This window comes from Burkholderia sp. BCC0398 (assembly GCF_902833245.1).
GTDB classification, from domain to species: Bacteria; Pseudomonadota; Gammaproteobacteria; order Burkholderiales; family Burkholderiaceae; genus Burkholderia; species Burkholderia sola.
Map to the genome: position 1 here is coordinate 57,380 of NZ_CADFEM010000019.1, position 56,594 is coordinate 113,973.

Below are 56,594 nucleotides of genomic sequence, written 5' to 3' on the forward strand. Positions count from 1 at the left end.
GACGACGCGGACGTCTTTCTTGAAGTGCTTCACCTGGCCCGGGATACTCAGCTGAACGAGAAGGTGGAATTCACAGGCTACAGCGTGTTGAAGTCGCTTGGCTGGGGCACGTCGGTAAAGTGTTACGACAGGCTCGTGACGACGCTGGAACGGTTGCAAGCGGGGCAAGTCAAGGTCCGCTTCACGGGCAACAAAAAGGGGTTTGTCGGGTCGTTGATCCGTAAATTCCTGTGGAAGGAAGGCACCGAAACGGGAACTGACGGCAAGACGCGGTGGGTGGCGTACGTCGAACCAGAAATCGTCGCGCTATTCTCTGACGACGACTACACGCGGCTGGCGCGCGAGCAGCGTCAGCGACTGCGATATGAGTTGTCGAAATGGTTGCATACGTACTACCACACGCATGCAGTGCCTTTCGCGCATTCCGTACGTTTCCTTCATCGTCAGTGCGGCTCGCAGACGAAAGAGTTGTTCCACTTTCGCGCGAACTTGAAGAAGGCGCTCGACGAACTCGTGAAAGAGGGCTTCTTGGTCAGCTGGATGATCGACAAGAACGACCTGGTACATGTCGTGCGTGCGTCGTCGCGTGGCGCGATTGCGGCCTGAAAAAGAGGCGGTATTCGCCGGGCAGTGACGCGGCTTCTAGTTTGGTGATGATCGCTTAACAGAATTCCCGCGCCGTCGTCGGTAGCGCGCCGAGCAACTCGGTCCTGTCGATGAGTTTGCTCGCGATCAGGTGCCGCACCTTGCCTTCGGCCTGCCACACGCCGTACACGGCGAGCAGCGCGGCGCCGAGCGCCTCCTTTCGAAACTTCTCCAGCAGGCCCGGCCAGAGGATCACGTTGACCTGGCCCGTCTCGTCCTCGAGCGTCATGAACAGCACGCCGTTCGCCGTGCCCGGCCGCTGTCGCACCGTGACCAGTCCGCACGCGCGTGCGAGCTGCCCGCTGCGCAGCGTTGCGAGCTGCTCGGCCGACTGCAAGCGATCAAGCGCGAGGCGATCGCGCAGCAGCGCCAGCGGATGCCGGCCGAGCGTGAAGCCCATCGCGCGATAGTCCGTTACGATCTCGTGGCCCTCCGATGCTTGCGGCAGCGCCGGCACCGCGTCGTCGCGTTCGGTGCCGCGCAGCAGGTCGCGATCAGGCACGGCAGCGGCCGCGAGCCAAAGCGCCGCGCGTCGGGTGCCGCCGGCGAGTGAGCGAAGAGCGTTCGCGCGCGCGAGCACCTGCAGGTCGTGCCGATCGAGCCGGGCACGGCGCGCGAGGTCCGCGACGTCGACGAACGGGCGCGCTGCGCGTGCGAGCTCGATGCGGCCGGCGACGTCCTCGCGCATGCCGCGCAATAGCGAGAAGCCGAGACGCACGGGCGCCGAGGTCGTCGGCCCTTCGATCGCCGAATCCCATGTGCTGACGTTGACGTCGACGGGCAGCACCTCAACGCCGCTGCGCCGCGCGTCCTGCAGCAGCTGCGACGGCGTGTAAAAGCCCATCGGCTGGCTGTTGAGCAGCGCAGCCAGGAACACGGCCGGTTCGTGTCGACGCAGCCATGCGCTCGAGTAGACGAGCAGCGCGAAGCTGGCCGCGTGGCTCTCCGGGAAGCCGTATTCGCCGAACCCCTTGATCTGCGCGAAGATCGACTCGGCAAACTCGCGATCGTAGCCGCGCTCGAGCATGCCGCTCACGAGCCGTTCGTGGTACGGCTCGAGCCCACCCTTGCGCTTCCATGCGGCCATCGCGCGGCGCAGCTGGTCGGCCTCGCCGGCAGAGAAGCCGGCCGCCAGCATCGCGACCTGCATCACCTGCTCCTGGAAGATCGGCACGCCGAGCGTACGCGCCAGCGCCTTCTCCATGCCTTCCGACGGAAACGTGACCGGCTCCAGCCCTTGGCGCCGACGGAGAAACGGATGCACCATGCCGCCTTGCACCGGGCCCGGCCGCACGATCGCGACTTCGATCACCAGGTCGTAGAAGCACTGCGGCCGCAGTCGCGGCAACATCGACATCTGCGCCCGCGATTCCACCTGGAACACGCCCATGCTGTCGCCGTCGCACAACATGTCGTAGGTCGCCTTATCCTCGGCCGGGATGTCCTGCAGTTCGAACGTCTCGCCGCGCTTCTCCGAGATCATGTCGAGCGCGCGGCGCACCATCGACAGCATGCCGAGCGCGAGCACGTCGATTTTCAGGATGCCAAGCGCCTCGATGTCGTCCTTGTCCCACTGGATGATCGAGCGATCCTCCATTGCTGCGTTCTCGATCGGCACAAGGCGCGTGAGCTTGCCGCGGCTGATCACGAAGCCGCCCGAGTGCTGCGACAGGTGCCGCGGGTACCCGAGCAGCTGCGCGGCAAATCCAGCCCACTGCTGGTTCAGCGGCGCTCCGGGATCGAGGCCTGCCTCCGCAAACCGCTGCAGCAGATCGGCGCGCGAGTCGAACCAATGGTGCTGCTTCGCCACGCGATCGACGATCGCTGGATCCACGCCGAGCGCTTTGCCGGCTTCCCGCAACGCGCTGCGCGGTCGGTACGTGGTGACGGCGGCCGTCAGCGCTGCGCGATCGCGGCCGTACTTGCGGTAGATGTACTGCATGACGATTTCCCGCTTTTGATGCTCGAAGTCGACATCAACATCGGGTGGCTCATTCCGTTCCTTGGAAATGAATCGCTCGAAGAGCATCGATTGCCGCGACGGATCTACTTCGGTCACGCCGAGGCAGTAGCAGACTGCCGAGTTCGCAGCCGAGCCGCGCCCCTGGCACAAGATGCCTTGCTCGCGCGCGAACTGCACGATGTCGTAGACGGTCAGGAAATACGCCTCGTACTTCAGGTCGGCGATCAGCTGCAGCTCGTGCTCGATCTGCGTCTGGACGTCGATCGGGATGCCGGCGGGAAAGCGCCGGCGCGCGCCGATGTAGGTCTGCTCGCGCAGGTACGTCGCCGGGTCGGTGCCGGCCGGTACCAGTTCATCCGGATACTCGTACTTCAGATCGTCGAGCGAGAACGTGCAGCGCCGCGCGACGCGTACGGTTTCCTCGAGCGCGCCGGCGGGATAGAGGTTGGCGAGCCGCAGACGCGATCGCAGGTGACGTTCCGCGTTCGGCGCGAGCTCGTATCCGCACTCCGATACCGGTCGGCCGACCCGGATCCCCGTCAACACGTCCTGCAGCGGCTTGCGCGATCGCACGTGCATGAGCGGCCAGCTGGTGGCCACCACCGGCACGCCGTGGCGCGCGGCGACGCGCTCGACCACGCCGCGGTGGATGTCGTCCATCGCGCGTGCGTGCAGCGTCAGCGCGACCCATGCGCGATCGCCGAACACGCGTGCGAACCATTCGACCTGCGCGTCGAGGCGCTGCTCGTTGGCCGGGAAGTCTGGCGACAGGATCGCGATGCAGTCGGGCAGGCTGCGGAGGTGGGTGTACGGCGCTTCTGGGTGCTCGAGATCGAGCGGCGCCAGCCGGTACGTGCCTTTCTTGCCGCGCATGCGACCGAGCGAAATGAATTCGCAAAGGTTGCCGTAACCGTCGCGGTTCATCGCGAGCGCGGTGAAGGCGAGCGCGGGGGCACCGTCGGCGCCTGTCAGCCGGAAGTGCGAGCCGATGATCAGCGGCATGTTCGCCGCCTTCGCTTCGACGTGCGCGCGCACGACGCCGGCGAGCGAGCATTCGTCGGTGATCGCGATCGCGCTGTAGCCGAGCTGCGCCGCGCGCGCGACGTATTCCTCGGCGCGCGACGCGCCGTGTAAAAACGAAAAATCGGAGGCGACCTGAAGTTCCGCATAGGCGGGCAGGGCGCCGAAGCTGCCGGCGTCCATGATGGATCAGCCGAACAGGCCGTGCAGGAAGAAGCGCGCTTCGCTCTCGTCGCTGGCCGTCGGCCGCTCCTTGTAGATCCAGTAGCAGACGCCGTTGTCGTCCTCGGCGACGAAGTAGTCGCGCGTCACGGTCTGCCCGTCTTGCCAGCCGCCTTCGATGCGCTCGCCGGGCGATACCATGCGCAGCGGCGTGCCGTAGAACGGCCGATGCTGGCGCGTGAGCAGCGGCACAGGCTTGGCAAGCAGCCAGGCCGGGCGCGGCAGATCCGCGGGCAGCGGCGCCGGCTTCGGCGCGTCGCGCATCGGCACCCATCGGGCGGCCGGCTCCGGACGGTAGTCGGCCATGGGAGCCGGGACGAGCACGTTCTCGGCGCCGAGCCGCGCAGTCAGCAGTTCGAGCAGCCGCGCGTGATCCTGCGGTGTGCCGCCGGGGTCCGGGAACAGCGAGTCGCTCGGCGCGGCCGCTTCCTGCACGCTACGGGCGACCAGGCGAACCGCGATCACGGGCCCGGCGAGCTCGACGTGGCCGAGTCGTTCCTTGACGAGCCGCGTGAGGTGTTCCTCGAAGCGGGTAGGGGCGCCCAACGCGATTTCGATTTCGGTCGGCGCGATCGCGTCCCGGCCGCGCTCGTGCTCGAGCAGCAGCGCAAACGCGGCGACGTCCAGCTGCTTCGCGGTGAGCCACCCAGTCAGCTGCAGGATCAGCCGGCGCGCGACGAATAGCAGCGCCTCGGCGTGCTCGACGCGATCCATCAGTTCGACGCGCGTATCGAATGACGGCGGCATTTCGAGCCAGTCGTAGGCGGCCGGCGCGGTGCCGGCGACCTGGTCAAGCCAGTCGAGCAACTGCGTGCCGCAGCGCTTTTTCAGCCCGGCGCGCGGCAGGCGCTGCAGATCGGCCAGCGTTTCGCAGCCGAGATCCTCGAACCAGTTCGCGTAGCGTCGGGCGTCCGGCGCTACGACGAGCGGCACGCGCGCGAGCGCGCGGCGCAGCGATCGCGCGGACAGCGCGAGGCCGCCGCGCAGGCCCCGGGCAACCATCCACGCGGCCGGGCCCGACGATGCGACCGATATCGCCGCGGTGACGCCGAACGACGCGACGACGTCGCGCACGCGCTGGCGCAGCGCGCGGACGCCGTGAAAGAGGCGCAGGCTCGCGGTCACGTCGAGCACCACGACGGCTTCCTCGGCGTCGACAACGCTCGGCGTGAATTGCAGGAGCGCATAAGCAACCCCGAGCACGAACTCGCGCTCGCGCGCGGCGTCGCGCTCGCGGATCTGCGCGTCCGGCGCGAGCGACAGGACGCCACCTCGGCGCATGCCGGCGACCACGCCGAGCGCACGTGCGGCGCGATCGAGCGCCACGACGCGGCCGCCCTCGAGCACGACGAGCCCGCGCGCATCGTCAGACGACGGCGCCGGCGATCGCGGCCGGAACACTTCGAGGTTGAGGTGCGGCAGATGCACGCCGATCCAGACTTGCATGACGGTTCAACAAAATCGGCGAGGGGGACACGGGAACGAACAGGGGCGTATCGCGTGCCGGTCCGCGGCGCTTCACGAACGTGACGTCGACGCCGTCACGCTTGGGCGCCAGCGCGAGCCGCAAGGGTGCCGGCGACGCGTCGCGCGCGGCGGCCGCCGGCCGGAAGAGGTAGAACAGCGCTTGGCCGCTCTGCGCGGCTAGGTTGAGCCGTCGCAATGCGTCCGCACGGACATGCGGTTGCCAGAGCAACACAGCCGCGCACGTGCCGGCGCGCAGCGCCTGTTCGGCGGCCCACAGCGCATCGGCCGTGCGCGGTGCCGGCAGCATCACGAAGCCGGACGGATCGATACCCCAATACGCGAGCGCCAGCGGTTGCAGCGCATGCGGCGGTTGGATCAGCATGACCGGCTTGCCGGCCGCGCGTGCGAGCACCGGCGCCAGCAGCCGAAGCTCGCCGATTCCAGGCTGCGGCGCGAGCAACTCGATCAGCGCGCCGGCTGGCCATCCGCCGCCGGGCAGTTCGGCCGTCAGTTCCGGATGGCCCGTGTCAACGCCACGCGTGCTGGAGCGAGCCAGTTGGCTGGCTCGCCAGAGGGCCGGGTGTATAGCCTCGGGATGGGCAAGGGCGGGGTGCATGGGGTCAGTTACGCAAAATACCTGTATGTTTATACAGTATATGCCAGAGATAACCGCCCCTCCAACCCCCGCGTTTACGCTGCGAGCTGGTGCTCGTAGTACGGCCGCTCGCGGTCGGCCAGGATCTCGCGCAGCTGCGCGCGCTGGCTTGGATCCGGTGCGAGCCAGGCGTCGACGTTCGAGGATTTAATGGGGACAATACATCTGTCGTGTCCAGCAGCCGCCACTTCCGGTGGTGGGTCGTCGGTGATCGCCGCGAAGGACCACAAATCGTCGGCGCCAGGGATCTCGGTGCGGGTCCACAGGCAGGCGACCTGCATGTGCTGCGCGGGCGTCGGGTCGAAGCGAAGCACGACATTCTGGCCGTCGCGCTTCACGTTTTCGAAAAAAGCGTCGACGAGCACGAGCCCATGCGTGAAGCCGAAAACCTTGCGCCAGGCCGTGGCGAGCGAATCCGAGCGCGCGTTATAGGTTGCCGGCTTCTGTTTTTCGTCCGCTTCAGTCCAGCCCGGTATCCGGCATCGATACCGCATCGGCACGACCAGGCGCTTGCCGTCGAGTTCGATCAGCACGGGCGCATACCAGCCGGGGAAGATCCGCGAATCACGCTCCTGCAGGTCCTGCCGGCGAAGCTCGTTGAGCCCGCGCGTCGCCGCCTCGATCTTGTTCGTGGCGATCCGGACGTCCTCGCTGGCCTTCTTCGTGATTTTCACGGCGAGCTCTTTCTCGGCCGCGGCGAGGCGCGCTCGTTGCTCGAACAGATCGGTCTCCAGGTCCCGTGTTCGTTGGCTACGAAACGCTGCGATCGCGGCCGAGATTTCGTCATCGACACCAGCGAATGCTGCGTCGACCGCTTTCGGGATCTTGATGTCGGCGCCGGATGCGCGCGCGAAAAAGATGCGCCGGAACGTCTCGATGTCCATGTCGGCGCCGTAACGTCGGACGTACTCTCGATAGTTCGCCTGGATCTTGGCCGAGTAGCACATCGTCGTCTCCCATAACCATTGCTCTTCCAACAGAGTATCGCGCTCAGGCACGGGCTGAACAGAATTGTGCGGATTCCACGAGGGTTGAGGGCGGCCCCGTTCTTGTAGACATTTGGGGCGTGGAGTGGCAGGGGAAAATTTCGGCGGGGGCGATCCGCTTGACCGTTAGTTGCGCAATCAGATTGTCCCCCTCTCTGAAAGCTAAGCTGCCGGGGATAGTCGACGGTGCTTGCGGGCAGCCGGGCGCGCACGCGCGCGCGCTGATTTCGGGGTGCGGCTCTGACGCGCCCCGAAATCTTTTGTCGCGCCGTTAGCGGTGCGGCGGCCAGCGGCCGCCGTAGCGCTTACGGCCTGCCGGTGGAAAGCGCATGCAGCCCGTGGGGGTTTCCTGCCAAGCGGGCGGAGCCCGCGTGACACCGCGGCATTGCCGCGGGTGGATATGGGGTATAGGTAGAGATGGGTTCTGACTAAGCCCCGACACTTAACGGCGAGCCGTCCCGACAGTTAAATGCACTTATCCACAGTTGCGAACGGCCAGGCGGCGACACGGCGTCAGAATCCAGACCGAAAACCAGCGAATGAGACACCAAATACCGGCAGAAGACGGCACGACGGCGGATCCGCGCAAGCGCCATCCTCGCGGTAGCGATAGATAGGAGGAAACCGTTTGGACGCTAGGCGGGTGGGGCGAGCTGGTTATGCGCGACCCGGAAACACCGGTCGCGGTCCCAGTCCGGGTAGATATCTTTGAGTTCGCCGGCGCGGATCATGATCGCGCGCTCGAGATCGGCACGACGATCGTCGTCGGAGCGCGTGCTCCGAGCGACGGCCTTGGCCTGAGCAGCGGCCAGTTTGTCGGTGAGCAGCGTGCGCAGCTGGCCGGCACTGGCATGGGCCTTCCGCTCGGACTTGCGCGCGGCATTACGCCGGCGCTGCGCACGCAGGTGGGCGCGAGTGCGCTCATGGCGCAGCCACTTGCCCAGGCCGAATTGTTCGAACAGTGCAGGCGTCACGTAGCGAATGGCGGCAAGCCCACGATAGCGCGGCCCTTCGTCGCCGACCGCCACCTCGCACTGCGGCCGGCTTTTCACCAGCCGTGCGGTGACCAGGTCGCGCAGCGCGCGCTCGGCACGGCGCACCGAGAGACCCGCCTGCTCGGCCAGGTAGGGCAGGGTGAAATCCACCCAGCCGCTCTGCGCCGGCACTGCAATACGCAACGTCGAGACATCACAAAATTTGACGAGCGCTCGCACCAGTTGCACGCACGCTATACGGCGCTCGCTGCGCTGCTGGCGGCGGCTTCCATTGGCAGCGTTCAGGGCCGGCAACCAGGCCTGCGGCGTTTCGAGATATCGGCCGAGGCGCAACTTCAACTCGCGCAGCAGCCGGGGGCTGTTCGCCGGCGCCGGACACGGAATATCCGCCGGCCAAACGCGCTCGGGCAGCGACGCGCGTCGACGGGGGGCGTGCGTAGGCGCGGCCATCCAGTCGTCGCTGGCGGCCGGACAGGTCGGATTCATCGGGGCGTGCGCCAGATTCGGCGACGTACCGGGAATCAGCCGAGTCATGAGCTGGTTCAGTCCGTACCCGATACCCTCGAATTTTGGATATCGGGGTCGCCGCCAGCCGCTACCACGGGGCGGAGCGGCAGCGCCGTTGCATCTGTTTTCAATGCCTCACCGACAATACGGCCAATGTTGTTCTGGATCATCATCTGATGTGCTGATTCGTTAAGTTGCTGTCACATAGATGACGCTTGACAGGGCACGCTTCTGTTCTAGAATCCGAACTTTCTGGTTTGACGCCTGCGACGCCGAAGGTCCCTGTCGTACGTCATATTGGTCGCGCCCCGAGTGCAATCGGGGCGTTTTTTTTGACTGGCCTATCCAGTCCTCCGTATTCGTTAGTGCTACACAACATTCCAAAAGAATCGCTTTCAGTCCAGCGGAACTAGGCGATTCCATGACCAGTTGCACTCACAACCAATTCGCCGGTCGATCCTCATCGGTATAGGGCGGTTGATCATCGAACCTCGGGGGCGGCTCATCGACGACCGGTGGTTCGGCGAACAGCGGAGTCGAATCCGGTTCCGTTTCGGGCGCCTTAACCACCGTGCGCGTTCTGTTTTCGAGCTCGCGCGCAATCGCGGAGCCCGGTACCGCTAGGGCATTCGTGGCCGCTGCCGATGCGAGCGGCCGCGGTTGCCGTTGGGCCTTCCGCGCCGCGTCGAAGGCGGTCAGGGGAAGCGGGGGCATCACTTCGGTCCCCGGCCGCCAGATCCATGGATCCAGTTCCGACTCCGCGATAAGCGTGTCTAGCTCGGACTGGTAGCCGGACGACACGTCGGCCGGCACAACATAGAGCGCCGTACCGCGCTCGGCGTCAGTCAATAACGCCGTGGCGATTGGATGCTTAGCGGTCTGGTTGTAGCGCAGGCACTTCTGGTAACGACGGGTGGCCAACGCCTTCAGAAGCGCGTTATCGGCGAGCGATTCGAACGGGATCCACGATTCGTTGGTCAGCATCATCGACACCTCCTGGACGGTGGCGATACCGGCCGCTGACAGGCTCGCGGTGGCGATGACCATGAGGTGGGTGCCTTCCGTTGCCGCCCAGATCTCGAGCTCGGACGCGAAGACCTTCTCGACCCGCTTCTTGGTCTTCTCGTCGACCATCAGGCCATAGTCGGGTAGATGCTTGATGACCAGCTTGAAGCCAAAGCGAGCGGTCGCGATTTCCTTGAGCTCACCGATCACCAGCACGAAGTGCGGCTTCCCGGATTCGGAAACAGAAATCCGGGCGAGATGCTCGGTGCGTCGCTGGGCAATGCGGTCCTTCTGGTCGCCGACGAACATCTCAGGGACGTACAGCATGTCCTCGAGGCTCATCTTCTTCGCATTCTTGCCCGCGACGGCCAACAGCAGATATTTGCGGACCACAGACCAGTTCCGCTTGCCGGCCATGGCCGGCGACCAGCGATTCAGGCCGGCCTGTTCCCAGAGGTAGTGCAGCAAACCCCGCAAGGTCAGCTTCTTGCCATCCGTCTTGATGCTGTCAGGCTCGTCGCCAGAGGGCTCCGGCATCTCCCGCGAGGCACCTTTCGCCAACGCGAAACCGAACTTGAGGGTGACCTCTCCGGATTCCGGATCCTCGACGATGGCCGACCCCTCTACATCGCCGTAACCGCTCAGGCCGGGCGGGGTTTCGTACGAGTCGCAGCCGAGCTTGTGCTTCGCGCCGGTACCGGGCATACGCTTGACCTGATACCGCCCCTCGAAACGTGCGATGTACATCGGAATCGGTGGGGTCGAGCACAGGCAGAGCGGACGTGTCTTTGCCTCGTGCGCAGCTGGCAGTTTCGCGAGGAAACTATTGCTTCCCGCCTCGTATTCCAACCCGTCTAATTCAAAGTTCTGCATGCCAGATCTCCTGGTTTAAACGGCGGCTGAGCGCTTGGCCGAGCCCCTCAAGGGCGCTTTGGCAGAGCGGGGATCGGCCTCTCGGACATCTAGGCCGCGCGCGCGGGCCTCAATCAGCAACTGGACGAGTTCCACGGCCTCGTCGGCCGTCATGTCGCCAGCGATCGCGGCCGACACGATGCTGTGTGCTGTCACGGGTTTGCCACTTCGAAACACCTGATCGGGCATGGGAAGCTCCGGTATGGGGATGGGGTGGCTCAATCGCTGTCAGGCGGGACGTCGCCGAATACGGTGCCGAGCGCAATCGCACCGAGCAGTTCACGGGCGTAGGTGACCGACGGTATGGCGTCTCCGAAATAGGCATCGACGCCATACGGATTCGTACACCACAGACCTTCGCCGCTGACGAAGTCGAAACAGTGCCCGTCGACGTCGACCGATTTGCCCGCGGCCAGCGCCTGCACGAAGGCGTCGGGCGTTGGGAGATCCAGCGCCGGCCAATCGCCGGCTTCGATTGCCGCCTTCGTGTTGGCACGTCGCTCGTCGGCCGCCTTCTCTCGCGCCAGCTCGTTCTCGGCTTCAGCCAAGGCCTCCGCCAGTTCAGCCTCGGCGTTGGCCTGGTCGACCTGCGCCCAGTCGACGGCACTTTCGAATGCGTCTCGCAACACGGGCACGTCGGCGAGCAACGGCGAACAACCGAGATCGTCGGCACCGACCAGGACAAGATCTCGGCCGAGATCGCTCGCCCCATAGCGTGCCCGTTTCAGGAGTGCGTTCCGCGCTTCGGATCCCTCATCGGTCGTGCAGATCGCCATCGCGTAGTCGACGCGAGCCTGCAGCGCGCGCTCGAAAGCAATCGGCACCTCAGGATTGCGCAGGCCGATGCCTCTCACCACGTCCGGTCCAGCAGGAAGTTTCGAATTCATGGTGATCTCCTTGGTTACCAGACGAATCCCGCACCTACACCGGCGGCCACGGTGCCGCGCGTATCGGTCGAGCCGTTCGCCTTCAGAATCCAGTGGCCGGCATACGTTGAAATGCCGAGCGCCATGGCGGACTGCCCGCCGTACGTCCCGCCCCCGATGGCCACCATGCTCTTTCCCGGCGCCGGCGCCTGGGGCAGACTGGCGATCGCGACAGCCGCGGCGATGCCGCCATTGGCGTCACGTCGGTCGTGTTCGATGCGGTTGCTCAGGTTCGTCACCGTGTCGTTCAGCTGCTGGACGTTGACGGCATCGGTCGGGGCCGTTCCGGCCGAGACATTGGCCAGTGTTCGCGTCGTACTTGTCGCCGAGTTGCCGATCGACACCGAATCGTCGCGGTCGGCCACTGAGCCGGCGCCCAGCGCCACGGCATTGGCGCCAGTTGTGCTCGCACCGCTGCCGACCGCGATCGAGCCGCTGCCTTGGGCAACGGCACCCACGCCGAGTGCAACACTGCGATCGCCGGTGGCCACCGCATTGCTGCCGATAGCCGTCGCATCCGTGCCGGTTGCAACTGAACCGGCGCCGGTGCTGTTGAACGCGGCATATTTAAGGCTGCCCTGGCCGGGCTCGGGGAGGCTCTGGCTGAACCTCGACGGAAGGATCGCGCCAAGTCGGACAGAAAGTGCATCAATCGCGCTGGTATTGGCGGCGACGTTCGCATTCGTGGCAAAGAGCTGAGCCCCGTTGACCGCATCCGCGCTGGTTCCTGATAACGCGCCGGGCGCCAGGTTATGGATGGTGACGGCCGTCCCGGCTCCGAGCCCTCCAAGCGTCACGCTGAGCTTCGTGGGATCGTCGTAAGACAGCGCGTTACCGGCGATCGTATTGACCGTACCGATAACCTGGTTCAACTGGCCGACATTGACGGCGTCGGTGACATTCACACCCGCTGCCACACCAGAGACGCGGCGCGCGCCAGCCAGGCCGCCGACGTCGATGTTGGTGCCGCCTGTGCCGGCACCGATCGTAATCGCGCCGGCACTCGAGCCGCCGCGTTGTTGCACGAGTCCGACGGTACCCGTAGCGAGCTGGCCAGCCAGGGCGGAGACGCTCTGGTTCGTCGCATAGAGTTGACGTCCCGAGACCGCGTCGGTGCTGTTCGCCGTCAAGGCCCCATCAGCGACGTTGGTTAGGGCGACGGGCGCACCTGCCGTGCCGAATGTGACCCGCGTATGCGAGGCGTCGTCGTAGGCGACCGCGCTCGCGCCGAGCGCCCTGGCCTGAGACGCCACGCCCTGCAGCTGCTGGAGGTTAACCGCATCGGTGGCGTCAGTGCCGGCGGCTACGCCCTTGACCTGGCGCGCGCCGGCGGTGCCGGCGATGTCAAACGCCGTACCGCCGGTGCTGGCGCCGATCGTGATCGTGCCCGTGCTGGAACCGCTGGCTTGCTGCACCAGGCCAATCGTACCGGCCGCCAGTCCCGATTGCAGCGCGGCCAGCGTCGCCCCGCCGTTGGCGACGCCGGTGGACAACGACGACACGGCGAGGCCAGTCGACGTCGACAGCATTGCGATCGAGACCGCGTTGGCGCTGATCGCCTGGTTGGCGGTGTAAAGCTGCCGACCAGACACGGCGTCCGTGCTGGTGGCCGTCAGTGCCGCGTCTGCGACGTTGGTGAGCACGACGGGCGATCCGACGCCGGGGTCGCCGAGCGTGACGCGCGAATGCGTCGAGTCATCATAGGAGACTGCGCCGTCGCCGACGGCGCCCACAGCCGCCGTTACGCCCTGCAGTTGCTGCAGGTTGACCGCGTCGGTGGCGTTTGTGCCGGCGGCTACGCCCTTGATCTGGCGCGCGCCCGCAGTTCCGCCGACGTCGAGCGCGATGCCTCCGGTGCCGGCGCCGACCGTAATCGTGCCGGTGCTTGCGCCGCCGGACTGCTGCACCAGCCCGACAGTCCCGACCGCAAGACTGGACGCGAGGGCTGATACGCCGGCGTTGGCCGAGGACAAGCCGGTCGACAGCGACGCCAGGCCATGGGAGACGCCGGTCGAGAGAGTAGAAAGCGCCGTGGTCGTGCTGGTCGACAGGCTCGCGATCGAGACGACGTTGCTGGCGATGCCCGTGGAAAGCGAGGACGCTGCCGCCAGCGTTGACGTGGACAGGGCAGCGATCGCGCCGACGTTTGCGTTCGTCGCCTGCTGGGCAGCATAGAGCTGCCGACCCGTGACAGCGTCGGTGCTGCTCGCGTTCAACGAGGCGTCCGCGAGGTTGGTCAGGGTCACAGGCGACCCTGATGCACCGAGCGTGACGCGGGTATGCGACGCGTCGTCATAGCTAACTGCGCTCGCGCCGATTGCGCCCGTCTGGCCTGCCACGCTCTGCAGCTGCTGCAGGTTGACCGCATCGGTGCCGTCGATGCCCGCGGCAACGCCCTTGACCTGACGCGGTCCAGATGTGCCGGCCACGTCGAGGGCCGTACCGCCGGTGTTGGCCCCGACCATGATCGGGCCACTGCCGGTCCCGCCGGTCTGTTGGACCAACCCGACGGTTCCGGCCACCAGGCTCGACGTGAGAGACGACACACTTTCGTTGGTCGCGGACAAGCCAGTCGACAGGAGCGAGAAAGTAGCAGCCGTGCTGGATGAAAAGCTTCCGAACAAGGCCGCACTATTAACCGCGCCCGTCGAAAGCGACGACGTGACCGCCTGCGTTGAAGTAGACAGTGCGGCGATCGCACCACTGTTGGCATTCGTCGCCTGCTGCGCGGCATAGAGTTGCCGGCCGTTGACCGCGTCCGTGCTGCCGGCGTTCACGGAGCCGTTCGCGAGGTTGGTCAAAGTGACTGGCACACCCACCGCACCAAAGGTGATGCGCGCGTGGGACACATCGTCGTAGACGACCGCGCTCGAGCCGATTGCGCCTGCCTGAGCCGCCACGCTCTGCAGCTGCTGCAGGTCGACCGCATCGGTAGCGTCTGTGCCTGCGGCCACACCCTTGACCTGCCGCGCGCCCGCGTTGCCGGCGACGTTGAGCACCGTACCACCGGTACTGGCGCCGATTGTGATCGCGCCCGTGCCGGCACCGCCTGTTTGCTGAACCAGACCAACGGTCCCTGCAGCCAAAGCAGACTGCATTGCCGAGAGTGTCGCGCCGTCGCCAGCCAGGCCAGTCGAAAGAGACGAGATCGATCGGCTTGTCGTAGTCGACAACGTCGCAATCGCGCTGGCCGTGCCCGTCGACAGACTTCCGATCGTTTGTGCGGTCGACGTCGAGAGCGACACGAACCCGGCAGCGGTGTTCGTGGACAAGCTCGTGACCGTCGTGCCGATAACGGACAGTCCGGTTGAGAGCGATCCAAAGCCCGATGCCGAGCTGCTCGACAGGCTCGTGACGTTGGCCGTGTTGCTCGAGAGCCCCGTCGATAGCGACGACAAAGATTGTGAGGCGGTGGTTGACAGCGTAGCGAGTCCGGAAGAGACGGCGGCAACTCCCGTGGCATTGTTGGCGGTCGCAGTCGACAGCGACGTCACGGACTGACTCGTCGACGTTGAGAGACTCCCAACTGCCTGTCCCATGTGATAGAGCTCGGATCCGTTGACGGCGTCGAGACTTGTTGCACTAACGGCGCCGGCGGCAACATTAGTCAGTTGCCTCGGACTTTGCGGCGCACCGAAACTCACCACCCCGTTGGACGTTGATCCCGCCACCGAGTAGTTCTCACCAGCAATACCGAAGCTACTAAGCGGATGCGCGGCGCCGGTCGTGGATCCCGATCCGATTGCGACATCCTGCGAATTGTTCGCGACGGCGCCGGTTCCGATCGCGACGGAACCATTGCCCGCGGCAGTGGCGGCGGAACCCATTGCCGTTGCATTCGTACCGGCCGCCGTCGTATTGCCGACCGCTACCGCATTCGTCTGCGCGGTGCTGGACGTCCCGAGCACGATCGAATCGGCTCCGGCCGCCGTCGACGCGTAACCAAAGCTCAACGAGCGCGGCCCGGCAGAGGTAACCGCCGTGCCGATCGCAACGGAATAATCGCCAGAGGCAACGGCACCATTCCCATCTGAAAGCGCACCGTCTCCGGACGTCTGAGCATGCACTGGACCAGCCATCGATGCGATCGCCGCGGCGATCGCGATCGATAAACCGCTTGGTGTAGGGCGTTTCGAAAATTTCATTACAATCCCCGCTTAACAACGAGTGCCCGGTCTACGGGACGTTTACGCCTGCGCTCGCGCAGGACCTGGAGCCCTCTGTTCCTGTCCTCCGCCAAGATTCCGGGAACAGAGGGGGTTTCTTTCGGCAACATCGCCATCGATCTGACGGCGCTGCCTTTGGTGAATCTCAAGCACGGCACCCTCGAAGGCGTCGCGCAGCATCGGGATATCGGCAGTCAGGGGCGGGAATTCCCCATCGTGGATGCCGACGCATGCGCGAGCGGGTGCTATCGCGTGGTGCCGAGCGGCATGGAGGTGGCTGAACCACTTTGGCGAACCGGGGTCTGTCGTACAGACCGCATAGGCGTACTGGGCACGCGAGAAGGGAGAACGGACGGCCGTCATCGCGACGCCTCCGACTGCGACAGCAGTGCAGCAGCAATCACCGGAAAGGTCCGCTGCATCGGCGGATAGCAGATCTGGTTGATTGCACAGCCTTGATAGGTCACCGTGAGGCCGAACATCTCGCGAGCATTGACCGGCACACGCAACGTCACTTCTCGCTCGAACACCTCAACCGGACGCCCAGCACTCGGATCAGCGACGACCTTGCCGGCGCGGTGCTGAATTGAACCGAGGTGCGCGCGGCCGTCATCACTCGCGACCCGGAAGCGGTCGCCGTAAAGTCGGTAACCGTCAGCGATCGCAAAATGGAGGACGACAGCGCCACGTTCTTCGGTCATGCGAACGCGGAACGCTTGCTCGGGCGACAGAAACTCCTGCGCGTGTGCCTGGCGAGCGAGGACACCGCCAACGATCCACGCAAGCAACGCCAGCGACACGGCCACGACTAAACGGTGCAGAACGCGAGTTCGAGCGGTCATCGCGCACCTCGCTGCTTCCACGCCGATTCAGTGCGGGCGAGAATATATAAGACCGGCAGCGCCAGTAGGCTCCAGAAGTACAACGTTGCGCCGGCAACCATTCCGTCGAAACACAAGTCGAAAGCCGATTCCGCCAACCCGGCCGCCGACGAATCGAAGTTCCCGACGATCACGATCATCAACAGCATGCAAATGAAATAGACACACATGCCGAAACGGTGCAAACCGCGTTGCGCACGACGTAGTGCGCTCCACGTTCCACGTCGAGTGCACGTCGAACGTACAGCCGCCAAGAACAGTAGCGCCGTAACAAACGCGGCGATGAACACGGGCTCCGTGCTATTCCAGAATCCGAGCGCATCAAGGTAAGCAATAGGCGCAATCAGTAACCAGGTAACGAGCGCCAACACGCCGAGCATGATTCGCACATGTCGACGATGAACGGGGGGGTGAAGGGGACGCGTATGCATACGGCTTTCTCCTTTACATGCCGCGTATTTGTCCAATTCCATCGTGGTGTTCAGTTCGCAGACCCACTGACCAGATAGCGCAGGGCGTCCTGACCGCCTGCCGCCGCGGCTCGACGCATGAGTTGCATGCCGATTTCCTGATCCGAATCGGTCGCCGCCGTGGTGTGGCCGAAACCCGCGTGCTTTTGCAGGTGCATGCGACCAACCAGGTACATCGCTGTCGGTTCGCCAGCGTCTGACTCGGCCTGGAGCAAGCCCGGATAGTCGCGATTGAAATGAACGGCAAGCCATGTACCGGCGGAACGACTTCCGGCTTTCAGGGCGGCCTCCATCGCAGGTCGCATGTCGAAGTGCTCGCGCGAGCGAGCCCAGGACTGCAAGGGCCCGTTTGTGCAAGTGATGGAAAACAGGCAAGCCGCCGCCGCAAGCGCGACCGCCGCGCCCTTCAGCGTGCGTTGGGCAGAGGGATCCGTGTTGGTCAGGATCAACGTGCCTTTTGGCCAGGCGATCGAGGCTGCAGCTCGCCGGCGCTCGATGGAAGATGCGCGATATCGATTCATTGCGGGTGCCTCTACAGAAACGCGAGATCGGGGAAAAAGACCAGCCGGCAAGCCGGCTGGCGTCAAAGGGAAGGCGCAAGGTAAGGAACAGCACCTTCCCGCCACTAAATTGCGATCAGGCAGGCGCTACTGGCCGATGCCTCCCTTGGCCACGTCGGTGGTCTCGGCAAACGTGTATTTCTTGACGACCCCGCTGTCGTCGAACAGCACTGTCAACGTCTTCTTCCGCACGTCAGCGCCATGTGCAAACGCACCGACGATCGGGACGAAGTTGATAGCGTGCGGCGTGGCGTGCGCCAGCTCGTATGTCCAGATCTCGAGACCCGAATCGGTGAATGTGGTCTTGTTCGGTGAACCGAAAGCATCCTGAACGTCCTGCTTCGTGCTCTTGCCCTGCTGGATTTGGGCCTGAACGCTTGATTGCGTCGCGGATTCGAGGTGCTCGTTGCCAGTGGTGGCGCAACCGGCAAGTAACGCAGTGGCCGACAACGCGACGATCAGGAGCGTGTTCTTCGTGAATTTCATGGTCTTCCCCTTGGTGTGATCAACAGTCAAAAATGGCGGTGATTCGTTGCTGGCCTAATACAGGCGGCCGGATCGCGCCGCTTCACATACAGTGCGATACCAGTCGTCCATGTGGCGCCTGACCTGCAGCTCGACGTAGCTGATGTACGGTCGCCACCACGCGTAGAAAAGCGAAGCGACGAGGCCGGCGAACACGTACATCGGCAGCGAAGCGCGCGGCTCGACGACGATCGGGTAGTCGAGGTGGAATCCGTTGGAGATCAGCCGCCACCAGAGCAACAACGCCGGTGCCCATGCCAACCAGCACAGTGCGAGCCACTGCACGACGTAACGCGTCGCCCAATCGGCTTCGATACGCAGCAGTCTCGGACTGGTCCACAGCCGACGGCGAATGTGTCGACGTTCGGCCAGATAGAGCCGCGTAAAATGCGGAACGGGACGCACACGTCGGGGGGCGATTGAAAATAGACATGGCGGCCCCTATCGCTCGATAGAAAGCTGGTGGTCGTGTGATCGGTCTGCGCGTTCCGCTTCGTGATCGCGCTCCCTGACCTGGTGCAGCGCGCTGTCCGGCGAATACTGAATCGCGATCTGCTCGCCGACCTCGACATCGCGGGACAGACGATCGCGCGGATAGACGATGCCAACGGTCTGACCGATCTTGACCAGCGAGTGGTGCGTCGAGTTGGCGAGCACCTCACCGCGGTAGTGGCGCTCCAGCTGCTGCGCATCGCGCAGAATCAGGTTGTGGTAATCGCCGGCCAGGCCGATCGCCCGGCGCGAAACATCGTCCGGCACGTCACCCTCGGGTAGCTGGCCCCGATGGATCTGTTCGGACAGGTTGGCGCGTTCGATTTCGCTGTGGGGAACCGTGCTGATCGAGGTCCGCGTTTCGAGGTGGTGGTAGGCCGCGTCGAGCTCGGGGAAGAGGGCGAGCGCCTGGTCACGGCCCAGCGTGTCGAACGCGCGGCCGCGCTCCGCGTCGCGCGCGTGGTCAACGGTACGCCGGCGCGGCGCGCGCGCCGTATCGACTTCGACCTCCGTCTTTGGCTGATCCGGTTGGCGTGCAGACGGCAGAATGGCCCGTTCGCGTACCGGCTCTATGCCACCCGGATCGACGACGACCACACGACCGTCCACGATGCCCAGATTGTCGACGCCCTGATCGCTCCAGTGGTATCCGCGCTGACGAAGCGCGTCGGCCGTGCGCGCGACGTCGGCCGATGTCACGCCTCGCATATCGGCGCGGGGCATGATTTCGTATCGCAGATTGCCTTCGGTGCCGCTCGCCACCGGCTGCAAGACCTCGGGAATTTTTGGCCGAACGGCAAGATCGCCGGTTCCGAGCCGCACCACATGCTTGTCGTCGGCCGCCAGCACGACCGACGACGCGCCGGCGTCCAGCGGTGTCAGGTGAGTCATCCCGTGCGAGCGAAGCCTGGCCTCGAGGGCGGGCAGATGGCGCGACGCAGCGATTTCCTCGGCGACCGGATCGGGGAAGTGGCCACCGACGTTCGGCACGTCACGCGTCATCGACCGGAGGACGTCGCGCAAGCCGCGCTCCGGTGCCGGCCGCGCATCCGCATACGCTCCGTTGACCCGTGCTTGCGCATCCCTCTCCGGGACGCGTAGCGCCTGCTCACGACGCAGCGAGATGTCGGCAATCTCCGGCGCCGGCGCGCCTCGGCCTGTACGAGCGTCACGAATGTCATCGAGCATTTGAACGTGATGGGCTATCTCGTCGCGGGTCATCGGACGCTCGCGCTCATGCACGATCGACGCCGCGGCCGCTTGCGGCTCGCGCCATTCACCCTGATGCAGTTCGTTGCGGTATATCTCACGGTGATGCCGATCGACGATCAGGATTCGATCCACTGCCTTCTCACGCTCGAGCAATGCGACCGTTTCCACCATGCCGGCATACGCCTGGTCGTGCTGCTCGCGATTGACCACCCGTCCCACGCCCGTCGTCGCGATTTCGCGCTCGGTACGCATCTGCGCACGCGTAAGCGACACGTCCGCTGGCATGGCCACGCCCCGAACCTCCAGCGTGTAACCGCGGTCCTTGAGCCGCCGCGCCAGATTGCGCAGGCTATCGGGGTTACGCATCGTGCCGTCGACCACAAGATCACGGCGCACGTCGGATGCGGCCGTGGTTAGCCGGCCCGCCCACCGGCCAGCATCGGCATGCGTCAGGTCGGCTGCATGTTGCGGATCCTCGCGAAGAAGCCGGCTGTACTGCGGCAGATTCTCCCTCATGCGATCGGCGTCGATCAAAACGGCACCACCGCGCTCGTTGAGTTCGCCCATCGCCTGACGCGCAATGGCCGTCTTGCCGGCACCGGGTTGGCCACCGATGAGGATCGCCTTCGGCTCGGCTTGCTCGCGGCTGCCGTCAATCGCCTCGCGCTCCACTCGCGCATACGCGCGCTGCATCACGACATCCGGAATAGTGTCCATGATGGGCTCCGGAATCAGGCGTGACCGATGTTCAAGCGACGGACACGCAGGCCGTAGATGTCCAGCGCACGAGCGATCGCAGCCGCATCATCCGGATGCAGCGCATCGCGAGCGGCAACCAGAGTCTTGCGTTCCGCGTCGGCTATAGCGATGCACTCCGCATCCGGCTCGCTGCGCGACTCCTCTTCAGCGATGACGGCGACATAGTGGGCGATCAGCTGCCCGATCGTCTGGCAGGCGACTTCGAAATCGACATGAGGCATCGTGTTCTCCATTAAAAAGTTCGGCTTACGCGCGTGATTGCCGGGTCAAACACCTGGGTAAGGCTTCGATTCATTCCATAGGCGCGCCCACGCGGCGCGCACGGCTGCGGCGACCGTGGCGTGATGCCAGATGACGAGGACGTTTTCAGCGTTGTGATTGGCACCGGCCTGCGTGTAGTTCATCGAGCCTGTCTGGGTCGTATCGCTATCAGCGACGATGAACTTGTCGTGCATGAGCGGTACGGCCATGTCGATGCGAACCGGTATTCCGGCCGCGACGAGATCCGCGAGCTTCGAGCTGCGGCCGTCAAGCTGGGAGCGGTCGAGGACGACACGGACCTGGACACCAGCGCGGGCGCGCTCGATCAGATGGGTAACGATGCGACGATTGGTGAGCTCGTAAGCGGCGACGTCGAGCTCCGACTGCGCGCTGTCGATCACGCTCAGCACGAGCGCCTCGGCCTGGCCGTCGGGTGAAGTCGCGAATTGGACGGAGGCGTGGTCGCCAGAGCCTGCGCTTTCAGAATGTGAGGCGTTGTCGGCTGGGTGCTTCAGAGAGCTCGCAAAATGCCCAACGGACGACGACAAATTGCCGAGATCCGGCGTCGGCCCGTCATGCAGCACGTAGTAGCCGGCACCGGCCGTGATCGCGAGGAAGAGGAGAAACTTCATGCCGACCTCCCGACGTGGGAGGCGTGGCCATCCGCTGAATAGGAGCGGGCGCAGGCGTCGTAGCTGTGCACCGAGGCGCAAGCAGCAAGAAGCAGGGCAGAAAACGTGAGCGCGACCAGACGCACTCGACTCACCGTCGAGATCGCGCTAATTAAAGACGCAAATGAATTGACACCACGACGAATTACGTCATCAAGGATTAACTTGCCAGTACGAGAAATCAGGCGTAACGTCGATACTAATTGCGTACGGGGGCGCTCATCATGGACTATGTGCTTGCGAATTTCATGGCGATAATGGCAGCAGCGATTTTCTCGGTTTTCACATCGTTTATCGCCTCGCGCAGTGGCCGATTGATTTACCGGAAAATCATGTGGGGCTATCTGACCACGCTCCTGGTTGCGGCCATCGTGATTACGGTAATGCAGCTGCCCTTTACCATTTTGGCTTTTGGCGCTCTCTTTTCCTGCATCTTCGGCGTGTTCGCCCAATTGGGCGTTGCAGTCAAGCTTGGCCATCTCATCATGACCGGCGCGCACTATGATGACGGCTGGAACACCGCTCGTTCGAGCAACAATGCAAGCAGCGACCTCTCGAACGATTGGTTTTGGAGAGACCAAAGAAATCAGATGAGTCATAGCGATTGGCGTCATTGATTGGGGAATTACCGTCCGGGGCCGCAAGGCCCCTTTTTCATTGGTTGTCGGGATCATCGTTTGCAACGCCCGCGCTCGGGAGCGACTTGACTCCACGTGCGTCATCTGCAGAACCGCGTCCTAGTCGACTCGCCGAAGCCAAAACGCTCGGGGAAGTGGCCGCGCCGCTTACCGCCGAGTCGTCGTGCGGAGCAGATGCGTCGGCTCCGACGGTTGCGGCATCGAGGTATTGCGAGGGTGTCGATGGCAAGGCATCCCCTGCAGCAGATGACCCGCCTGGCGCGCGACCGATCTGCACCTTTCTGTCGACGCCACCGACTTCTGACCCGACGCTTGCGAGGCCGATGCCACCGGACGGCGAACTTCTCCGGCCAGCTGGTTCAGGCGCGATAGGCGCCGGCGTAGCCTGCTCCTGACCAGAGTTAGCTGGTTTGACGTTGTCGACTCGTGAACCAGGGTTGCCAGCCGTCGTTCCAGGAGCCATGACTGAGACCCCGCCGCTACGCTTCATTGATGCGGTCGGCAAGCTACTTCCCCGACTTCCATCGTCAACCACCCGGCGACCCCGTATCGAGCCGACGGGCCGCGCTACAGCTTCTTGATCAGGGCTGGGTAGCTCCGGAGACGGCCGGCTGTATGTCCCGTCAGGAGCATCGGGCACTCGACGATCACTCTGCCGATGTGACATGTGATCATTGCCGGCCGGCAGAGTCACGATCCTGAAGTCAGATTCGGACAGACGCGGTTGAGTCGCGGGCGAGCCCGTGCCGGTTCCCGTCGCTCGAGCGGCTTCAAGAGTCGGGCCATTTCCCGTAGTTCGCGGATGTAGGAAGTTTTCAATTGGTGCCGAGGTGGACGTTGTTCCAGCCGGCCCGCTCGGCTGAATCGAGTTCACCCATGCCGACAGGGGCCCCTTGCTATCGGAAGCTGACGGCGCCGCGGGCGGAGAGGAAAGCGAGCGGCCCGGCGCCCGCTCGGGCGTCATGAGCGGCTTGTTGTCGGCCGACGGATCGACGTGGTCACGCACCTGCTTGATCGGCGCGGCGGACTCCCTCGCGACCCGTTGCTGCGTAACATCCACACGGTGCTGTGCGTCGGTCACGATTTGGGGCATCGGCGTCGCAACATCCAGGGGTGTCGTATCCACTGGTCCAACCGCACCTGCAAAACGCTGGAACGACGCGGGGGCACTTGCACCAACGCCGGACTGGTTGCGTTGGTCCAGGCGAACGACGTCGATGCCGCTCGCAGGGAGAGTAGACCCATCACGAGCCGTGGTCGGCAACGTCGAGTTGCGCGAAACGATGTCGCGCATCGCTGCATCTTGGGCGACCAGCTGAGCGATCTGCGGGGACGGCAACGTCATCAGCTGGCTGTATCGGATACCGTTGCGCGCAGCGACCGCCTGCAGGTTCTCAGGCGTCATCAGGTTGGTCGAGGTATCTACGCGCGAAACCACTTGCGTCGATCCGCGCTGGCGCACGTCTGCGCTGCGAGTGAGATCCGCTGCAACGCGAGAGCCGGACGAAACCTGGTCCGTCAGAGACGCCGACCGGTCGCGGCGAACGTGCTGCCCGGACTCCATTCCGGTGGAGTCATTGTGCATCTGCGAGCCTTCGTGAGAGACGTTATCGCTCTCGGTGTAGGCGGCCAAACTACTGTTTTGATCGACGAATTTTTGTGCGTCAGAATTCCGCCAAGACTTCGTATATCCACCTTCGCCCGAAACATCGAGACCAAACTTCAGACTCGACTGCCCTTTCCCCGTGCCACCGCCATTTGCATAATCCGCAGCCCGCACCTTCGATCGATACGCATCCCGAATCGCTTGAACTTCGTTCGGCGATTTTCCAAGTGACTCGGCCTTACGAGCGAGTTTGTCTTCTTCTGCTTGGTTAAAAAGAGGCGAGTTCGAGACCGGATTGCTGCTTCCTTGCCGACCATTGCCGGAAGGCCCACGCCCGCTACCACCGGCTGAGCCGCCGCCTCCACCGCCGGCGTTGCCGGACGGCGCCCCATCCTCGCCAAACGACTTGGCAAAGCCGCCACCAAGCATGATCGAACCTTTGGCTCCTGCAGAAGTTGTACCGTCGACGGAGTGCGACTGATCTATCGCATATTGCTGATCATGTGCGGTCCGCCGCTCACCTGTTTGGCTAGACGAGGCCCGCGTACCCGAACTGGAATCGTCGGACAGGCGCTGTGAGCTTCCACGCTCCTGGCTGCTCGAGACACTGTTCGTGCTGGACGCAAGCTGCTCCCGCCCAGCGAACGTGGAATTCGTGCGGTTTGCCGCGACACCCGTCGAGGTGTCGGTGCCGAGCGACCGCTCAAATGCGTCCTGGGACGTGGCCGAAACGCCGAGGCTGTTCTGAAACTCGGTGCGAGCGATCAGGCCATTGGCAAAGTTCGTGAAGGCCGAGCCGGTCCCGGTATCGACGTTCATCGACCCGGTGCGCGACTGCACAGTGTTGTCGTACTTGTTCGCCGAGGTCACGTTGCGCGACGCGTTATCGATCGACGACGAATCCATGTGCACGTTGCCGATGTTTTCGTCGCCTTGCGCCTGTTGACCACCGATCTGTTGAGCAGAGCCGGTCAACGCGCCGCTCAGTTGAGAGAACGCACCGACAACGCCGGCCGATGCGAAGTTCAGCAACAGCCACGCAAGGGGAGGCGTAATAATCACCATGTATCCAAGCAGCGCCTGCTCGTCGAGCAACGTCTGTCCGAACTTCGCCGCCATGCCGAACGGCACGCCGGCCTGCAGCGACATCGAGCGCATCTCATGGCTCAGGTGAATCAGCGACAGCCCGTTGATGACCGCGAAGAGCATCGGCCAGACAGACACCCATGCCACCGTCTTGGCGTACATCGCGAGGATTCGTTTGGCCCCATCCGCGCCGCTGATCAGGCAGAGCACCAGAATGAGCGGGAAAACCGCATAGATGATCGCTTCGGCATAGTTGCGAACGGTCGGCAGCGTGTTCTTGGCGAGAATCGCCATGGAGGCGAGTGAGCCGTTCGTCGCCACTGCAGCCTGGGCAGAACTCATCAACGCATTGACCTCGGCCACGCGCGCCGGATCGTTCAGCATCGCGGGCAGCTCCGCTCCCGCCTGGCGCCATACGTTGTTGAACATTGCCTGTCGTAGCGCCGACGACGCGTTCTGCGACGACTGGAGGATGAAGCCGTACGAATCTCCAATCGCGTTGACGAATTCCGCCTTCGCCATGGAGGGGTCGGCGATCTCCGGATACATCTCGCTGCCATACATCTGCTCGGCCGCTTGCTCAGCGTCCTGTACGCGCAGCAGCAACAAAGTGCCGGTCGCGGAACAGGTGTCCGTCGTAGGGTTCGCGGTGAGGGTGTTCGTCGTCACATATCGGGCAGGGCTCGTCGACGTGAACACGGTATTGAAGGGGTCGGTGCCGTTCATGATCGTCTTCGGATCAATCGCGCCGTCCTGGATGTCGTAGACCGTGCACTCCTTGAAGAACTGGATAAGGTCAGCGTGCAGCCCCGGATCGGTGATTTCAGCCTTGTTCACCTTCTGCAGCACGGAGATGCCGAAACCCACATCCCCCTTTTTCAGGGTCAGCGTATCCGGCACCGAAAAGATCGTTTCGTACGACTGTGTCAGCACGCGAGAGATGAGCGTGAAGCTCTGGGCAACCGCGGCGAGATAGGCGGGGACGTGATCCACCTCCCGAGTCGGCTGCACGTTGTTGACGTCCGTGATGAACACGTTCTCGACCGGTAGCAAAAGCAGCTGCGTCATCAGCATCGCGGCGGCGAACCACCGGAAGATCTCATAGCCTTTCCGGCCGATCGCGACGATCGTCCAGATTACGACGCCGCTCAACAACGTGTAACGGATGAGACCTGTCCAGGTTCCGCTACCCATGAAAGACGCGATACCCTGCATGACGTAGTACAAGGTATCGACGTTCCCATAGGTGTCAATTTCCATGTTCATTGAGTCCCCCCGCCGTTCAACGTCTGGCCAAAGGCCAACGAGTTCCGAAGCGAGGACGACACATTCGCGTGCACGGCGCGCTCGATCGATTGGAGTTGCTCGACCAGTTGCCACGCGTTCGACGTCTGGCTGAAGGCTTGCATCACTGCGCTGCGTGCTTCCGATTCGACCGTGTCAATGTTGGTATTGAGCTTCGTGGCCTCGTCGAGCAGCGACGTGCTGGATTTCACGGTGCCGTAACGCGCGATTGCCCGGCGAAGATCTTCAGCGGATCCGTGGATATACGCTTCGGCGTACTTGGCAGCGATCAGCGACTGGTAGGTACTCAACAACTGGTCAGCCAGAGACGAGTTGTTCAGACGCGTGCCGACCGCGATCATTTTGTAGACCGGCAGGTCCGTCATGCTCAGGAACCGAAACGTGTCCGCCGGGTTCGGGATCGCGGAGCGCGATGCGATCGCATCCGTGATTACCTGCAGCTTTTGCTGTACGAGCGTACGGAAGGGGGTGTATCCAATTTCCTGAACTGACGGATTCAGGCACTTCGTCGTCTCGTCACACACGTACACCTGAATCGTGGTGCCACTGTTCGCAGCAGGATCGTTACCGACCAACTCCTGCACCGTGAGGCTGCCGATTCGCGGCAGGAATACAGGATTCACCTCCGTGCCGCCCGAATCCGACGGGTCGGGAAAAATGACCGTCCCCACCAGCGACATGAGGAATTCGCGATCCGACGTGCTCAGGTCCGGCAGCTGCTGCAGCGCCTGCCACGTCACATTGCCGTACGGCTGCTTGGCCGCGAGATTGGAATCCGATGCAGTGGCCGTATTGATCGTCTGCGCCGCTTGCGCCGAGCTGTTTCCGGTATTTGTCCAGGCATCCGTCATATCCGAATACAGGTTCGTGAATGGCCCGAGCGTGTCGGCCAGGTTCGCCTGCTCTTTTTTCCATGCAACAGGCGTCACCGCATTGACGATGCCCTCAGCGGCCTGGCACGAGTCGATGTTCATCCGATTGACGTCGCGGGCGATGGTCTGCAACGACTGCATGACGTTGTCGCAGGTCGGGCAGAGGTTCTGCAGGGCAAGCTTGAATGCGTAGCCCAAGGCGTTCGAGCCGATGTTGCGCAGCAGCGCAACAAACTGCTCCTTATTGATGAAGCTGAACCCGCCGGCAAACAGGTCAATCCCGCCGCAACCCGCACCCCATTCCGGTGCGGTGACGCTCGCGAGCTGGTAAGTCTTGTGTGGCGTGCGCATGAACACACTGCCGCCGCTGTACATATCCATCGTCTCGCCCTGCAACGCCCGAGGGCTCGATACGTTGCCCATGGCGTTGATTGAGTCGAAGACCTGCTGCATCGACATCGCCTGCGCACACACCGGGGCGATGGCAACCACTGCAGCCGTCAGTACGGCAAACCAGCGTGTCGGTTTCATCAGAAAAGCTCCCCGGGCTGCGAGGCAGTGAGAACGAAAATGCGGTCGATGATGTCCTGGAGGGACATCGTTCCCGAGCCGATCATTGCGTGGTCGCCGGTCTCTTTGGACGCAATGAAGAGGGCGGGCACCTGCTGCACACCCCAGACCGACGCCTGACCGTGGTCAGGCGTCGGGTTCGGAAACTCGCCAATACCCCGACCGTCCAGAGAGACCGGCAGCACGTCGATGCCATAGCGCTGCGCGAGCAGCACAATCGTCGGGGCCATCGCATGGCAGTACGGGCAGTCCGAGCGGAAGAAGAAAATCAGGCCGTGCTTCTGCGCGAGTGCACGCAGTTGCCCGTCCTGGTCGGAATCCCGGGTCCGGTCATAGGTATGGACAGCGACGTTGTTGGTCGGACGCTTGAGCGAGTAATCGAGGCTCGGGTTCTGCCATACGACTCGGCGCCATTGATCGGCGAAGACAGCGCTCTTTTGCTGGACGTACTCCCAAAGCTTGATGTACTCCTTGATGTGCTCGAGCGTCGGGTCCATGTTTGCGACGTCGAGTCGGTGCTTCAGTGCCTCGCGCATCTCGTCGGCCGACTTGATCTGATCGAAGTCGTCGGAATCGACCGGTTTGGCCGCGCTCGCACCCGCGGGCGCCGCGGGCTTGTCGTCATCGCAGTACCAGTTGAATTTCTCTTGCCCGTCGCAGCTCCAGGCGGACTTGTAGTCCAACCCGTCTGCGTCCGCAAACGGCGGCACCAGCAGCGCTGCAGGAAGCAGGACCGCTACCGCGAGCCGGAATCCACGGAATGCGCTCATGGCCGGCTCCGCTGCGCGTCGACTTCAAAGCCGGCGTCCTCGAGCAACACGGAAATGGCTTCGCGCGACGGCGCGGCGCCGTGCGTTACCCGGAAGGTCGCGCGGTCACTGGCGGCACCAGCAAAGAGATGGCTCGGCAAGTCGGGCGCCGGCGCGGCGCGCATACTGGTGATCGTAATCTGCAGTCTCACTTCACCTCTCCTTCGCGGATTGCACGACTAAGTTCGGCACGCGGCCGTCCGATCGAGTCGAGACGTCTGCGCAGTCCGATAGGCGAGGGCGGGGAAACGCCGAGATCCGTCGCAAGCATGACGACGACAGCAACGAGCCACGCGACGAACAAGCCGTGACCAACCTGAGGGGCGAGCGTCGTGATCGGCACGTCGTCAGTGCGCCAGTGCATACAAATGGCGGCCGACGGCGCGTGGCGAGCCGCCGTATCGGTGCATGTCCGCAGTCGGATCGTGTCCGGATTCGTACCGCTTCCAGCCGCCTGTTCGAGCACGGTCGTTGCCATACCCGTGAAAGACCCATGATTCAGTATTGCGAGCGCGACGACGGGGACGGCCGCCGGCACAATGACGAAAGCGAAGAGGAATCGCCGCACGTAGCAGGGCAGGCTGGCGAGCAGCGCATAGCGCCAGTTCGAGCGGACACGCGAAGGGGGAAACAGGCTTTCGATGGACATGATCAACGCTCCTGGGTAGTGAGGGTTTTGAAATCTGCAACCAGTGGGCGGCCCCGCGTCACGGTGTATCTCCTGCAGGTTGCGCCGGCGCCGCCGGCGCCAAGCCAATCGGCGGAATTCGATCGCGGCAGTAGTTCATCTTCACGTCCAGACGCCCGCTGGTTTCGCCCGCCTCGGTCTGGATGCCGCGGACGTCGAACAGCACATCCAGACGCTTGCAGCCAGGCCGCGGCAAGTCGCCGATCGAGCGAGCCGTGACGTAGACCGGACCGTTGGCGTGCAGCTTGGTGACGAGTGAACCCGCAACGGGTCCACGCAGCGCGCCAAACGCTGACCCGTGATCAATCGCGTCGATGAGAACTGCACTGAAGTCGTCGTAGCTGCCGGCGAAGGCGGCGGCCGGCAGCGCAAAAATCGCAGTAGTAAACGCTGCGGAGACGAGGCGCTTCATTGGGATACCCCTTTGCCGCTTCCGATCGATTGCCGCACGCGCTGCAGAATCGCGTCCTCGTCGACGGCTTTGGACTGGATCGAATTGACGAACTCGGTAAAGTCGATACTCGAAAAATCGATACGCTGCAGCTGGTCGGCCGTGAAGCCACCGCAGCCTGCGAACGGGATGCCGAGTTGCGCCTTGCCTTGCTGGTTGACAAGCTTCGCGATCGGCGAGTTGAAACAACAGTAGCTCTTCTTTTCCTCGACGCACACGCCGAGCACGCGCTTGGAGCAGCCCTGGTTGTACTGAACACAGAGGTTCTGGCCACGCTTCAGACTGAGCACCTGCTCGTCAGGGGAACAGGCGAGCCACATCTGGATCAGCTGCGCAGCGATCTCGGCCGCGAATACGTACGGATTGAAATCGGCAAGCTGAACACCATTGGTGAGGGAGAACGAAAAACTAAAGCCGTAGGCACCAAAGGTTCCGGAGGTAGACAACGCCCTGTCCGCCCATGCGCCCATCTGCAAGAGACCAGAGTTCACGATCGAGCTATCGACCGTTTCGTACAGCTGGTCAAAGACATACTTCGACCCTAACGCGATGCCCTGCTTCGCCGCCGTTCCGCCAACCGACAGTCCAGCGCTGACCGCGGCGCTTCCGATCGCGTTGTTCGAGTAAGCGGCACCGCCGCCGTTGCTGGTGCAGCAGCTCTTGATCTCGAGGCCGCCCAGCACCTTGATCGAGCAGCTGCTGTCGTAGCCTTTGAAAATGTTCACGTTACCGCCACCGACACCGTAGGCGCCGGCTTCGCGCCCGGTTTCCAGCCCTGCTACGACCTTGCCGAGCGCGCCGTCCGCACCACTACTTGACGAGAAGCATCCGGCACCCGGTGCGCACATCGTGTTCGTGCATTGGGTGACGGTCGTCGTGTGCGCCGGAGTATCGAGACACTGGTACGTGTACTGCATCGTGTCGCAGCTTCCCTGCACCGCGTCGTTGTATGACACACACCGCTGGTTCACTAGGCCGCAGCCTTGCTGCTGCAATGGCGCGCAGTCGTTAACGGTGGAAGCGGCTTGGCATTCGTAGGTATCCTGGTAGTTCCAGCAATCCTGGTAGAGCGGAATCCCGTTGATGATGCGTGTGCCGGCCGGCTCGATGCAGGTTGAACCAGTGCGTTGGCAGGTGGGCGCGGCATACGCTACCGGCGCGGCGAGCAGGGTGACGGTCATTACACTGCCGACGAGGGTGAACGCACGCGCAGCGAACATGAGAGCGCGGATATTCATTGTGCGGCCCGCTGTTCGAACGAGCTGCACTGGTCGATCCAGTTCGGCGTGCAAGTCGCGGTGCAGATCTGGTTCAGCGTGAGCTGAACTCGGGCCTGCCCGCCGCCCTGGAAACCGTACCCGCCTATCGCCGCTTGAATCTCGACGGTATTGACGCCCTCGTGCAAATACGAGCGGATGTCGGTGTTGGGCGCAATGGTCGACGGGTTCCCCTCGTACTCGCTACCGAAGGTAAAGAACGGTCGATACTCTGTGAGACCGCCATCTGCCGTAAAGGCAGTTTTATCCGAACACACGCTCCGAATGCCGTTGTAAATCAAATTGTGTGTGAAGGTCACACCAGGCGAGGACGCGGCAAGATAGCCGGTGGTCTGCCGTCCATCAATACCGCCGGCCGACGCCGGCAGCGTCGCCACTCCGCATTGGAGAATGCGCCCGCCGTCCGGCGCATCGGTGTAGACCGTGACGCCGTTAATGTCGACGCTGCGCAGCGTATTGTTTGCCGTGATCTGGCTGATGACTGCGGTACCGATCTGACCAAGGTTCTGGACGCTGAAACTCATCGAGCCGGACACGGTCAGTCCGTTGTAGCCTGAGTTGTCGTGATAGCCCGTGTCAGCGCCGAAGTTCCAGAGCGCAGAGTTCGATGCCAGGCGCGCGGCAAACCCGCCGGTGAAGCTTCCCTCGACGACCCCGCCAGCGGCGCAGCCTTGATAGGGTTCGGTGCAGACGGGGTCATTGATGCGGTTGCAGGTATAGGTTTGCGTACCCACGGCCTGTTCGCAGGTTTCCTTCCGGTAGGTCGCCGGCACCGTCGACGTCACGTTGTGGCAGTCCTGCGAACTCGTCGTAGACCCGGGGTTATTGATCGTGCCCTTGCTTCCGGTCACGATCGGATCGCTCGCGGTGATCGGCATGCGATTGGGAGGCTTCTTCGCGAGGTAATTCACGGCATCGCATTCCTGACGCCAGTAGGCACTCGGGTTCGCTGGCTGCGTCGAGCAATCCGCTTCCTTCCCTGACCCGGCCGGCCCGAGACTGCCCTGCCCACCGCCATACAGCGGCGTCAGCTCGCCGTCCTGGTTCGTGTAGTTCGGCACGTTCGAGCCACCGCCACTGATGCTTCCGTGAGCCGCGTTCATTCCTGACTTACCGAACGACTGGCCTTCAGTAAACGCAGTCCCGGTAGATGGGGCGTCCGCAGCAGCGCACACGGCGACCGCAGCCAGAGCGGTCGCGATGGCCAGTGGTGCGCTTCGGCGCAGGGTTGCCCGCATTCCGTTCATTCGACATCCCCCAGTGCACGGAGATATCGCTCGGCGATCCCCCCGTAGGTAGGGCTGTGATCGACGATCTGGCGCAGGGCATACGCGGGCGTCACGTCTCCCGACAAGGAGACGTACGACGCCGGCAGCGCACATCCGCTGCTGTCGACCTGACTGTTGGCGTCTCCACCGCGTGTGACGACATAGGCGGGCACACGGGCGATGCGATACTGCGTGAACGCCTTCGGGTTGACGACGATGCCGCCGGACGCAATCCCCAGCCGCTGCATTTCAGCGGCCGTCGCCTTCAGCGAGTCGTTCTTGAAGCCCCGGAACACCACAGTTCCCCCGGCCTGATTCATGGTCTTCACCAGGCGTACCAGCGAGGCAGCGGGCATCGAGAAGCTCGCGAACGCGACGAAGGAGTCGGTCACACGACGCTGCGTACGGCTTTCGTACCGTTTGGCGACGGCGAACGGATCTGCACCGGCGGCGGCTGGCGCCGGCGTCGGTAGGTTCGGGAACGCGTTGCCATCGTGAGCTGCCTTTGCTGCCGCCTGGGCCATCTGCCGATCGCGACTGCGCTGGATACGGCTCATCTCGGCATCAATCGCATCCGACGATGGCATCACGCCTCGGTAACGTGCGGTGCCGCTGGCTGCCTCATCGAAGGTCGCTCGGCGCGTGGTATTGATCTGCTGCTGCTCACGCGCGAGCGCGTCATTCGACACGGTTTGTGCCGACACATGACCGGCCGCGAGGGCGATCGTGCCGGCGGCTATGATGGAGAAAGTGAGCCGACTCATTGGGGCAAGTCTCCGAGGTTCGCACCCATGCAGCAGTTGCGCTTGCGGAAAATCTCGTACGCGAAGTCCTCCCCCGTGTACGGGATCATCTTTCCGGCGCCCCAGAGCGCCGACGTGCGGCCATACGGCTGACAGCACTGACCGTTGATCTGGTCGGTTTGCGCAACGGGGTAGAGCATCGTGTACTTGTATTGGGTCTTGTCCATCACCGGCTGCAGGTAGTAGCCGCACATGGCCCCGTCACCTGTCGTGCCCCACATCAAACCCTCGCGATGCAGCTTTGCGGTCATGCGCTCGACCAGCAGTGACGACGCCTGGATCGCGGACACATGGGCCTGAACGTGGCCGTTGAATGGATAGATCGAGCCGTTGCAGCCCGCGCACCAGAAGAGCAGGTTGCTGCCGAAACCTAGGCTCGAGAGCACGCAGTCACCTGCGCAAGCGGCCTGGGCGATCGGACTGCCGAACAGGTAGGTCTCCGGCTCGAGGAGCATGGTGAGATCGTCGTCGCTCCACGTCGGATCGACTTCGGTCATGTACGCGACATCGAAGCTGCCCGTCTCCATACAGGGGTCGTCTAGTAGGATCTCGGTGTAGTACATGACCGGATCGGTGTACCAGTGCACCTGATAGAAGCTCTGCTTGGTGTCGTCCTTCTGCTCGCGCACCTCCCCCTCCGGGGCGTGGATGCCCGGGTTCAGCGAGATCCCGCCGAGCGACACGAAGCAGTAGGGCGAGCGCGTGACGTCGACGCGCCGGATCGGCTCCCAGAAGCTGAACTTGACGCCAAACGTGCCGCTACAGAAGCAGAGGAATCCGCCCGGGTTCGGGGTGTCGTCCTGGCCCATATTGAGGAACGTGACGCTACCGATGGCCATCGGGAAAGCGCATTCCCAGCAGATATCCGTGATCGGATTGGCGAATCGGCCGACACACTGACCGGCATCGGCCGGCGCCGAGAACGAGAAGCAGCTGGCAACCAGCGCGATCGCGAGAATCCAGCGGCGAAGGAGAGGGCGCATGCTCATGAAAGCAGCTCCCGCATCGCCGGATACACGTGGAAGACGAAGTCGATCAGGTATGCGCCGACGTGATGGCCAAGGCGATAGACGATCGGCAGGAGGATCACTGCAAGACCGCCGGTCGCCGCACCGGCAACGCCCCAAGCGGCGACCCATACCACACGTGACGTTACCGTGGCCAGGATGTCGAGCAGCTTCGCTCCAATCGAACGACGTGCGGACTCAACAACGCCGGAGACGGGAAGAGGCTCATCCAACTGGACCGTATGGGTCGATTCGACGCCGATACCGAGGGCGGCCTTCACCCCCTTCTCGATACGACCGATCAGCTCAACGGCTTCGACCTCGCTCAGATGCTCGGCGAGGACCGCAGCAGGACGGTGGATATCATCTACAGCACCCGCCACAACACGAAAGGTTTCCCCGCTGCTGTCTCCTACGATCTGGCGGTCAGGTTGAACGGATAGACGAGCGACCCTGCTGTCGTAGGGGCTCGCGCGCCAGTAGTAAGTCGCGAGCACACCCTTTCCTGAAACGACGACCTGATCATTGGTGACGTCTACGACATACCGGATCGGCTCGACTGTCGCATTGAAGTGCTGAAGAGCAGCAGCGCCGTCGTGGGGCGAGTTCTTCTCGACGACGTCGATAACGGCCGGGTCGGCAGTGAAGTCCAGACGGTCATAGTTGTTCATCGCGATTCCGATAAATTGGGAGGTGACAGGTGATTTGGTCGCCGGGTCAACGCAGTTGCTCCGCAGGTTCTTCCTCAAGAAGCAGTTGGTTGCCGCGCTGGCTGATGACGGCCGGCACGCGGGTGATCCCGAAACGCTGGCTAAGTCGACCCTGCTGATCGAAATACACTTGCCGTTTCCACGACTTCGTCAGGTCAAACCACGAACCAGCAGTCAGGATCGGTTTGATGGAATCGCCGGAGCGGGCCGCGAGCGCCTGCACCGCCTTGACCTGTCCCGCATCGCGGCCGTCGAAGAACACCAGGCGCTCGTGCAGCGTGACAATGTCGAGCGGATTGATACGCGTGCCGGCGGCGACGATCACGGCGCCCTCGTCGTTGGTGACGGGCTTGGAGTAGGTGACCGTCGGATCAATCAGGCGACTCGAGTACGCGCTGACGGTCGAAATGCCCGGCACCGGGGGCAGGGACGTGACGTCATGCAGCGCGCGCTGGCGCGCACGGCGCTCGATGGCCGCCAGCCCACCATTGGCTTGCAGTTCGAGCAGGCGGCGCTTCAGCATCGCAATCGCGTCGTGCTCCGCAATCGGATACGTCGGGCCAACCACGCCCAGGTCCTCCGCAATCGCTGAAATTGGGGATACCGCGACCGTCAGTGCCGCGATCCACAGGACTGCAGCTCGTCGGATAAGCTGTCGTAGCTGCCTCCAACCAACGAGCAAGCAGGCTGGACCTATCCCTGTGTCCACTATTTGGACGATAAAGAAATGAGGTGTACCAATGACATGCCTATAAACCAGGCCACCAGAAACCCCACACCAAGACAGAACACGATCACGCACATCCATACGGCCCATATGAACAAGCCAATTGCAAGCATCAGAAGCGTCATCTGAGCCTCCAGTTGAAGCGCCGGCCGGCGTGCTGAGGGCGCGGCAGCGGTTAAAAAATTTCATAGGCCTCCCCGACGATTGCGGTTTGAGGAACGGTGCCGGCGATCGAGTACCGCGAATCGAGGCTGTTCGGGTTCGGCGTGGCCACGAAGTAGTGTCCCGGCGGAATCACGCCGTCTTCGGTCGGAAACAGCGCCATCCCTGCAAGCGAGAGCGGCTTGGCGTAGCCGATATAGGTCTGATTGACCCAGATGTTGCGACCAACGACGTGCACGACATCGCCAGGCAAACCAGCCACGTGTTTGATGAAGGTCAGTCCTGCGGGGTAGGTCGCCCCACCGTGCCACCGAAATGCGATGGTGTCGCCGAGGCGCGGCCGACAGGGGCCCTTGCGGATGAAGTAGAGCGTCCCCGGCAGACTGGTCGACATGTTGAACGTCAGCCCATACCAAGGCGTGAGGCCCCATGCGACAGCCGCCACGACCGTCAGCGCGACCACGGTGCGAACAAACCGTCGATAGCGAGCCAGGCCGCTGGAGTAGGCGACGAGCGCGATCACTGCTCATCTCCGCGAAGGTCGGTTTTTGCAAAATTCGCGCCCCCCGATCGACGCAAGTCGAAATGCGTCGTTACGTTTGCAAGCGCCGCCGCACAAGTACTGGTCGAGGCGGCCAGATAATCACCAACGGCGGTCGGTGCAAATCGTCCGCCCACCATTTTTGTTCCAAGCGTGCGCGCAGAAAACTGGGAGAGGGCCGTCGATCGGAGACGAGTCATTTCGCGATCCTCTTGGCGATCAGGTCAGTGAGGTCGGGCGCATCACCTGCGAGCACGGCAGCTTTATTGACGACAACGCAGCCGCACTGTGTGCCGAGCTGGTCCAGCGCGGCCGACAGGCGCTTTGCGTAATCGCCGGCGTGTTGGGTCGCCTTATTCTTCGCGTCGTCCGTCATGTGGACGGGATCGCCATTATTGAAGGTCTTCAGCAGCGTTTCCTGCTCATCGCTGATGAGCTTCTGCACGTCAACCACGACGACCGGCGCAACTCTTTCGCGTTGCGTCCATAAGTAGACGAGCGGGGAGCCCAGCACCAATGAAGCGCCGATCGAGATAAGGCCGGTGAGTACGAGGTCGTGTCGCATGTTCACTTCCGTTTGGCTTGGATTAGGGCGCGGATCGCGTCTTCTGTGGACGTGCCGCCGGCACGCAAACGCTGCATGAATTCGTAGTCCGGCCCCTTCGTGGTCGCCATGGCCAGCGTGAATTCGTCAGGGATATGGCGCAGTAGGTGCGTGCCGCCGTTCGGATCGACGAGGACGAACTCGCTATAGCGACCGGGTACCGGGCGTAGCGACTTCAACATGCGTTTCAACCCCGGCGACAGATCCATCACGTCGCCCTTCTCGATCTTCTTGAGCGTGTCGTCGCTTTGCTTGAGGTGGAACTTCCATGCGGAGTTGTCGAACGCGGCCTGCGTTGCCTTGTTCATCCCGGCGTCGGTGATCCCCTGCGTCGCGAAAAAGAAGCTGCCTTCGTATTTGCGCGCACGCCGATAGCCTTCTTCCATGAAGTCGGCCGATTCCTGATCGTCACCGACGATCTGCCAGCCCTCGTCCTGCAGGAACAGCTTCGGTCGCGACCGGTCAAAGCGGTACATTTCGTTGGTGACCTGATTGGTCAGGCCGAGCATGATCACCGTGCGCAGTTGGGGATCGCTGTTGAGGTGCTCGAGCTCAAGTCCAACCACTTCATTGTCGAGTCGTACGTTGGTGCGCCCGTTGACGTAGTCGCCGTAAACACCCCCCTTGCAGAACGGTTCGAGACGCACGGCAAGTTCATACGCGATGCGCTCGGGTTGCCCATTCTGGTCCTTCAGGCTCAGCAGGGCGTCTCGCACCAACGTGGGACTACCTTCCTGGCCGTAGTCCTTCCATACGATGCGCACTGCGACATCGAGCAACGCGCCCTCGAACGGAGTGATAGGAGCGGTCGGCGATACCATGCGCGCGATGATCGGCCGGATGAATTTCACCTCGCTGTCGAGACCATTTTCGGTATCGATGCCAGCGGTCGAAAACGCATTGATGACGATTCGCGACCCAGGCTTGAAGTCGATGTACTGGCCGTCTCCCATGTCGATCTGCTTTTCGTACGAATAGCCCACGTCACAGATCCGGATGATTCCGCCGACCGAGCGGAACGCTCCGATGATGTCGTTCATGAGCACCGATTTACCGGCGCCGGAAGTACCATCGACAAAGCCGTTGTAGTTCGTTCCGCTCGAGTAAATGTCTACAAGCGCGGGTGTACCGCGACGGCCAAAAAAGAGCAGGCTTGCCCGTCCATTCGTACCCGACCACTCGCCGAGCACCGGTGCCATATCGGTCGCATTTACGGTGGTCTTGGTGGTGATCAACCGAAACTTCTTGAGGTCGTCCCGCATGTCGCTTGTCAGCATCATGGGCAGGGCCGACAGGAATGTCGTCAGTTGCTGGGTCAGCATCGGGAACAGCTTGAAGCGCTCCGAACGCCAGATGCCTTTCGCGGCCGCCACACACTGCTCCATCTTCTTGCGCGGCGCGAAGAGCGTGAGCGTGTGATAGAGCTCACACATCGAGCCCCCTTGCGTGAGCTGCATCGAGACGGCTTTCCAGTCCTGATTCTGCAGCGCCAGTTCGGGCTGCAGCTTCGCGATCTTCGATTCGGCGTTCTGCGTCGCGCGCGCACTACGCAAAGCGGCCCGTGTCTCGACGGCGGTCTGATCGAGAATCAGGACGCCGAGCGTGATCAGGTACGGGCAGGGGTATTGATGGACATCGTTGAAGAGCGAGCCGACGATGTTGTTCATCTCCCACAGCTCTTTGCTCTTCGGATACTGGTGCACGCCAAAGCTGCGCACAGCGATGCGTGCGTCGGGCTCGTCGGCATCCTCCGGCGGCACTCCGTAGAGCAAATGCTTTGCCTTCACCCGCATGTGGTGACCGAAAGCCGTCAGTTGGTCACGAATGGGCTTGTCGTCGCTATAAGTCTGATCGATCGTTTCAGCCCCATCGCCAAAGAACGCACCGGGGTTGAGGATCGGCCAGAGAAAACGCAACAGATCGTTGGGCTCCGCGCTACGGCTTGCCAGGCTTGCGGAACTCAACGTCGCACCGACGACGTCGCGAATATTCTGGATTTCTTCGATCAGCTTCAGATCGTCGAGCGAGCCCTTGCGCACGATCGACAGCAACAGCCGCTTGTCCGTGATCGAATAGTTTTGGCCAAGAAACAGCGGCTGGCCGAGTTTGCCGCGAATGAATGCGGCGCGGCGCTCGGCCTGTTCCAGATAGAACGAGGGCGCACGTCCCGCCTCGGCGTACTCGCGCCGAAGGTCGACGTAGGCGTTCAATGACTCCTCGATGATGGGGTCGCCCAACAGCATCCATTGGAGCCCATAGCCGGCCGGAACCGAGTCATATAGGCCGTGGAGACTGCGGATCAACTCCGCGTCGGCGCCCGTCTGCGGTGCAACCGCAAGCACGAAGCCAACCGAATCCGTGTTGTAGTAGAGCTCGGTAGCGGGGTCGTACTGGTCATACGGAAGCAGGTTATGAAGTCCGACCGTCTCTATGCGTCGCTGGTCCGCGGCAACGGGCGCGGGCGGCCCGAGATCGTCCTCGGTGCCGAGAATTGCTTCGCTGATCGCAATTCGCGCGAGCGATTTCGCGTCATCGATCCAGGCCTGCAAGGTGCTCATCAATGACTCCTGGATCAATGGTCCGTCGCTGCGGGCATCGCAGCCGCTGCACGGTCGACTGCGCCGGCAGGCGTGAGAATGCCCTGCATGACCCGATCAGCACTCGATATCGACCCCGACGTCGAATCGCTGTTGGAGCTGAAAGTAGCCGCCTTGCTACCGCTACTGCTAGCATCCCGCGCAGGAGTCGGCGGCATCACCGGCCGGAACGCGGCCTGGATGCGCTGCTGGTTGTGCGCGATCGACCAGTGGCCAGGATCGACGATCAGATAGACGTATTCCTGGTCATGCAAGTCGGAGTCCGCGTCCTGCCACGGCGCGAACCAGACACGCATTTCGCGCGAAGCCGTGTGAAGCGGAGCGCCGCTATCGAGCGCTTTGGGGAGAATCCCGGCGGCGCCGACGACGGGTCGAGAACTGGCACTGACCGCAGCACCCGATGCGCTCGATGCCGGGCCGGTATCTCCGGCATAGCTTCCGAGTGCGATATTGGTCGTCGCGCCGGCGCCTGTATGAACGCGCTGATCGGGCAGGTTATGCGCGATCGCGTTGGCATAGATGCCGGACATGCTGCTGCAGAGCACGCCTTCAGGCGCCTTGCAGGCGAATTGCGAACTCGCGTCGTAGCCGCTGAAGCTGCAGCCGGTCAGACTGAGAAGGGCCGAAAGCGTGGCGAGCATGATCTTGTTTTTCATGGTCACTTCGCTCCAAGCCATTGATCGATTGCTTCGGCGCTGGCGGCGCCCGGCAGCACCCGCCCGTCCTCGCTCACGAGCGCAGGCGTGCCGGAAATTCCAATGCTTGCGGCCAGGGCTTCGTTCGCGTCGATGGGATTTGCGCACGACACGAGCTTCGGCTCGACGCGTGGCGGGGCAGGCGTTTTGGCAGCGCCGCCAGCCGGAGTCGATCCTTGGTCGCGCATCCAGCGCGACAATGCGAGGGGCATCCACGCATGCCAGGCGGCAAGCCTGTCGTCGGCGCACCAGATCGCTATGGAATGGGCGCGGGCACGCGGATGAATCGATTCGAGCGGGTACATGAAACGGTAGATCGTGACGTCCTTCAGCTTGGAGAGGTCATCCTCCAAGGCCAGACAGTAGGGACAATCGGGATCGTCGAAGATCGCGAGCTTGCGACGGCCGCTACCATGAACCTCGACGAACGCGTCCTGAAGCCGATCCGCAGGGAACCGCACCTTCTGCAGTGCTTGCTCGAGCGGTACGGTCAGATCCTGTTGCGTCACCATGTCGAAGAGGTGGCCAAACAGGAAGTACCGCCCGGTGACGTCCGTATAGGCAACCTTGTTACCCATCACGACCTCGTAGATTCCAGCCGACGGCGTGGCGGCGATCTCGCGAAACTGGGTAGCCGGATAGCGTGCATGGAGCGCCGCCTTGAGCGCAGCTACGCCGGGATCAAGGTTCGGGTCGGCAGGGTTGATCTGCGACGTCGCAGCCTGAGCGACGGACGCCGTGGCACCGACTTCAGAGCTTGGCCCGGCGACGCGCGCCGGAACCGTGGATGGCACCGCGGATGTACCTTGGGTGGTGCAGCCCCACGCGATGCACGTCGTCATCAGAAGAGCGAAAGTGAATTTGGCGTGTTTCATTGGATCATTGAGCATGTTGAGGGCGAGGTGCCGGCGGCGAACGTGGGCGCCGACGCTGGAGGGACGGTCATTTGCCGAGATGGCTTCGAAAAAGCGTGATGCTTGACCCCATCGATCGTGCGGCCAGCCAGCTTCTTACCAACGCGCAGCATGCGGGCGTCGCCGTCGTCGTAGGCTGCTGAATCGCTGCCGTCGTAGACCTGGCCAGTCCGTTTGGCCCACGCTCCGAACCACGTGTGGTCGCACCACTCCATCTTGCTGATCTCGGTCATCGCCGCACCATCATGCAAAGGTCCGCCCGGCGCTTGATCTCAGCCGCGTATACGGTCAAGTCGCCGGTCAACACAACATGCGTGCGCGGTGCGGCCGGCACACCGACATACTCTTCAACAGGGGAATCCGCGGTCCGCTTATCTCCGGCAATGCAGACGTTGTAGCCCCGCGAATTCGGAACATGCGCAATCGAGAGCGTGCCCTGCGAGACCATCGCTTCGAGCAGCGGGCGAATCCGTGCCGCGCTCAGGTGAAACTCGCTTGCCAACGCGTAGGCTGCATAGGCGACACGTGGGCGCATGGCAGCCAGTTCATCGTTGGCAGTCGGCATATATTTGGCACGAGGCATGGTCAGTCCTCCAGGGCCTTGCGGCGTTGCACGAAGTCCCACAGCGCTGCCGGCAAGAACCGCGCCTCTGCACCTCGCTGGTCGAGCATCATCGCGACGTTGGCAACATCCACGGGATCGCCCATCGCGACGACCTCGATAAGCTCGCTCGCGAGCGTCATCGCCGAGACGGTCGCGGGGTCGCGCCATCCGCTACGGCCTTCTTGACGCTTCTTGGCGAGCTTGCGTTTCATCCGCGCAGCGAAGAGGTCAACGGCGACATCGTCCGGATGTACTGAGCCAGCGCGTCGGTTCCAGGCGGCTGCAGCGGCAGCGGCGTCGTTGAAGAGCAGCACCATCTGATAGCCGGGGCACGCGAGTTCGACGCAACTCCCACCGAACATCGCCTCGGAAACACGCATGACCGCGTCAAGGTCGCAGTACGGACACGGGACAAGTTGATAATCGCGGGGAGAGTTCATTGAAGTTCTCCAGAGACGGCCGCGCGCGCAGCGACCCGCTCGAAATAGAAGACGACAGGCGCCCCGGTTTCCTCGATCAACCCGTAGCACTTCGCCAGGCGATAGATCGGGTGATACGCGTTGAGGGAGGCGACATGCTTCATGAGCGCTTGGCGCCACTGCTCAAGCGACATCTGCCCCTTGCTGATGTTGCAAGGCGGACAGGACGGCATGTAATTCGACTCGACGTCACGCTCCGGATGCCTCGACGGGCCGCTCACAAGCTTCCATTGGCCATCCGCGGTTCGCTTGGTCTCGACCGCGCGTACAACCGGGTCTACATGGTCGCCATGCCACCGATCGGGCAATGGCACTCCACAGTACGCGCAGCGGCCGTCGTATTTGCGCCGGAGCCGATCGCGCTGTGCTTTCGTCAGTCGGCTCACGCTTTATGCTCCACGGCAGGTGCGGCAGCATCCTGGCAGCCGACCCCACGATCCGCGCCTGCGTCCAGCTTGACGGCGCCGGCGCGGCGCGCTTCGGCCGTGGAACGGATCACAATCTCCACCTGTTCCCAGAGCCAGGGCTTGCAGTCGCGCGCAAGTTCGTTCGGAAAGCCGGTAATGCCAATGGCACCGGCCGGCGTCCTGATGTCGAGTTGGCCGCCCATGACCGGACTGCTGGAAATCTTCGTGAGCTCGCCACCTGCAACGATCTCGGGCGACGCAGGGGCAGGCGCGATGGCCTCGCCCTTGTACCAGTGCATCATGGCGAGCAGGCCGATATCGATGGGGTCGCCCTTGTCGACGTGCGAGCGCAACATCGTCGACAGGTCATCCCGTTGCGCGCCCCACCAGCCGGTACGCCCCTGGGCTCTCCCCACTGCCATCTTTGCTTTCAACTCGCTGGTGAACCCGTCGAGTGCCGCGTCGTCGAACGCTGCCGCACTGGTCAGCGGATTCGCGTCGGTCACGTCGGTAACGGCTGACGACCCAAGCTCGTTGCTGGAGAGGTCCAGCAGATCCGCAGCTTGCTTAAGAAATTCCAGGAAGCCCGATTGAAACGCGGGATCGCCGCGAAATCGATCGGCACCGATATCCGCGAATCCCCGCACGTGCTCGGCAACGAGCAAAGCCGCACCGAGCCAACCGGCAAGCGCCCGGCGCATTTCCGGTTGGTGGTAGTTGCCGTCTCCATCCTGCCTGAACGACGCTTCGTGGTCCGCTTCGTCCGCACACCGCTGCATTGCGGCCTCGAACGCGGCCATGGTCACGCTCTTCGTTTCATCAATCATCGGTGTAGCCCCCATCGTTAGCACGGCCATCGTTGGCCAAGCCATCGTTGATGTTGCTGATATCGGAGAGGGCGCCGTCGTATTCGGCTCCCTTTGTCACGGCGAACTCGACAATGCGACCACCGTCCGTTTCGATCACAGGGAAAAGCTTCTCAGCCGTGCGGATGTAGTACTGCTTAAGAGCGTCGGCGCCTCCAGAGACGCCACTGCCGATAGCAGCACGGCCGACCTGGCTCGGATTGATAATGGAGGTCGACCCAAGGGCGGTGTTACTGAGGGTGTTGGCGGACTGATTGAACGCTTGCCCAATCCCGGACGAGATACCGGCGAACACCGACATGGCCAATGCCGATCCTGCCTTCGAGACGAGCCGCCCTCGCACACCCTCCTTGCCGTCCTCGCCCATCACGTTGCCCTTGATCGGCATTTCCACGGTTCGGCCGTTCTTCAAGATGCAGTCGAGCGTTTCGCCGCGCATGTGAGTGCGCTCGCTAGACACATCGCCATACGCCTGCGTCAGAATCCGGCACTCCGTGATGTCGAGCTTCCGGCTGTTCGGCAGATTGGCTGGGTCCAATACCTGGAGGAACACGGGAAGGGGGTCGTGCTGCGCCTCACCGCCCGTTGGGGCGTCGACACCGTTCATCATGAATACGCGAACAAATGAGGAGCCCGGGATGAAGCTGACTTTCTTCTTGCCGTTGGCCTTCAGGCAGTCCTGCTGTGCGCGTGTCGCCTGATCCAACGGCAACGACGAGTAGCGGGGGTCGACGCAGTCGGCCCCGTTGCCGATCGGTGTATTGAATTGAATGATGGCGAGCTTTGGAGGGGCGGCAGCCATGTCGACACCGGGCTTGCCGGATTTGCCGAATGGCGAATTCAGGATTGCGCCCGTCTTGGCCGGGGCCCCGTTGAGGGGAATTGGCTTGTCCAGGGCCGCGTGGTCTGCCGTCGCTCCGGACGCGGGCGCGGGCGCGCTTGCCGGCGTGCTCTTCATCGCGTCGATCCGCTTGCTGAGCTCGTCCTGGGCTTTCGACAAGGCTTTCATCTGCGACATGGCATCGTCGGCGCGCGAATCTATACTCGACATCCTGCGCGTAAGATCTGCGAGTTGCGCCTCGGAGTGAGCCCGCCAGGCATTGCGATCGTTCTGGTCGCCGAGGCTCGTAAACGGCACCTTCGTGGTGAACTGACGATTGGCCGGCCCGCTCTGCGTGAAAAACATACCAACGGCGAAGAGGCCAGCGAGGACGGCGAAACCGGCCACGGTCAGGATCCGCTGGCGGCGCTTGGTTGCTTGATTGACATCACTCATGGTCGCCCCGCTCACGAACGACATAGACGATCGTGCTGGCGCCGGCCGGCAGGTTTGCGTTTTCGATTGCGATGGCGAGCACACCTGGCGCGTAGAGTTCGCGCTCGTCGATGGCCATGTCGGTGTGCGAGGTATTCGAGAGCGTGTAGGTCTCGCCAATGAAATCGCCGTCGCTGTACTGACGGACCAGCGTCAATACAGCCTCCTTCCAGAGCGGCACGACAGTGTCGAGCGACGTGTACGACAGCTGCGGTGCCCCCCGACCACCGGCCATCGCCAGCATCATGAGTTTCACCCGTCGTTGAAAGGCCGATGCTTGGAGCGCTTGGGTCGAGCGCGCTGCAGGCGGTTCGATACGGATATCTTCGGCCGGTCGCGGACCAGGTACGAGCAACAAACGGTAGGTGGTGCCAGCGTCATCGATCACGAACACCGTGATCGACTCATTCAGCGCGGTGGGATTCGCGGGCATGAGCCAGAGCTTCCCGTCGTCTTGCGTCCACGAGATCGAGCCTGGTACGGCTGGCACGATCTTCGAAAAGCTGCGCCCCCCGGACATTGACAGAACGTTGTATTCCGCCGCGGAGATCGAGACCTGCTGCGCTTGCCGATCCGCTCCCTTGACGACCTGGATCGCATGCGCACTAGCGGTAGTCAGGAACAGCACGGCGGCAAACACGAGACGCGGCCTGAAGGCCGTGCACAATTTCGGCGACTGTCGATTGAAGGCAAATTTCATGATGCGGGAGTCTCCGTTGTGACCAGCGGCTCGACGCCTTGTTTGCCGCGCGTGGCTTCTCGGATGTCGAGGAGGACCAAGCGGCCGAAGACGGTGATTCCGAAATAGACCTCATAAGTCTTTTGTTCCGAGCTCGTGCGTTTGCCGGAGATGTAGGTGGTCAAGGTGCCGGTGATTTTCACGGCCTTGTTGCGGAAGTCCACCTCACCTACCCCCATCGGCTCGAAGACGTTCGTCACGCCGTCGTGCTTGATCTGCAGCGCGTCGGCCTCCCATTCGGTCTTGAGCGCGGCGCGCCGATCGTCGTCGACCATGGACAGGAGAATCCGTACGTTGTTGTCGACGGTGGTCGGCGTGACACTTTTGGAAAGGGAAAGCACGTACGCGGCCTGATCGGCGAGGTACTGGTCGTTTGCATACCGGGCTCCGACGACGTAGGTGCCGCGAACGGCTGGCGGCATGATGATGACGCGCTGCGTGACGACCAGCCATGCACAGGTGAGCGCGATGACCACACTGGTGGTGCCGTTTCCGAGCAGCACTTTCTTCAGAAAGCGGTTCTCGGCCTGCAGCTGTTCGCGTGATTGGGCGGCTTTACCGGGTGTCATCGAATCACCCGTTCAGTTCGCGAAGATCGGACGGCGGAAACTTCTTCGGCGCTGGCTGACCCAATACCCAGTACATGACGTGAGCCGACATACCGGGATGCTGGCCCGAGCTGAACTTCTGCCAAAGCGCCGCGACCGCAACGCCCGCGACTAGACCAAGCAGGGTGTGGTTAAGCAACACACCGCCGATCGTGCCAGTGAGCCCGATCGCTGCTACATCCTTGCGAAAGAACAGAAACTTCTCCGGGTCGTCAAGGCGACTGGGTACGTAGTGACTGAGATCATCCGACATCGCCGCTCCCGGTCAAATCGTCGCGGTATAGCTGGCGTCGATGATGCCGACGATTATCCCGGTCAGGATGCCGATTCCCGACGGGACAACGAAAGCACCGTAGTCCTTCACGAACATCGCGCGCACACTCCCGAACATCAAACCAGCGAGTGCGCAGCTTTTTCCGGGATTGCCTTTGACCCATCCCTCAAGGGTGGTCGACCCTTGCTGGAACTCCACGCCGTCCGTTCCAAATGCGTAACGGGCGACCATCATTAGCGTGACCGCGAGGATCACGGCAACGACGAAGTTCAGCGTTTCACGCACTTCGGATTTCTCCAGAAGCGCCTTCGCGCGATCCTCGAAAGCAACGAGGGCGCTCGCGGCTCGATATTCGAGCATCTCGAGCTGGTTGAATTGAGCGGTATTCATCTAGTCCTCATGTGGTAGCTAGCCAGCAGCGCGGGCCGGGGGTTGTGCTCGCGCCGCTATATGCAGCGCGAGCACGATTCAGGGGGAAAGTAGTTAAACGAACAATCGAAATTTCGTTACGGATTACTTACTATTGTGTTTCCTCCTTGGTCGAGTGGTGAATCGGTGAGCTGCGCGGACTAACGGCCCGCCAGGTGCTTCGACGCCGTCCCGACCGCGGCGCCCGCGGTGCAAAGCGTTCGATTCGCCACCTTCGCGACTCGGTGGACATGTCGGATTCGCGCATGCAGGGATCGGTGGCGCTTGGCGATCGGCGTGGAAAGCGCTTGAATGGGCCGGGTTTCTGCGGCCGATACAGGGAGCGATAGATTCTCTTGAACGACAGGCGTCGGCGCCGCGAGGTGCTTGATCGTCGGTTCAGGGCACGAGTCGCCGGAACAGAACACGTAGCGGCCGGAGCCGGGTTCGCCGATCTGCGTGACGTCGTAGTCCGGAAGACGGGAAGACGCAAAGCAGGCTTGCGTAAGGGTCCCGACAATCAGGCCAAGAAGAGGGACGAGGCGCATCATCGCGCGCCTCCTTCGGCGACCTTGCCGAGCGCCGACCGGGCGCGATAGCCCGCATATGCGCGCTGCACCAGCCGGACATAGCGCGCCTGGGCGGCGATGTTCGTGGAACCGGGCCCTGTGTTGTAGCAACCGACGGCGGCCCAGGTCGCGCCCTTGGCCTGGATGCAGTTGGCGAGCACCCACGCGCTGAGCTTAAGGTTCACGCACGGGTTCAGGAGGTCGCGTTGGGTGACGCCGTAGCTGACGAGTTCGGGAAGATGGACATCGTTGATTTGCGCTGCTCCCCATGCCCTGTGGCCGTCCGGCAAGCGCGGCCCAATGGCGCTGGGCACGCCACGGGATTCGACCCAGGTTATCGCCCGCAGGAGATCGGGATCGAGGTGATAGAGGGCTGCAGCCTCATTGAAGATATTCCCCGTGCAAACGTCCGCGATCGCTGGCGCAGCAGAGAGCAGGGCGATCGTGGCAGCAGCTGCCACGCAGAAGGTGCGCATCGCACGCGATGAGTGGCGACGCACGGAATAAAAAACGTAGCGAACCGGGTCAACCCGGTTCGCTACGAGACCGCCTGCAGTCGAGGCACTGAGAGAAAAAAGCGACAGGCGGGATACGAGCGAAAGCTGCTCGTACCGAAAGAGCAACATGGAGCAAAAAGGGGGTCTGTCCGAATAGATGCGTGACACCGAACCCGCAGGGCAAGACATGCCGCTGCGGAGGAGGTTTGACGCGGAACAGCGATCGAATGTGTTGCTCGCGCGTGATATTCCAGTGCGGTGGACAAGGCGTATCGCCGTCGCCTTAAAAAGGGACGCATCGAACGCGTCAACCCCGAAGGATTGACGTACAATATCTGTAGCCACGAGTGGTCTCTCTCAGCTTTCCCAGCTATTTGCTTGTGGTCAGGACATATGGGGTGTTGGCGCACCCTGTATGTCCGTCTTAATTAACTACAACTGCACAACACAGACATGAATGTTCGGAGACTTTCCGAATCTGCGGCGTGACGATATTCGAAGCGCCGCACATGTTTTTTTGTCCACTTCAAAACCCACGGCGGTCAATTGACCAAGATCGCGTACAGAACAGCTAGTCACACGTGGGCAGCGCTCAGAACTCATTACGCTTTCGCGCGAGCGGCTCAGAGGCCGGGCCGACTTCGCATCGGTAAACCTGGCGACTGCCGCTACCTGGATCTACCAGGTTCGTACCGCTCATCCCTTTGGATTCCACTGCAGGGTGATCACGTTAACGTTCAGCTCGTGCTTCTCAAAGTACTTCATCATGCTATCCAGGCTTGCCCATGTTCTCGGTTCATTGCGGAACGTATACAACGTGTGCAAGCCCTCTTTCCAAGACAGTTCGACGACGAAGAGATAGCCCCTATCCGTGCGCAAAACCGATGCGTGCTTGATAGCGTTGTTCTTCGCGGCATCCCGAAATTCCGCCTCAGTAATCTTGCTCAACCCACCCTCCAATGTGCTCAACTGGAGGATAGTAAAGCGATAGCTACCGATTCGGATGGTTCGATTCAATTTCTACCAACATTACCTGTATTGCACTGCATTAGAACATGAATTGCATTGCAAAACAACATATTTTGCAAGACGCAGCGGGAGACTACGATCTTTTCCTCTCACCCTGACCAGCGCCGATCGGTTGACCAGCAAATGACGTTACCAACTGTAACAGGATGTTGAAAATTTTCAACTCCTTCGTTGAACAAAAATTAGGGTCGGACAAAACGCGTGAAGAAAAAGGAAGAACTTGCAAGCCTAGCGGCCACGTTTGTGGCAACGGTCAAACATTTGCAGCAGGAGGCCGGCGTCAACGACTCGGAACTGTCGCGCGCGATCGATCTTGACCGGGGCACGCTCAGCCGCCTGTTGTCGGGTGAAACTATCGATCCGAGATTGAGCACGATTTCAGCAATCGCCCGGTTTTTCGCCGTTCCGATGTCGTCCCTCTTCGGCGAAGAGAGCAGGGGGTTCGTGCCTGTCTATGAGCAGCGGAGTCTGCGCGACGCGCGAAAAGTATCCGCGGCGCCGCGCCACGGTCAGCTGTGGATCAGGGTATCGAACGCAAATTCGAGTCGATTTGCGATTGCACTCGCCCCCAAGAGCCGCACCGAACCGCTTCCGCACAATGCCATCCTTGTCATCGGAGATTATGCCTCTCTTGATTCAGGCGATTTTGCATTTGTCGAAGTAGATGAACAAACTTACACCTTCGTCAAGTTGACGGATGGCGAAAAACTCATCGGTTACGACATAGAATCAACCTCAAAGCGCCGGCCCATATTGATAAATGAGCAAGCGATCATCGGAAAAGTTGTGGAAATCATAATGGGCGCTAGCTCCGAATGAAATTCACCTTATAGTCGTAATGATCGACACCATCACGCGACTTTATCCAGAGAACGATTCTGGAAAACAAGACAGAGAACGCCATTTCGTACAGCATCTTTATCGTGATTTGTGCAAGGACGATCTTGAGAAGCACAGTCAACGGCACAACACCGTAAAACAATAGTGTCCCAAATAGAACGCTATCGACGACTGCTCCGACTGCATTGGCCGCAAGAAAACGAAGAATCAGGGCGCGGCCTCTTAGTGCGATCTTCAGCCTAGATACGACCAGCGAATTAGATAACTCGCCTGCGAAGTAGCCGACAGCCGACGCGCCCAGCGCCCTCATCATTTGATGGGACACTCCGAGAACGCTACCGCCCAGCCATCCCGCCTTCTCGAGCGACAGAATAATCATAATAACCGGGATGTTCACTAAAAACGCACCCCATATCACATGGCGACTTACAACAAATCCATACGTCTCCGTTATGCAAGCCCCAAAGCAATACGTCAACGGAAAAACGACTAGCGCGGTCGGAAAGAGGACGCTGTACCCATGCAGGAACGGCAGGTTGATGGTGGTGATACTATCTCCAATTAAATTGGTAGTGACCAACATGACGCTGAAAAGTGCCGTAAGATAAATAATCCCGTAAGGGAAGTGCGGCACTCGCTCGGTGATGTTCTGGATATTGACGTCGTTAGCATTCACCGTAGCGAGCAATGCGACATCGTTGGCAGAGAATTTGCCAATCCAATCCGCCTCTAACAGTTCACCAACGGGTAGCTTCATCGAAATACCCGTATCATTCACGCGCACTCTCGCGACCGAAAATCGCTTTTCACCATCCTTCGGAAGAATCGCCTCTACCTGGCATCTCGGGATACTATTTGCCGTTACCATAATTGCGCCTGTTCAAAATCGATCCACCAAACAACCAATAGCACCACCGGCCTACCATGGAAAGCCGAACACTCACGTCACTTGGGCAGATTCTGATACGCCATCTTCAATATGATATCTCGATATTGCGGATACTTTCCCAGCAACTCGGACTGAGTAAGAATTCTATAATCAGCATCGTCAAATCCCGGCACAACAGTGCAACTGACCAAAGTGTAATCACCTGAATCGACCGACGCCCCAAAGATCCATCCTCCGCGCATAACTACAGAAAGTACCTCCCCATGTTCCACGTTCGGGCCGAGACGGACCGTCCGATATGCTCCCGTTTCATCGATGACGTGCATGGTAAGTGGGTCGCCAGCGTGGTAGTACCATATTTCATCGGATATCATCTGATGGAAGTGCGACCGGCTATCATGGGTCACCATGAAATAGATTCCGCTATAATTTTTCCTTTCAGCGCCGCTCGCCGTTTTTCGATAAATGTCAGAACCAAACGCGTATCTAAAATAGCCTCCTTCCGGATGAGGCTCCAGACCGAGTTTCCCCATCCAGAATTCCCTAGATTCGTGAGGTCTGCTGCGATTTGAATTTGACATAACGTTTCCCGCAGATATCATGAAAATTATTACAAAAATCGAAACGAAGGTGACTCTTGGAATCACCCCCTTCGGCCCTCTACACATAAATTTATTGTTTTTCGCAAACATACGATGTGGTTTTAGTTGAAATTTCTACTACATCGCGAGACCGCAGGTGCACGGGGAAATAGTACCGCTGCTGATCCTACACGATGATATCGACATCGATTTGAAATTCTTTACCGCTTTGCAATACGGAGGTTCCCGCGGCGAACAGATGTCAACAAATCGAAAGGTATATTCGAGACTCCAACAGAATTCTTTCGATTTGATTTAATTTGAACGCGCAGCGCGCCGGCGACCGAGCAACGTCCCTATAACCGTAACGGCGAGGCGATGGAACAGCGTGCGTCGCGGGCGCGCGCCGCAACCTCAGTCCGGCTCGATCTGCATCTGTTGCGCAGCTTGTTGACGTCGCTGGCGCTGCGGCTGGGTATTCGCCTGCTCGCCCAACTCATGCTCACGCAGCGTCTCGATGGCGCTTGACTTGTCCTGGTGGCGTGAGACGGCCGCTCGAGCGAGAATTGCGTCGGTCGTGAAAATCTGGAGATCCTCGACCGCCCGGGTGAGCCCGACATAGAAGCTCCGGTCGCCGAAGATCCTACGCACCGTCATCGCGACGTCTGACTGGCGCCGAGCATCTTCCGGATCACGCTCCATTTTGTGTGAAGGGATATGCAGCATGGCTTGCTCGCGGGTCGCGCCTTGGCCTGCGTGAACCGTCACCGCGTACGCGTGATCCCAATGACGCTGCGCGTCGAGATCCCAAGGAATTTCCTTGCCATCCGCGAGCCGCAGGACCGCCTGGTTCTCGTTGACAGAAACGACGGTCGCCTCGTGGCCATTCTTGACGAGCTCGTCGCCGCGGGTGAAGCGGATGACGTCACGCGCGGCGAGATTCCTCGTTTCCGAGAGATACACCTCCACCCGGTTGTACTTCTTCGGTTCCCATTCCATTAGAGACCCGTCGGACTTCCGCAGAACGACGATACCCTCGTCGGGTCGAGTGCCCACAACGCGCATGTATTCGCCGCGGGAGGCGAGTATTTTCTGATAGTCACGACCAAACCGGACGGTCATATCCTTGCTGTAGTACTGCGCCTCCTTCTGCTTGGCCCGGGTCATATCGCCGTCGGACCGGAAGATGGTGTGTGCCGAGTCGTTGACATCGAGATCGCCACGCTCCTGCAGCTCCGCCCGAACCGCATTGTTGATTTCGACGCGGTCCTCGTTAAACGGGGTGATGATGATCGTCTGATTTCTTCGTGGTCCCCGGTCGACGTACTGGCGCGCCAACAGGTCGATCAGGTCTCGCGGATCCTCGTGTTCCGTCACGCGCCCAGCTCGCTCGAGAAAGTCGAAGGCGCGAGCGTTACGTGCGAGGTTCAGGTCGGTGAGGGGCTCATCCGGTGCAAGGTCGGCGGTGCCCACGGTGATCGCGACTGCCTGCTGCAACTCGGGATTCTTCTGGCGCTGGATCTGGGTCATCTGAGCGGTGGTCACGCCCTCGTCCTGCAGGATCTCAAACGGTTTGCCCGCCTCGATGGCCTGCAGCTGGAGGCGGTCGCCAAGGAGGATGACCTTCGCATCCGCTCGTTCCGCCATCTTAAATAGGCGAGCCATTTGCCGTTGGGCGAGGAACGATGACTCGTCGACGAGCCAGAGCTCGCGCTCTCGTGATAGGTCCGGCACATACTCGCGCAGGACCTTCAAATCATCCTGGCGCCGCTGCTCATGAATCTCGAACATCGTAACCGTATCGGCCTGGATACCGGAGTCGTTCTCGAGCTGCTTGGCAGCCTGCCCGGTTGCGGCCATCCCTCGTACAAGCCAACCCTGCTCGTGCGCGACCTGGACTGTTCCCTTGACCATCGTGGTTTTGCCCACGCCGGCGAGCCCCTGCACCGCGACGATCCGGTCTCTGCTCGTCAGCGCATGCTCGATCGCGCCTCGCTGGCCGGGGGTGTAGTCGAAGGTGGAATCGTTCCGCTCCGCACGCGCGGTGGCGATGGCCTGTTCGATTCTGGACCGGACTAATTCGGCAGGCGCGATCGCCGGCGTCGCATCTCGCTGCGCGAGCGCGTTCTCGACCGTCCAGCGCTCCGTGTTGAGCATCTTCTCGGTGGTAATGTTGCCGTCCGGAAGGTCGACGATCTTGCCTTGATGGACCAGCTTTTTGTAGGCATCGAGAATCTGATTCGGAGACGTTCGGCCGACCGCATGTTCGAGCGCGGTCTGGACGAGGTCATATTGGTTCAGCACGATTTCGCGCTCACCGAGGTGAGACGCAGCGAACCGTAGGGCTTCAATACCGGACAACTTGACGACCCGTGCATCCGTTCCCGCTTCCCGCGCCTCCCGAGCCTTCTGCTGGATGACGCTGTAGTCGAGGCCGACTGCTTGTGCGCGCTCACGCCATTGAACCGACAAGGCCTCATGGTCGACGCCGACCTTGCGTTCGCGGGTCGCGAGCACGGCACGCTCCTTCTCGGCGGCCGTGGCGTTTGCAGGATCGATTCCGTTGGCCCGCAGCCATCGATCGCGCGCTGCCGAGCGCTGGCTGAAGTGTTCGATCTGCTCTCGAGTGACGCCGACCAGTTCGAAATTCCCGTTCTCGTCGGGTGCCGTGATGGCATAGCCGCGCTTCTGCAACCCGCGCGCGAGCGAGGACGTGTAGATTGCCCCGATCACCTTCTGCTGCACGTACAACTCGTCATTGGTGAGCGATCGCCATTCGCCATCGGCGCGTTGGGTCGCGTTCATGACCAGGGCGTGGGTATGCGTATCGGGGTCGAGATCTCGGCTCGTGTTGTGTCGAAAGAGGGCGGCTACTACATTGCCGGTCGGCTCGACCAGCGTCTCGCCATCGACCGTTTTGCGGGCCTGCGCCACATACGCCTCGACGTACTCGAGCGCCTCCTTGACGGCTTCCTCGTGGGCGAGACGGACCTCGCGATCTTCGAAAACTTCGGCAGCGATACTGACGCTCTTCGGTGCCGAAAACGTCAAATCGATGCCGGGCCGATGCACGACCTCGGGCTCGCCATTCTCGTCCAGGACGACGCGACCGAGTTGCTGATCGCCGACCTGCCCAGACAGCAGCTTGAAAAACACGTTCCGATCGACTTGCCCGTTCAGACCGAGGGTGGCCGCCCCCTTGCCGAACCAGGCGGAATGTTCGAGTCCCTGATCGGTGGTGTAGTAGTTGTCTTTCGAAAAATAGTGGAGCGCCTGGCTGGCGCTGCCGACATTGTGCATGCTCATCATGGCGTGTCACCCCAACAGGTCACCGAGGCCGGCGCGGCCGGTGGGCCGTTCGCCGGCGCCTGGCTCGCGGGAAGCCGACGTATCGTGAACCTCGCCGGTGTCACCGTCCACGATTTCGCCAGTCGACAGCGAGATCACGTTGGACGGCTGTGCTACGGAACGAGAAGTGCTCGGCGCGGCCGGATCAACATCCGGGCCGGCAGAGGCGGGGTTGGTCGACGAGTACTCGGCGGTCGCAGTCGGAGCGTCCGAAGGATTGGGTGACGGGGAGCGGGACGGGTCCGTACCAGATTTCTCCGTCGGGCTGGGCGGGGGAGGCAGCACAGTGGATCGCCGCTCCGAGGCAGCCGGACCGTCAGCAGCAGCGCTTGCCGGTAGCCAGAGATCGTACGTTTGGCGCGGGACGAACGGCGTCACCGTTTGGGGATGGGGGACGTACTCGTACTTGACCCGGGCAACCGGATAGTCGCTCGGTGTGACCAGATAGCCCTGCATGTCGGGCAGGTGCAGAATTTCGGATGAGAGGACGAGATCACGGAGATTGCGTCGCGCAAAAACGCTCATGCCGTCGCGCCGCTCGTCGATGCCGAGATTCAGGCTTTCTTCCTTTTCGTCCAAATCGGCCTGTCCGATCGCGTTGGCCAACGCCTTGGCCGCATCACCATCTGTCACGCGAAGCAGGAGCTTGGTCTGGCATCCGGAGATGATCGTGCGCGCCAAGTGCTCGCCGTAGATCTGGAAGAGTTGGGAAAAGTCCTGGATGCCGAGCACGAAGCAACCGCCGTATTTCCGAATGTTGGTGACGGCGAGCTTCATGATCTCGAGCTTTTGCAGAGTGGGGAGCTCGTCGTAGAAGTACCAGAGACGTTCGCGATGAATCGGCTTGAGCGTCAACAGCGAGCGGATCGCGATATCGCACCAGAGGCTGATCAGCGGAAGCAGGGCGGTTTTCTGCTCCTCGTTGACGGTAATAAACAGCCAGGAATCGTCCTCTTCATCCTCATTCTGGATCCATTCTCGGATCGAAAATGGCTCGCCTTCGTCGTGCAGGTAACGAAAGCAATCGAGCTGGTTCTGCACGGTCATCTTGAGGCTCATGCCCGTACGCTCAGTGACTGGATCGACGTAGGTCGCCGCGGACTCGTTCGCTAGGATCGCGTGCAATTCCTCGAGATTGCTATGGGCGATAGCCTTGTACAGCGCTGCGTTGGTTCGTTTGTTGTCGCCGCCAAGCGCACGAATCGCCCCCTTGAAAACCATGCGCCCCGCAATCGCGAAGAATGGGTCCGCAACATTCGGCGGAATTGGGATGAGCCCCTCAGCCAGCCCGTCGTAATGGATCTCGCTTTGGATTTCGCGCCAGGCATTCCAGTTCGGGCTCCGCGCGTCGAGGGGATTCAGGATGACGTCCTTCCCTTCGCGGTAATACGCAGCGGTGAATTCACCTGATGGGTCATAGACGATCGCGCGTTTTTTGCGGGCGCGCACCTGATCCATCAGCGCAAAAAACTGCTGGGACTTGCCACTGCCTTGGGCACCAGAAAAGAGTGTGCCGAGCACTTCGGCCTTCTTCCGCATCGGCACGCCGGCGATGCGATAGGGGCTGGCGTCGTCTCGAGCCTCCAGTTCCTTGATGAGCTCCTTTGCTTTCACGAGCTTGGCACCGCGCACCTGCTTGTCGGTAAGTTTTCCGCGGCCGTACTCCATCCAAAACAGGACGGAAAGGAACGTGACGGCAATAGCCGTTAGAACAGCGTACAGGGCAGCATTGCGCGCATAGACGAAGAACTCGTCGGCCGCATCCTCGGTAAACGACAGCGCCGCACCGGGCGGCAGTGCCGTGTCGTCGTTGCCGAGATGGAACGAGACGTTCGGATTCGCCATCGGAACGACGGTGAGGATTTCCGCCTCAACGTGCTTGATCGTCAAATAGCGAGTTTCGGCCGACGTGACGAAATACAGGTATGCACCGCCGGCCAGCGCACCGACGAGAATTGCCGCGATGAAAACCGCCACAATCGCACTGGTGAGAAGCTTTGCCTGTTGCCACCAGAGGGCAGTTCCTCGCGAAAAGGTGGCGAGTCCGCTGGGTGAGCGTTGATCAGCCATTGAGCTCTCCCAGCAGTTTCTTGGTAGCGGCTTCGGCGCGATCCTGTGCCTGATGGAAGAACTGGATGTTTCTGTCGCTGATGATGCTGGTCAGGACTTCGCGGCTGAAGAACACCGCTTGAACCAGTTCGGACGGTAGCGATTGGACGGATTTGCCTGGGCCGCCATCGGACGGCGTGTGCCCACTCAGTTGTTGAATGAGCGCCTTGAGACGCTGGTCGATGAGCGAGACATTTTCGGTGACGACGCCGAGCGCAAGCTGCTTGCGAATGTAGTCGGACAGCGAGACACCGTTCTCCTGGGCCTTGCGCCGATAGAAGCGTTCCGACTCGGGATCGAGTTTGAAGGAGATGGGTTTGGACGCACCTTTTCCCGGCGTTTTGAGACGCGGCATGAAGACCTCGTAGCGAGAGATCCTTACCTTTTTGTGGCCGTGGTTAG

The 56,594-nt window shown here is 62.0% G+C and carries 57 protein-coding genes (1 of these 57 cut by a window edge); 3 read left to right on the forward strand and 54 right to left on the reverse strand.

Annotation, left to right across the window (positions count from 1 at the left end; all coding sequences use genetic code 11):
- Positions 1-606, forward strand: partial view of a plasmid replication initiator TrfA gene (gene trfA / locus HWX76_RS31575; protein WP_089487617.1) — the 3' portion only. The gene continues 252 nt to the left of window position 1, outside the view; only the last 606 of its 858 coding nucleotides appear in the window; its start codon lies beyond the left edge, outside the window; its stop codon occupies positions 604-606.
- A 55-nt stretch (positions 607-661) separates the two neighbouring features.
- Here trfA and HWX76_RS31580 read toward each other — a convergent pair whose 3' ends face one another.
- The 18 genes from HWX76_RS31580 to HWX76_RS31665 form a co-directional block, all read right to left on the reverse strand.
- Entirely contained in the window at positions 662-3,811 is a 3,150-nt protein-coding gene (locus tag HWX76_RS31580) for an error-prone DNA polymerase (protein ID WP_089487618.1), read from the reverse strand.
- Positions 3,812-3,817: 6 nt separating this feature from the next.
- Positions 3,818-5,296, reverse strand: coding sequence for a DNA polymerase Y family protein (locus HWX76_RS31585; protein ID WP_176016864.1), 1,479 nt, complete (start codon positions 5,294-5,296; stop codon positions 3,818-3,820).
- On the reverse strand, positions 5,217-5,933 hold the full coding sequence (gene imuA, locus HWX76_RS31590) for a translesion DNA synthesis-associated protein ImuA (protein ID WP_089487619.1): 717 nt from the start codon (positions 5,931-5,933) through the stop codon (positions 5,217-5,219). The genes HWX76_RS31585 and imuA overlap by 80 nt, the downstream gene beginning before the upstream one ends.
- A gap of 74 nt (positions 5,934-6,007) precedes the next feature.
- The gene (locus tag HWX76_RS31595) at positions 6,008-6,919 is read right to left on the reverse strand and encodes an SOS response-associated peptidase family protein (RefSeq protein WP_089487620.1); all 912 of its coding nucleotides are present in this window, start codon (positions 6,917-6,919) and stop codon (positions 6,008-6,010) included.
- Between the two features lie 674 nt (positions 6,920-7,593).
- Positions 7,594-8,487, reverse strand: a complete 894-nt coding sequence (locus tag HWX76_RS31600; protein WP_027811104.1) for a hypothetical protein — start codon at positions 8,485-8,487, stop codon at positions 7,594-7,596.
- A gap of 8 nt (positions 8,488-8,495) precedes the next feature.
- Entirely contained in the window at positions 8,496-8,633 is a 138-nt protein-coding gene (locus HWX76_RS31605; protein ID WP_153260042.1) for a hypothetical protein, read from the reverse strand.
- Between the two features lie 262 nt (positions 8,634-8,895).
- On the reverse strand, positions 8,896-10,338 hold the full coding sequence (locus tag HWX76_RS31610) for a DUF1173 domain-containing protein (protein WP_176016865.1): 1,443 nt from the start codon (positions 10,336-10,338) through the stop codon (positions 8,896-8,898).
- A gap of 15 nt (positions 10,339-10,353) precedes the next feature.
- Positions 10,354-10,566: a hypothetical protein gene (locus HWX76_RS31615; RefSeq protein WP_034192229.1), complete on the reverse strand. Its 213-nt coding sequence runs from the start codon at positions 10,564-10,566 to the stop codon at positions 10,354-10,356.
- 29 nt (positions 10,567-10,595) lie between these two features.
- Entirely contained in the window at positions 10,596-11,264 is a 669-nt protein-coding gene (locus tag HWX76_RS31620; protein WP_089487622.1) for a hypothetical protein, read from the reverse strand.
- A 14-nt stretch (positions 11,265-11,278) separates the two neighbouring features.
- The gene (locus HWX76_RS31625; protein ID WP_089487623.1) at positions 11,279-15,448 is read right to left on the reverse strand and encodes a YadA-like family protein; all 4,170 of its coding nucleotides are present in this window, start codon (positions 15,446-15,448) and stop codon (positions 11,279-11,281) included.
- Between the two features lie 380 nt (positions 15,449-15,828).
- Positions 15,829-16,311 carry a protein-disulfide reductase DsbD N-terminal domain-containing protein gene (locus tag HWX76_RS31630; protein WP_034175799.1) on the reverse strand — a complete coding sequence of 161 codons (483 nt, stop codon included), beginning with the start codon at positions 16,309-16,311 and terminating at the stop codon, positions 15,829-15,831.
- Positions 16,308-16,730: a hypothetical protein gene (locus HWX76_RS31635; RefSeq protein WP_027811098.1), complete on the reverse strand. Its 423-nt coding sequence runs from the start codon at positions 16,728-16,730 to the stop codon at positions 16,308-16,310. Before HWX76_RS31635 ends, HWX76_RS31630 begins: the two co-directional genes overlap by 4 nt.
- Positions 16,731-16,831: 101 nt before the next feature.
- Positions 16,832-17,341, reverse strand: coding sequence for a hypothetical protein (locus tag HWX76_RS31640; protein WP_089487625.1), 510 nt, complete (start codon positions 17,339-17,341; stop codon positions 16,832-16,834).
- A 126-nt stretch (positions 17,342-17,467) separates the two neighbouring features.
- Positions 17,468-17,866, reverse strand: coding sequence for an outer membrane protein assembly factor BamE (gene bamE / locus HWX76_RS31645; protein ID WP_027811096.1), 399 nt, complete (start codon positions 17,864-17,866; stop codon positions 17,468-17,470).
- Between the two features lie 54 nt (positions 17,867-17,920).
- On the reverse strand, positions 17,921-18,190 hold the full coding sequence (locus HWX76_RS31650; RefSeq protein WP_224755996.1) for a hypothetical protein: 270 nt from the start codon (positions 18,188-18,190) through the stop codon (positions 17,921-17,923).
- A gap of 156 nt (positions 18,191-18,346) precedes the next feature.
- Positions 18,347-20,326 carry a zeta toxin family protein gene (locus tag HWX76_RS31655; protein ID WP_089487627.1) on the reverse strand — a complete coding sequence of 660 codons (1,980 nt, stop codon included), beginning with the start codon at positions 20,324-20,326 and terminating at the stop codon, positions 18,347-18,349.
- A gap of 14 nt (positions 20,327-20,340) precedes the next feature.
- Positions 20,341-20,601 (reverse strand): hypothetical protein, encoded by a 261-nt coding sequence (locus tag HWX76_RS31660; RefSeq protein WP_027811093.1) that lies wholly within the window; start codon positions 20,599-20,601, stop codon positions 20,341-20,343.
- A gap of 33 nt (positions 20,602-20,634) precedes the next feature.
- Positions 20,635-21,261: a phospholipase D family protein gene (locus tag HWX76_RS31665; RefSeq protein WP_089487628.1), complete on the reverse strand. Its 627-nt coding sequence runs from the start codon at positions 21,259-21,261 to the stop codon at positions 20,635-20,637.
- 263 nt (positions 21,262-21,524) lie between these two features.
- On the opposite strand from HWX76_RS31665, the gene HWX76_RS31670 reads away from it, so the two are divergent.
- Positions 21,525-21,917, forward strand: a complete 393-nt coding sequence (locus tag HWX76_RS31670; RefSeq protein ID WP_027811091.1) for a hypothetical protein — start codon at positions 21,525-21,527, stop codon at positions 21,915-21,917.
- Positions 21,918-21,954: 37 nt separating this feature from the next.
- Here the strand turns inward: HWX76_RS31670 and HWX76_RS31675 are convergent, their stop codons facing one another.
- The 31 genes from HWX76_RS31675 to HWX76_RS31825 form a co-directional block, all read right to left on the reverse strand.
- Positions 21,955-25,890 (reverse strand): conjugal transfer protein TraG N-terminal domain-containing protein, encoded by a 3,936-nt coding sequence (locus HWX76_RS31675; RefSeq protein ID WP_244138044.1) that lies wholly within the window; start codon positions 25,888-25,890, stop codon positions 21,955-21,957.
- 2 nt (positions 25,891-25,892) lie between these two features.
- The gene (locus HWX76_RS31680) at positions 25,893-27,338 is read right to left on the reverse strand and encodes a conjugal transfer protein TraH (RefSeq protein ID WP_027811089.1); all 1,446 of its coding nucleotides are present in this window, start codon (positions 27,336-27,338) and stop codon (positions 25,893-25,895) included.
- Positions 27,338-28,147, reverse strand: a complete 810-nt coding sequence (locus HWX76_RS31685) for a conjugal transfer protein TraF (RefSeq protein ID WP_089487630.1) — start codon at positions 28,145-28,147, stop codon at positions 27,338-27,340. Before HWX76_RS31685 ends, HWX76_RS31680 begins: the two co-directional genes overlap by 1 nt.
- Positions 28,144-28,338 carry a hypothetical protein gene (locus HWX76_RS31690; RefSeq protein ID WP_027811087.1) on the reverse strand — a complete coding sequence of 65 codons (195 nt, stop codon included), beginning with the start codon at positions 28,336-28,338 and terminating at the stop codon, positions 28,144-28,146. Before HWX76_RS31690 ends, HWX76_RS31685 begins: the two co-directional genes overlap by 4 nt.
- Complete coding sequence (locus tag HWX76_RS31695) at positions 28,335-28,835, reverse strand: hypothetical protein (RefSeq protein WP_027814060.1); 501 nt, start codon at positions 28,833-28,835, stop codon at positions 28,335-28,337. Before HWX76_RS31695 ends, HWX76_RS31690 begins: the two co-directional genes overlap by 4 nt.
- A 58-nt stretch (positions 28,836-28,893) precedes the next feature.
- Positions 28,894-29,286 (reverse strand): hypothetical protein, encoded by a 393-nt coding sequence (locus HWX76_RS31700; RefSeq protein WP_027811085.1) that lies wholly within the window; start codon positions 29,284-29,286, stop codon positions 28,894-28,896.
- Positions 29,283-30,506 (reverse strand): conjugal transfer protein TraN, encoded by a 1,224-nt coding sequence (traN, locus tag HWX76_RS31705; protein WP_244138045.1) that lies wholly within the window; start codon positions 30,504-30,506, stop codon positions 29,283-29,285. Before traN ends, HWX76_RS31700 begins: the two co-directional genes overlap by 4 nt.
- A 53-nt stretch (positions 30,507-30,559) precedes the next feature.
- Entirely contained in the window at positions 30,560-31,840 is a 1,281-nt protein-coding gene (locus HWX76_RS31710) for a hypothetical protein (RefSeq protein WP_244138046.1), read from the reverse strand.
- Positions 31,841-31,845: 5 nt separating this feature from the next.
- Positions 31,846-32,634 (reverse strand): type-F conjugative transfer system pilin assembly protein TrbC, encoded by a 789-nt coding sequence (gene trbC, locus HWX76_RS31715; protein WP_089487633.1) that lies wholly within the window; start codon positions 32,632-32,634, stop codon positions 31,846-31,848.
- Positions 32,631-33,662 carry a conjugal transfer pilus assembly protein TraU gene (gene traU, locus HWX76_RS31720; RefSeq protein ID WP_027811081.1) on the reverse strand — a complete coding sequence of 344 codons (1,032 nt, stop codon included), beginning with the start codon at positions 33,660-33,662 and terminating at the stop codon, positions 32,631-32,633. The genes trbC and traU overlap by 4 nt, the downstream gene beginning before the upstream one ends.
- Entirely contained in the window at positions 33,659-34,351 is a 693-nt protein-coding gene (locus tag HWX76_RS31725; protein WP_176016867.1) for a hypothetical protein, read from the reverse strand. Before HWX76_RS31725 ends, traU begins: the two co-directional genes overlap by 4 nt.
- 46 nt (positions 34,352-34,397) lie before the next feature.
- On the reverse strand, positions 34,398-35,099 hold the full coding sequence (gene traW / locus HWX76_RS31730; RefSeq protein ID WP_223274481.1) for a type-F conjugative transfer system protein TraW: 702 nt from the start codon (positions 35,097-35,099) through the stop codon (positions 34,398-34,400).
- 193 nt (positions 35,100-35,292) lie between these two features.
- A complete protein-coding gene (locus tag HWX76_RS31735; protein WP_089487635.1) occupies positions 35,293-35,802 on the reverse strand; it encodes a S26 family signal peptidase in 510 nt (169 codons plus the stop codon).
- Positions 35,799-36,020: a hypothetical protein gene (locus HWX76_RS31740; RefSeq protein ID WP_125380529.1), complete on the reverse strand. Its 222-nt coding sequence runs from the start codon at positions 36,018-36,020 to the stop codon at positions 35,799-35,801. The genes HWX76_RS31735 and HWX76_RS31740 overlap by 4 nt, the downstream gene beginning before the upstream one ends.
- Complete coding sequence (locus HWX76_RS31745) at positions 36,017-36,385, reverse strand: TrbI F-type domain-containing protein (protein WP_205713840.1); 369 nt, start codon at positions 36,383-36,385, stop codon at positions 36,017-36,019. The genes HWX76_RS31740 and HWX76_RS31745 overlap by 4 nt, the downstream gene beginning before the upstream one ends.
- Positions 36,386-36,387: 2 nt before the next feature.
- Complete coding sequence (traC, locus tag HWX76_RS31750; protein ID WP_089487636.1) at positions 36,388-38,982, reverse strand: type IV secretion system protein TraC; 2,595 nt, start codon at positions 38,980-38,982, stop codon at positions 36,388-36,390.
- Between the two features lie 14 nt (positions 38,983-38,996).
- Positions 38,997-39,677 (reverse strand): type IV conjugative transfer system lipoprotein TraV, encoded by a 681-nt coding sequence (gene traV / locus HWX76_RS31755; RefSeq protein ID WP_089487637.1) that lies wholly within the window; start codon positions 39,675-39,677, stop codon positions 38,997-38,999.
- A gap of 2 nt (positions 39,678-39,679) precedes the next feature.
- On the reverse strand, positions 39,680-40,591 hold the full coding sequence (locus HWX76_RS31760; RefSeq protein WP_227745830.1) for a DsbC family protein: 912 nt from the start codon (positions 40,589-40,591) through the stop codon (positions 39,680-39,682).
- Complete coding sequence (locus tag HWX76_RS31765) at positions 40,588-40,863, reverse strand: hypothetical protein (RefSeq protein ID WP_227745829.1); 276 nt, start codon at positions 40,861-40,863, stop codon at positions 40,588-40,590. Before HWX76_RS31765 ends, HWX76_RS31760 begins: the two co-directional genes overlap by 4 nt.
- On the reverse strand, positions 40,860-41,213 hold the full coding sequence (locus HWX76_RS31770; RefSeq protein WP_089487639.1) for a hypothetical protein: 354 nt from the start codon (positions 41,211-41,213) through the stop codon (positions 40,860-40,862). Before HWX76_RS31770 ends, HWX76_RS31765 begins: the two co-directional genes overlap by 4 nt.
- 2 nt (positions 41,214-41,215) lie before the next feature.
- Positions 41,216-41,674, reverse strand: coding sequence for a hypothetical protein (locus HWX76_RS31775; protein ID WP_089487640.1), 459 nt, complete (start codon positions 41,672-41,674; stop codon positions 41,216-41,218).
- Complete coding sequence (locus HWX76_RS31780; protein ID WP_089487641.1) at positions 41,671-42,099, reverse strand: HNH endonuclease signature motif containing protein; 429 nt, start codon at positions 42,097-42,099, stop codon at positions 41,671-41,673. Before HWX76_RS31780 ends, HWX76_RS31775 begins: the two co-directional genes overlap by 4 nt.
- Complete coding sequence (locus HWX76_RS31785; protein ID WP_176016868.1) at positions 42,096-42,947, reverse strand: hypothetical protein; 852 nt, start codon at positions 42,945-42,947, stop codon at positions 42,096-42,098. The genes HWX76_RS31780 and HWX76_RS31785 overlap by 4 nt, the downstream gene beginning before the upstream one ends.
- Positions 42,940-44,262, reverse strand: a complete 1,323-nt coding sequence (locus HWX76_RS31790; protein ID WP_089487677.1) for a TrbI/VirB10 family protein — start codon at positions 44,260-44,262, stop codon at positions 42,940-42,942. Before HWX76_RS31790 ends, HWX76_RS31785 begins: the two co-directional genes overlap by 8 nt.
- Complete coding sequence (locus HWX76_RS31795) at positions 44,255-45,001, reverse strand: type-F conjugative transfer system secretin TraK (RefSeq protein WP_227745828.1); 747 nt, start codon at positions 44,999-45,001, stop codon at positions 44,255-44,257. The genes HWX76_RS31790 and HWX76_RS31795 overlap by 8 nt, the downstream gene beginning before the upstream one ends.
- Positions 44,998-45,609, reverse strand: coding sequence for a type IV conjugative transfer system protein TraE (locus tag HWX76_RS31800; RefSeq protein ID WP_089487642.1), 612 nt, complete (start codon positions 45,607-45,609; stop codon positions 44,998-45,000). The genes HWX76_RS31795 and HWX76_RS31800 overlap by 4 nt, the downstream gene beginning before the upstream one ends.
- 4 nt (positions 45,610-45,613) lie before the next feature.
- Positions 45,614-45,901 carry a type IV conjugative transfer system protein TraL gene (gene traL / locus HWX76_RS31805; protein WP_089487643.1) on the reverse strand — a complete coding sequence of 96 codons (288 nt, stop codon included), beginning with the start codon at positions 45,899-45,901 and terminating at the stop codon, positions 45,614-45,616.
- 12 nt (positions 45,902-45,913) lie between these two features.
- Positions 45,914-46,312, reverse strand: a complete 399-nt coding sequence (locus tag HWX76_RS31810) for a hypothetical protein (protein ID WP_027811065.1) — start codon at positions 46,310-46,312, stop codon at positions 45,914-45,916.
- Positions 46,313-46,491: 179 nt separating this feature from the next.
- Positions 46,492-46,881 (reverse strand): hypothetical protein, encoded by a 390-nt coding sequence (locus tag HWX76_RS31815; RefSeq protein ID WP_089487644.1) that lies wholly within the window; start codon positions 46,879-46,881, stop codon positions 46,492-46,494.
- The gene (locus tag HWX76_RS31820) at positions 46,878-47,525 is read right to left on the reverse strand and encodes a lytic transglycosylase domain-containing protein (RefSeq protein WP_244138047.1); all 648 of its coding nucleotides are present in this window, start codon (positions 47,523-47,525) and stop codon (positions 46,878-46,880) included. Before HWX76_RS31820 ends, HWX76_RS31815 begins: the two co-directional genes overlap by 4 nt.
- 567 nt (positions 47,526-48,092) lie before the next feature.
- Entirely contained in the window at positions 48,093-48,344 is a 252-nt protein-coding gene (locus HWX76_RS31825; protein ID WP_034192245.1) for a hypothetical protein, read from the reverse strand.
- Between the two features lie 282 nt (positions 48,345-48,626).
- Here HWX76_RS31825 and HWX76_RS31830 point away from each other — a divergent pair, with 282 nt between their 5' ends.
- A complete protein-coding gene (locus HWX76_RS31830; RefSeq protein ID WP_089487645.1) occupies positions 48,627-49,244 on the forward strand; it encodes a helix-turn-helix transcriptional regulator in 618 nt (205 codons plus the stop codon).
- On the opposite strand, the gene HWX76_RS31835 is transcribed toward HWX76_RS31830, so the two are convergent.
- The 5 genes from HWX76_RS31835 to HWX76_RS31855 form a co-directional block, all read right to left on the reverse strand.
- Positions 49,231-50,043, reverse strand: coding sequence for a VUT family protein (locus HWX76_RS31835; protein ID WP_227745826.1), 813 nt, complete (start codon positions 50,041-50,043; stop codon positions 49,231-49,233). The two genes, HWX76_RS31830 and HWX76_RS31835, sit on opposite strands and share 14 nt — an antisense overlap.
- 167 nt (positions 50,044-50,210) lie before the next feature.
- Positions 50,211-50,687 (reverse strand): cupin domain-containing protein, encoded by a 477-nt coding sequence (locus HWX76_RS31840; protein ID WP_227745825.1) that lies wholly within the window; start codon positions 50,685-50,687, stop codon positions 50,211-50,213.
- A gap of 462 nt (positions 50,688-51,149) precedes the next feature.
- The gene (gene mobF / locus HWX76_RS31845; RefSeq protein WP_089487647.1) at positions 51,150-54,044 is read right to left on the reverse strand and encodes a MobF family relaxase; all 2,895 of its coding nucleotides are present in this window, start codon (positions 54,042-54,044) and stop codon (positions 51,150-51,152) included.
- Between the two features lie 6 nt (positions 54,045-54,050).
- Complete coding sequence (locus HWX76_RS31850) at positions 54,051-56,153, reverse strand: type IV secretion system DNA-binding domain-containing protein (RefSeq protein ID WP_089487648.1); 2,103 nt, start codon at positions 56,151-56,153, stop codon at positions 54,051-54,053.
- A complete protein-coding gene (locus tag HWX76_RS31855; protein ID WP_089487649.1) occupies positions 56,146-56,547 on the reverse strand; it encodes a hypothetical protein in 402 nt (133 codons plus the stop codon). The genes HWX76_RS31850 and HWX76_RS31855 overlap by 8 nt, the downstream gene beginning before the upstream one ends.
- Between the last annotated feature and the right edge of the window lie 47 nt (positions 56,548-56,594).

Bases quoted from the DNA above. Each gene is read 5' to 3' on its own strand.
- HWX76_RS31595 (WP_089487620.1), bottom strand. From the start codon at position 6,919: ATGTGCTACTCGGCCAAGATCCAGGCGAACTATCGAGAGTACGTCCGA.
- HWX76_RS31785 (WP_176016868.1), bottom strand. From the start codon at position 42,947: ATGATTGATGAAACGAAGAGCGTGACCATGGCCGCGTTCGAGGCCGCA.
- HWX76_RS31725 (WP_176016867.1), bottom strand. From the start codon at position 34,351: ATGAACAACTATGACCGTCTGGACTTCACTGCCGACCCGGCCGTTATC.
- HWX76_RS31630 (WP_034175799.1), bottom strand. From the start codon at position 16,311: ATGACCGCTCGAACTCGCGTTCTGCACCGTTTAGTCGTGGCCGTGTCG.
- traC (WP_089487636.1), bottom strand. From the start codon at position 38,982: ATGAGCACCTTGCAGGCCTGGATCGATGACGCGAAATCGCTCGCGCGA.
- HWX76_RS31795 (WP_227745828.1), bottom strand. From the start codon at position 45,001: ATGAAATTTGCCTTCAATCGACAGTCGCCGAAATTGTGCACGGCCTTC.
- HWX76_RS31675 (WP_244138044.1), bottom strand. From the start codon at position 25,890: ATGGAAATTGACACCTATGGGAACGTCGATACCTTGTACTACGTCATG.
- bamE (WP_027811096.1), bottom strand. From the start codon at position 17,866: ATGAAATTCACGAAGAACACGCTCCTGATCGTCGCGTTGTCGGCCACT.
- HWX76_RS31610 (WP_176016865.1), bottom strand. From the start codon at position 10,338: ATGCAGAACTTTGAATTAGACGGGTTGGAATACGAGGCGGGAAGCAAT.
- HWX76_RS31600 (WP_027811104.1), bottom strand. From the start codon at position 8,487: ATGACTCGGCTGATTCCCGGTACGTCGCCGAATCTGGCGCACGCCCCG.
- HWX76_RS31695 (WP_027814060.1), bottom strand. From the start codon at position 28,835: ATGTCCATCGAAAGCCTGTTTCCCCCTTCGCGTGTCCGCTCGAACTGG.
- HWX76_RS31775 (WP_089487640.1), bottom strand. From the start codon at position 41,674: ATGAACTCTCCCCGCGATTATCAACTTGTCCCGTGTCCGTACTGCGAC.
- HWX76_RS31580 (WP_089487618.1), bottom strand. From the start codon at position 3,811: ATGGACGCCGGCAGCTTCGGCGCCCTGCCCGCCTATGCGGAACTTCAG.
- HWX76_RS31850 (WP_089487648.1), bottom strand. From the start codon at position 56,153: ATGGCTGATCAACGCTCACCCAGCGGACTCGCCACCTTTTCGCGAGGA.
- HWX76_RS31655 (WP_089487627.1), bottom strand. From the start codon at position 20,326: ATGGACACTATTCCGGATGTCGTGATGCAGCGCGCGTATGCGCGAGTG.
- HWX76_RS31760 (WP_227745830.1), bottom strand. From the start codon at position 40,591: ATGAAACACGCCAAATTCACTTTCGCTCTTCTGATGACGACGTGCATC.
- HWX76_RS31585 (WP_176016864.1), bottom strand. From the start codon at position 5,296: ATGCAAGTCTGGATCGGCGTGCATCTGCCGCACCTCAACCTCGAAGTG.
- HWX76_RS31615 (WP_034192229.1), bottom strand. From the start codon at position 10,566: ATGCCCGATCAGGTGTTTCGAAGTGGCAAACCCGTGACAGCACACAGC.
- HWX76_RS31665 (WP_089487628.1), bottom strand. From the start codon at position 21,261: ATGAAGTTTCTCCTCTTCCTCGCGATCACGGCCGGTGCCGGCTACTAC.
- HWX76_RS31605 (WP_153260042.1), bottom strand. From the start codon at position 8,633: ATGATGATCCAGAACAACATTGGCCGTATTGTCGGTGAGGCATTGAAA.
- HWX76_RS31710 (WP_244138046.1), bottom strand. From the start codon at position 31,840: ATGCGGGCAACCCTGCGCCGAAGCGCACCACTGGCCATCGCGACCGCT.
- HWX76_RS31800 (WP_089487642.1), bottom strand. From the start codon at position 45,609: ATGACACCCGGTAAAGCCGCCCAATCACGCGAACAGCTGCAGGCCGAG.
- HWX76_RS31790 (WP_089487677.1), bottom strand. From the start codon at position 44,262: ATGAGTGATGTCAATCAAGCAACCAAGCGCCGCCAGCGGATCCTGACC.
- HWX76_RS31820 (WP_244138047.1), bottom strand. From the start codon at position 47,525: ATGTTGCTCTTTCGGTACGAGCAGCTTTCGCTCGTATCCCGCCTGTCG.
- traN (WP_244138045.1), bottom strand. From the start codon at position 30,506: ATGACCGTCACCCTGCTCGCCGCGCCGGTAGCGTATGCCGCGCCCACC.
- mobF (WP_089487647.1), bottom strand. From the start codon at position 54,044: ATGATGAGCATGCACAATGTCGGCAGCGCCAGCCAGGCGCTCCACTAT.
- HWX76_RS31770 (WP_089487639.1), bottom strand. From the start codon at position 41,213: ATGCCTCGTGCCAAATATATGCCGACTGCCAACGATGAACTGGCTGCC.
- HWX76_RS31680 (WP_027811089.1), bottom strand. From the start codon at position 27,338: ATGAAACCGACACGCTGGTTTGCCGTACTGACGGCTGCAGTGGTTGCC.
- HWX76_RS31700 (WP_027811085.1), bottom strand. From the start codon at position 29,286: ATGAAGCGCCTCGTCTCCGCAGCGTTTACTACTGCGATTTTTGCGCTG.
- trbC (WP_089487633.1), bottom strand. From the start codon at position 32,634: ATGAGTCGGCTCACTTTCTCCATCATAGCCGCCGGCACGATCGCCCTC.
- HWX76_RS31855 (WP_089487649.1), bottom strand. From the start codon at position 56,547: ATGCCGCGTCTCAAAACGCCGGGAAAAGGTGCGTCCAAACCCATCTCC.
- HWX76_RS31810 (WP_027811065.1), bottom strand. From the start codon at position 46,312: ATGAATACCGCTCAATTCAACCAGCTCGAGATGCTCGAATATCGAGCC.
- imuA (WP_089487619.1), bottom strand. From the start codon at position 5,933: ATGCACCCCGCCCTTGCCCATCCCGAGGCTATACACCCGGCCCTCTGG.
- HWX76_RS31815 (WP_089487644.1), bottom strand. From the start codon at position 46,881: ATGATGCGCCTCGTCCCTCTTCTTGGCCTGATTGTCGGGACCCTTACG.
- HWX76_RS31660 (WP_027811093.1), bottom strand. From the start codon at position 20,601: ATGGAGAACACGATGCCTCATGTCGATTTCGAAGTCGCCTGCCAGACG.
- HWX76_RS31740 (WP_125380529.1), bottom strand. From the start codon at position 36,020: ATGACTCGTCTCCGATCGACGGCCCTCTCCCAGTTTTCTGCGCGCACG.
- HWX76_RS31765 (WP_227745829.1), bottom strand. From the start codon at position 40,863: ATGACCGAGATCAGCAAGATGGAGTGGTGCGACCACACGTGGTTCGGA.
- HWX76_RS31685 (WP_089487630.1), bottom strand. From the start codon at position 28,147: ATGAGCGCATTCCGTGGATTCCGGCTCGCGGTAGCGGTCCTGCTTCCT.
- HWX76_RS31640 (WP_089487625.1), bottom strand. From the start codon at position 17,341: ATGAATCGATATCGCGCATCTTCCATCGAGCGCCGGCGAGCTGCAGCC.
- HWX76_RS31620 (WP_089487622.1), bottom strand. From the start codon at position 11,264: ATGAATTCGAAACTTCCTGCTGGACCGGACGTGGTGAGAGGCATCGGC.
- HWX76_RS31625 (WP_089487623.1), bottom strand. From the start codon at position 15,448: ATGAAATTTTCGAAACGCCCTACACCAAGCGGTTTATCGATCGCGATC.
- HWX76_RS31635 (WP_027811098.1), bottom strand. From the start codon at position 16,730: ATGCTCGGCGTGTTGGCGCTCGTTACCTGGTTACTGATTGCGCCTATT.
- HWX76_RS31840 (WP_227745825.1), bottom strand. From the start codon at position 50,687: ATGGGGAAACTCGGTCTGGAGCCTCATCCGGAAGGAGGCTATTTTAGA.
- traU (WP_027811081.1), bottom strand. From the start codon at position 33,662: ATGAGCATGCGCCCTCTCCTTCGCCGCTGGATTCTCGCGATCGCGCTG.
- traL (WP_089487643.1), bottom strand. From the start codon at position 45,901: ATGTCGGATGATCTCAGTCACTACGTACCCAGTCGCCTTGACGACCCG.
- traV (WP_089487637.1), bottom strand. From the start codon at position 39,677: ATGAAAAACAAGATCATGCTCGCCACGCTTTCGGCCCTTCTCAGTCTG.
- HWX76_RS31670 (WP_027811091.1), top strand. From the start codon at position 21,525: ATGGACTATGTGCTTGCGAATTTCATGGCGATAATGGCAGCAGCGATT.
- HWX76_RS31745 (WP_205713840.1), bottom strand. From the start codon at position 36,385: ATGCGACACGACCTCGTACTCACCGGCCTTATCTCGATCGGCGCTTCA.